The organism is Ferruginibacter sp., assembly GCF_028288465.1.
Lineage (GTDB): Bacteria > Bacteroidota > Bacteroidia > Chitinophagales > Chitinophagaceae > Ferruginibacter.
The window spans coordinates 1-57671 of sequence record NZ_JAQBNR010000010.1 but is presented as its reverse complement, the minus strand read 5'-3'; the positions used below and the strand labels follow the sequence as shown (position 1 = coordinate 57671).

Below are 57671 nucleotides of genomic sequence, written 5' to 3'. Positions count from 1 at the left end.
TATCGGGATTTTCGTGAGCGATTTTTTCAAGCAGTTCATAATCCACCCGCTGGCATACAGCACCGGTATAGCCGATAATGGGCGTTGCAATATGGGCGAGTTCTGCCGGTCTTGGCAACGATTTTTCAAATGCTGTTCTGAACAATTGTATGTCGCCGCCGTTGGGGAAATAGTTTACCAGCTTATTATTCCTGGCCGAAATATTACGGCACAACTGTTTGGAGGTAGCCATTGCCATATCATAATGTTGCACACATTCATTTTCCTTTGGCAACCAGCTGGATTTAATTTCTTCAATGGCATCGCGGCTGTGATATACGCTGAGCGCAGGATTCAGGTACTTTTGCAGAACAGACAAATAACTTGGGTTAAAGGAATTGATAAGAATATAATTCCGGATCTTTTTTTCCCTGATTATTTTCTTTATAAGGTTTGCAATTCTGTGATTGTTATAATGGGAACCAATGTTATATAATCTTCCCGGAGGTAAAGAAAAAATAGGAAGCCCGGGTTTGGGAGTTGCCCCCTGTAAACTCGCTGGTTGCCCGGTAACATTTATCAAATAATTTTTGCCATACAATAAAGCGGGCATCCTTCTCTTTACTGCGGGATTGTTTCTGCCACGCCAAACATCTGCCCATGAATAAGGATAATCAATATAGTACACCGGGTTGGTGCGGCTCAGCACTTTGGCCAATGCCAGTGAAGCAGAAGACACATCTCCATCCCAACGCGACATGGATATGATAAAGATGGGTAATTTTTGAAAATTATTTTGCGTTAGCATGGGTTGTTTTTTCCAGGGTTAAATATTGGGATCCTGCGGTTCTACATTTTAAAAGGTCTTTTAAAACGGTTACTGGCCTGCATTTGTATGCCAGATTTAAAACCCCAGATGAGGGCGATAATAACCGGTAAAGCAATAATACTCCAGGGCATTGTTTGATTGTTTAAATGGTTTCACCATGAGGTGTGTGAATAAATGTTTTGCGGGCTTTGCCCATATGCATCATGGCTGTAATCATTGAAAACAAGGCCCCCGGTATTTGCAGTAAGGCAGTTAAAAATTGTTTGTTATACCACCTTGCCGGAATACCTAATAAAAGGCTTACCGCAAGAGCTACTATTAAGCCAACAGTAAAAACAATAAACTGCGGAGAAAATATCAGCACAAACAATAGCCATAAAAACAAAGTGGCAATCAGTAATACTCTTGGAAACAAATAGGTTTGGAAAACTTTATTAAAAAAAGCGATGTTGCCTTTGAACAATTGCACCCATCCTTCTACAAAATATTTTTTAAAATACTCCACCTGGATGGCCAGCCATCGACTGCGTTGTTTGGTGAACACTTCTGAAGACGATACTTTTTCATCATACACAAAAGCACCGTCAAGAAAAGCCATTTTTTTTCTTTGCCTTAACAGGCGAAATTCAAATTCCTTGTCTTCGCCGGCGGTTTCACCAATGTCATGCAACATAGCAACAAACAGTTTCCAGTCGAAGGCCATACCACTGCCTATTAATGCAGCAGGCAATCCAACTGCGGCATGACCACGCCGAAAATAATGATTATTGATCTCCTCGATACAGGCATCCAAAAAAGCAAAAGAGGTTTGAAAGTTTTTCGCTGTCCGGTGTCCCTGCACCACTTCATAGCCCTGGTCAAATGCATTATTGATGGCATGTAAAAATCCAGGTGCCATATGGTTATCAGCATCTAAAATCACCAGAATATCTACCGGTGTTGCTTCGGTTGCTTCGATGGCTTTTTGCAAGGCTTTCCCTTTGGTGCTGTTTTCAAAACTAACCTCCACCACTTTTATGGGCAAACTGCGCAGGGTATTCAATGTAGCCTGGCTGAATGAATCTGCAATGATGACCACTTCATACAAATCAGCAGGATAATTTTGGCTGATGGCATTCTTTGCAGTAGATATTATTACGGCATCTTCTTTATAACCCGGTATAAAAATGCGGATAGTTCTCAGTTTTTTTGCAGCGGCAAAGGGTGTTGATTTTACCAGCTTCCCCGCTAGGGAAAAAAACAATAGGTAACCAACCTGGATGGTTAGATAAGTGAGTATACAATATTGAATGATCATTGCCATTGGATGTATCATAGGTGTTGGTTTAATCAGTTGATAGTTGGGTTGCTACAGATGAAGAATGAATAGCCGGTTCAGTAAACGGGTCATGTTTTATATTCCAGCGCAACGCCCTGATGATTGACTTGCTGTGTCCCCATTCGCTTTTAACGGCATGTTTTAAAAAATGAACCGGAGTTGAAATCAGGACAAAAAAAGAAGTTGCTATCAGCCATCGCCATCCCCTATAATTTCTGCGGATGTACAGCAACCTGTTGCGGAATAAATAAAAGGTTTTGAAGGCAGAATTTTTTCCTGTTGATACCGATTCCTTGTGAAATACCTGGGTCGTTCCTACGTAGTGCACTTCGTAACCGGCTTTTTTAAAACGGGCCGACCAGTCAAGCTCTTCATAGTATAAGAAAAACATTTCGCTCATCACTCCCACTTTCTTTACCAGGCTCACAGGTATCATCATGGCTGCCCCCATAGGTAAGTCCGTTTTGCGTATATCGTTAAACTGGCCGTTGTCTTTTTGCAGAGCACCGATGTCGTAACTTCTGCTGGTTAAAGGGTGCAGGCCAACCGCACCAGCATACTGAATGGTATCCGGCAGAGAAAAATATTTTATTTTTGGGCATGCAATGCCACATTCCGGATGTTGCTGCAAATGCGCCACCAGTATGGTCAACAGGTCAGGCGTTACTTCTGTATCATTGTTTAAAAGAAAAGCGTATTCTCCTTTGGCAAAGTGAAGCCCTATATTATTGCCACCGGCAAAACCGGTATTTACAGGAGAAGAAATATGTTTGATAAAAGGAAAATCTTTTTTCAATTCTGCAGAACTGTATTGAGGTGATGCATTGTCTACCACAATTACTTCCCAGTTGGGATAAGTGATCAACGATAGTGATTGCAGTAACGCACCGGTTACAGCCGGCGTATTGTAGTTGATGGTAATGATAGAAACGAGTGGTGTTTTCATGCGGCAACGGTTTTAGGTACAGGTGTATCCCAGCGCGGGCTCATCCATATCAGCGCCCAGCTCATGTGTACAATTGAAAGAGAAGGCAATGCGTTCATTACCTCATTACCATAGCTGCAAAGTAATATGCCGGCGTAGCCTGCACACAATGCGCACAGCTGGTTGCGCAATACCGGATCCCGGGTGTTCCAGATAATACCGGCACATTTTCCAAGTATGTACAGCATGATACCAAACCACAGAATAAAACCGATGATGCCATACATGGCCCATATTTTCACATACAGGCTATCGGGTGGAATTTTAGCAGTGGGTATGTGTTTATTGTAAGAAACGCCCCACATTCCGATTGTTCCGACGCCCGTTCCAAAGGGTTTGCTGGCTAACATATTGCTCAGTGTTCGCTGGTTGATGAGCCGCAGTTGAAAAGAGGGATCGTTTGGATCTGTGCCCGAACGCAAACGCTTCATCTGGTCATTACCACTACCGATAGAAGTAAATTTGAGCATGCCGATAAACCCCAACCCTATGATGCCACCCAGGAGAATTATTTTCACCTGTTTACTTAGTACTAAAAAAACAAAGCCGCCGCCAACAATGCCCCCGAGCGCACCCCTTGTACCAGAAAGCAGCATGCCATAAAAAATACATAACCCTGCAACGAGGTACCAAATTCTTTTTGCTTTGGAATGCGGTCCGGATGCAAGTACAAAACACGTAATTGCAACACAGGCCTGGGAAGCGCCAAACTGACCGGCTTCCAGGTAATAACTAAACACCCTTAGTTTACCGAACAACCAATGCGTACTCCGGTGCGCTTCCAGCCAAACTTTTTCCGCCTCATCCAGGCCGATATAAATCTGTTTCATGCCATACAAGGCGCCCACAAATGACAGGATGATGATGATATTTAAAAAGAGCAGTACATCTGTTTTTTTATTGAGAATTAAAAAAGTTAATGGTACGCACAATATCCAGTATAAAGCAATGGTGCGCATCTCCTGCAACCAGCCAACCACATTGGGCCGGGCAGGATTGCCCATTTCCAGCACAGTTAAAATAAACCACACCAATGCAAGCCAGCACAAATCATTTCTTAACTGGCTAAACCGGTACTTTCTTGTTCTGTAAAAAATTACGCCCAACCAGGTAAGTATCAGCAAAGCGTCGGTACCCAGACCCACCTGTACACCCGCCAGGTGGCGTCCAATCACAGGCATCAAAAAACTGTAAATCACAAATGAAAGAAGGCCAATACGGGGATATAAAAAAACAAGAATAAGAAACGCTACAATAAAGGGCAGCACAACTAAAACAACTCCAATGGCAATACCCTTGCCCGCCATCAGCCAACCGAAAAAAACCGCCATTAAAATACCCGGCACCAGCCACAAATGCCTGGTGTATTGCTCCGAAGGATTATAAAACAAGTTTTGTTCCATGGTTGCTGCGGCAGTTATTTTACACGGTGTAACCGCAGTTTTACAAATGAATTACTGTAGTTGTATATTTCGCTGAAAATATTTCCCTTTTCCAGCAGGCCGGTGCCTTTTAAAATCCACCAACCCAGTATGGCGCCGCTTGCCGCGTTTAATACCGATACAAATGCTACCCAGTTTAAACTGTTTGAAAATTTAATTGCCACCACATCGCCTACGATATTTATGACAGCCATGGCAACAATTTTAATTAAATTTTTACCAGGCTTTTGCAGCGCATCCAGGCTGATGCCAATGATACGGTTTGCAGGCAGGCACAAGCCCAACAAAATAAATATCCTGAAAATGGAAGTAGCATCCGCATACTTGTGACCACCAAAAAGTAAAATAATATAGGGAGCAAAAATAAAAGCACCCAATAATGCCGGTATATATAACATGTAGCCCCATGACAGGTATTGTACAAAAGTTTGCCTGAAGCCGGTATGGTCTGAATGATTGTGTTTTTTAGCCAGCTGCGGAAAAGCGGTTGTACTTAAACTTCTCAACGGAATTTCAAAAAGTTCGGCAAGCCTCAACGGTATGGCATAAATGGCTACTGCTGCCGGCCCCATCATACTGCCAATAATAAAAGTATCAGCAGTTTTTAAAAGGTTGGTAGTAGCCTGGGCGGCCATGGTATACCTGATCAGATTCACCAGCGTTTTCACCTCTTCCATTACTTTATATTTAATCAGCAACGGGTTGGTTTTGCGGAGTAATAAAATCACTATCATAACCAGCGCAGTAAACATTAAATTAACCGTTGCAAAGCTCTCCAGACTGGCAGTAAAAAAACATGCATACACCACAATAGCCCAGCCACCCAGCGTTTGCGCCAGCCGCAGGTACAATAAAAACCTGATATCCTGCCTGGCTACAGCCGAAGCCTCTGCAATATTGAGTGGTAAATTAATGATACCCAGGCAGGCATACCAGCCGCAAAAAACCTGTATGCCTGGTTGCTTTTCAAACAAACCGGAAAAGAACAGCACCAGTAATACAAAAGAGATAATAAGGGAGGCAATACCACCCAGCCAGTAGGCGCTGCCAATAATTTTTTGTTGTTGTTCTTTATCATTGGTAGATACCCGCATTACCATCGCAGACTGTAATCCACCGGCTTTAATCATCTCGAACAGCATTACCGCTGCAGTGTAAATAAGGTACTGGCCCAGTACATCCGGCTGCGTAACCCTTACCAGCGCCATAAAAGATAAGATGCCGATAACAGCGGGCAATAGCTGGCTTGCCAAAGCCATTGAATGAATGGCCACCTGGTTATTAGTTTTTGCCATCGCGTTTCTTTTTGTTATTTATTTTTTTTCTGTTACCAAATTCAAACTTTACCAGTTTTTTTATAAAGCTCCGGATACCGGATCTCTTGCGTGGAACTTCGCCGATATATTCTTCCGCAAAATCAGTGGTGATACCATTGAGCAATAAGGACGGCTGGTTACCGGATGTTTTGCTAAAAATTTCCAATAGTTGTTTATCAATTGTACCCCATATACGGTTGGCCCTGCACACCAGGAAGCTGTGATCAGTTTTGGGTAGCATGCCGGGCTTAATAACCAAAGTATCCAGTGGCGGAAATTCCATTAAAACAATATCACTTCCTGTAGTATACGGCACTATACCGTCTTTCCATTGCAGGGAAATGACCTTATAGTCAAGGGCAGTTAGCTGTTGCTGCCACAAATCCATAATGGTGGTTTTACCCTCGCTGCCCTGTATGCTGAAAAGACCAACCGTAACCGGCTTTGCCGACATATTGATGCGTGATAACAACTGCTGCATCAGCCTCACATTTGCCTTTTCTATAAACTCGCTATTGGCGTTCAAAAGCGGATAAATGCCCAGTAATGACATGCCGGTTGACTGGCAGGCCTTATCAGGCTTCTGCAACGTTTTATTGATCAGGGCACGGGCAAGTGTGCCGATCAGCACCAATATAAATCCAACCAAAAAACCCACCACCACCAGCATGATACGCTTGGATGGATTGGCTTTAAGCGGTAAAAAAGGTGGATCAACCACATTTAATTTGGTAGTTAATTCATTGTTTTGCTGGGTAAGTTTGGCTGTGTTTAAACCTTTCAGTAATTCCAGGTACTCCTGTTCTGATACGTTTATCTGGCGTTCAATTTTTTTAAGCGTGGCTCCCAGCGGCGCATACTTCCGGTACTGATCCACAAACTCAACTCTTCGTTTACCCATTGCGGCCAGCCGGGCTTTGCTTTGCTCAAATGCAAGCGAAGTTTTCAGCCATTCGTCCAGTACATTTTTTGTTGGTATGCCATTAGGCGTAAGGGTTTGCAGGTAAAGATTATTTACGGAACCGGCCAGTTTTTTTTCGAGTACAGCGGCAATATTGTGCAGGCTGTCCATCGTTTGCTGATGGCCAGGCTCTGTTTTACCCATAATATCACCCAAGGCAATCCTGCTGTTAACATCCGACAATTGTTCTTTATCTTTTAAAATAGCGGCACCATATTCGTTCTGGTAAAGGCGTCCCTTAATATTTTCATTAACTGTTTCCAGCGATTTCATGCTGGCCATTTTATCCATCTCCAGGTTATGATTTTGGGCATCCAGGTTTTCCTTTTCCACCGCTACCGCTTTCGTTTGCTCATAATAGTTAATGATATCGTTCGACTTATTGAACTGCATGAAGCTCATTTCAGCCTCGTTCAAACGGGCATAGGCACCACGGGTTTCTTTTTCAAAGTATTCTACTACCGATTCTGATTGACCTTCTTTCAGCATCCGGTGCTTCTTCATAAAAGACTCTTCCAGCAACTCGAGTGTTTGCTTGCATATGGCTGCATCATTGCATTGGTAAGAAATTTTTATAAGGTCACTCGAACTGATGCGATTTGCCTTGATATTATCAAGTGTATTAATGGAGTAAAATGGATTGTCAGAATTAATGATAGTAAAAATTAAGTTCCCCTCCTTTCCGCCCATATACTGATGCAATGCAGCAGCAGTTTCTTCTACACCTGGCTTCACTACAATTTTCCTGATACTATCGGGCACGAGTTTTTTTAAATCTTTGAAAGATCCGGCCGACATCACTTCAGGGTTAAACTTTTCGTTGAGGATATGACTGGCTAATAAACGGATAGCCACTTCCTGCTTGGTATCACGGGAGTTGATAAGCGAAAGCAGGTTATCAAATGCATTGCTGGTGGCAAAGAAATCAGCCTTATTATTACCACTTAAACTATAGCCGGAGGCAATACCCGTGTAGATAACGGATTCAGAAGAATATACTTTTACTTCGTTTTTTGTAAAATGAAAAATGGCACCTGCCATTGCAACAGGTATCGCTATCAGCCAGAGCAGGTTTCTTAATAATAGTTTTATGAAATAAACAAAACTCATTAAAGCTTTCTTATTAACAATGATAAATCCGTATGGGTGTATGCCTGCAGCTGCATCAGGCTGGTTTGAAACTTGATAATGTTTGTCTCAAAATCAACCACCGACTTATTATATTTCTCCGCCACTGCAGACACCTGGTCAATGGATATCTGGGCATTTAAAAAGTCTTTTTGCGCAATGGTATTATTTACTTCGGCCGACTGTTTATTTTTACTGCTTATAACCAGCAACTTTTGTTCTAATTTAAATTCCTGGTAAAGCGTTATTACATCCTGTTTAATCTGCAATTCGGAGTTGTCTTTTTCCGCCACAGCAACGTCCAGCATTGTCTTTTGTATACGCGTTACATTCTTTCTGTTTACCAGCATGGAGAGCGGAAGCTGAACACCCACACCCAAATTATAAAACGCCGACTGGGATGTTGTAAGGTTATTTCCTACAACAGCAGATTGATTGTTTACAGCGGAATAGTTGGTACCATACCCATAAGAGCTGTGCAGCGACACGATATCAAAAATGGCTTTTTTGTTCATTTTCAAATTCAGGTCTGCCCGTGTTTCCATACTGCGTGATTTACGTGCCTCAGGCGAATATTTAATAGCAGAATCAATCAGCATTGGCAGTAAAGCATCATTTGCCAACACCTTTATTACTAAAGAATCCAAGCCAGGTGAAGCCTGCTGCGCAGATAACCGATTTAGAAATGAAACGCAGAGGAAAAAGGTAAAGGCAAAAATTCTTAGCCGGTACATGTATTTTTTTTTAAACATTTTCAGACTGAAACAAGGCCGGAATGGTACGCATGATCAGCCGGATATCATTTGCGAAACTGTGGGTTTTAGCATAATTATTATCAAGGTTTAATCTTTCTCCTTCCGACATTTCTCCCCTGCCTCTTTTTTCTACCTGCCACAATCCGGTGATACCGGCGGGAGCCATAAAGCGCAATGCATATTTATCCGTAGTAATTTTTTCAGCTTCGTACAATGGCAGGGGCCTGTTGCCAACAATCGACATATCGCCAATAAAAACGTTCCACAACTGGGGCAGTTCATCAATACTGGTATTGCGGATAAAATTGCCAATGCGTGTAATACGGGGATCATTTTTAATTTTAATAAAGGCAGAATCAACATTGCTTTCTTTCTGCTGGTTATATAAAGTCTCGCAAACAACTTTATTATCTGCGTACAGCGGGTTAATGCAACCCGTTCCTGCCTGTTCGCAAAACTCACACAACTCTTTTACTGCGGGCTCTTCCGCCACCGGCGAAGTTTTAGCAAGATTGTATTGATTCAGGTGCGACAAATCTTTCAGCTTTGCATCGGCACCGGTAAACATGGAACGAAATTTATAAAACTTAAACACTTTATACCCGGAACCCACGCGTAACGAGTAATAAAAAACCGGTCCCTTACTTTCTGCCCGTACCAAAATGGCGATGATCAAAAAGAGCGGACTTAACATCAGTAAGGCCAACCCGGAAAATGTAATATCGAAAATGCGTTTGATTAAAGGGAGTTTATACTGTAGTGCCGTTGCTGCCGCCCCTGTCTTACTATTGTAATTTTCCACCAGGTAAGGAATTCTTGTACGCAGTGCATTTTGGTCAATTGGTTTCGAAAATATTTCAGCAATACTTGCACTCATTGCCATGTTGCGCTGTTCATTGTCAATCTGGTTCATCACTACCATAAACGGTATTTTTCCATATCCAAAACTGCTGAGCGTTTTACGCAATGGGATACCGTTGGCACCCAGTAATTCATCATCCGTAATAATGGCTTTATAAGGCGTTGTTTTTTCCATGGCATGGTGTAGCGCCAGGCCATTTTTAAAAGTATCTACATCAAATAAATCTTTCAATGCTACCCTGATATGGTCTGCTATAGCAGCCTGGCTGGTAATTACGGCTACTCTCTGGTCTGTGTTTATCATAGGTACTATTTTTTATGAATTCTTTTTTCCGTTGCGGCGAAGGATGCCGTTCATTCGTGCAGACAGTTCACGGGGATTAAAAGGCTTCACCATAAAATCATCGGCACCCGATTCCAGGCAGCGGATTTTATTGTCGGTACTATCACTGCCGGAAAGCATTACCATTGGAATATTTTTTAAGTAACCACTGGACCGTACCTGGTAAATAAAAGTGTAGCCATCCATTTCCGGCATATTAAGGTCTGCGACGATGATGTCAGGAATATTTCCTTCCTGCATCCATGCCAATGCCTCTTTGCCATTGCCCTTGGTAACCACGGAAAAAACATCTTTGAAATAATGCTGCAGAATTAGCTGAATGGAGACTTCGTCATCAATGGCCAGCATTGATAGTTGCGGTGTTGATTGATTCATGGATATATGTATTTTACTGTTCAGAATAAAATCATACAACATGTATTAATTCATTCTTTGCAGGGTGCTTTTTTATCGGGATAACAAGTTTTACAACGGATATCTTTCACTGATATTATAACTTAAGTTGGATGAACTTATTTGTAGATATTCATCTACGATTGCGATAAAAATATCGCTACAGCAAATGAATAATTCATCCATTACCGGGTTGTTATACTAAAAAAAACGCACGGGGCAGTTGACATGCTGTTTACTTTAACAAGCCCTGTCACGGGATAAATGACCGGCTTGAATTTGAAGCAAGTGTTGCGGACCTGCTACACCAACTTTGTGCACAATGCCACACCAAAGTCAATCCTGCCCATTAAAAACTAACTCCCATTAGATATTTGTCTAAAAAAAAGCAAGTAAGAAATAAAGACATGCTGTTTACGTTAGGGCTGTACAGCATACAACTAAATAATATCAATGAAAGAAAATTTTGAAGGTGTAACGCTCTTGATTACGCATTACAACAGAAGCAGTTCTTTGGAGCATTTGCTTAGAAGCTTTCAAAGCCTGGGGTGCGCATTTGAGGACATTGTAGTTTCGGATGACGGCAGCAAACCGGAGCACCAGGCTTACCTGCGAAAGATACAATCCGAATTTACGTTCCGCTTAATTACTACTCCCCAAAATAAAGGTTTGGGAAACAACCTTAACAAAGGCCAGGAGGCGGTGGTAACACCTTATACGCTTTATGTGCAGGAAGACTTTATACCAACCAGACTTTTTCCGGCCCGTTTCCGGGATGCGCTGACTATTATGAATGAACAGGAAAAGCTGGATGTAGTGCGGTTTTACGCTTACAAAGCCTATCCCTATCTGAAGCCATTTAAAAATGGCTTTTCAGAAATGCTGATTAAACCCTGGTACGCCAACTATGGAAAAATTTATTATTACAGCGATCATCCGCATTTAAGGCGAAGCAACTTTTTGCAAAAATTCGGGCGGTATGCCGAAGGAATGAAAGGCGACCGTACCGAATACCGCATGTGTGTTTCCTTTATACAGCATAAAGGAAAAGGCTTGTTCTACGATGATTTTAAAGCGTTGTTTGTGCAGGAAAATTCGGCCGCAGAACCAAGCACCATGACGAGAAAAAACCTGACTACAAGTAAAAATTCGCTTATCGCCTTTTTAAGGTATGGGTACCGTCAATTGCGTTATAATTTTGATATCCAGTTTGCCCGCTATAATTAAAACCTGACTCCTCATAAAAACGAAATGAGTCCACCGAAAACAGAATAGACAAAACAGGGCTGTTACAATACATATAACCCTTCTCTCAGCAATTAACGAGGCTTTGTATCCAGGATATTATACGAAGCAAGGATTTTTTTGGCAGATAATTAATGCTGAATGTATTGACGCGGATAGACTCAATTACCTGAAATCAAACCACAAATTACCTTTAACCGGAGCATAGTTTAACTGCATATTCAACTGGCTTTGCGGCCCCATTCTTTCAGCAGCCTGAAACTTGGTTCCGATGGCCGGGATGGCATTCATAAAACCGATATTACCTTCAGCAAACGCGGGACTGGTATTTTCATTATTGGCACCCGCAGGTTTCGATGGTTTCAACATCTGCAGGAAAACATTTTCTTCTTCGTTGTATATCCTGAAAGTAGATTCTTTGCTTATAACTTCCACCCAATAGAGGTTTGCATGATAGCCCTTAAACTCAGGATAGTTCCAGCTTTCGCCGGTGATGGTATTGTTGTATTGCTTCTGCCAAACGCCAAACTGCTGGCCTTTTAAACGGTTCTTCCAAACACGGTAAGGCCCACGGCCCAGCCACTTTACACCGGTAATCTTTTCTTCCGGGTAATTAAAGCTGATGCCCATACAAGACACCTCTCCTTTTACAGAATAGGCATACTCAAGTTTTACTGGCTGGCCTGGTGTAAATATCCATTTTACGGTAAAGGAAGAAGGACCTTCATACACAGGTTCAACAATATATTGGGTCCCATTTGTGTAATGTTTCAACTCCTTTAAATTATGTTTTACCCCGGTAACGATGGGACCGTCCGACAAAGAAATGGATGCCTTTTTATTGATGACTTTTGACAACTGGCCTGTGGCATTATCAAAATAATAATTAATGCCATCCAGTTGCACAACGAAATTATCATCCATTGTTTTTGTTTCAATGTTAGATGAAGCAGCAGATGGTATCATCTTCTTTGCCACGGCTGCTGCAGCTTGTAATGACCAGCTCCAGGTAAAAATTTCTTTATTGTAAGGATCATGTGCGGTGAGGTACAACACATCGTTGCTGTTCCATGATGCAGGTAAATTTAACTGCAACGGGCCTGTCCCGCCAGGTGCAAGCGATATAGTTGCTTTGCCTGTTGCAACGATGGTGTTAGATGCGGTCATATCACCGGGAGCTGGCAGCTTCGCCAGTTTCCAGGCGAATGAACATTGATTGAGGTTGGTATATAAATAGCGGTTGGCAATTTCAAGCTTGCCATCAAAAGACGATGTTATTGCAGCTTGTTTGATATACACCGGGCTCCATATTTCTTTAATAGTATAAAAGCTGGCTTCCTTTTCCCGGTATGGACCCACGATGCCATCGGGTGCATGATTGCCATCTGTATCCATCACGCTGTCCTTATCCATGCGTACTATACCTTCATCATGAAAGCTCCATAAAAAACCACCTGCACCATACGGGTGCTGCAGGATCAGGTTCCAGAAATCATCCAGTCCGGCACCATGCCCGCCATCATACAGACCATGCATAAACTCTGTCGGAAAAAATATTTCCTTGCCATACAATGATGAATTGACGAGGTAATTATAATCAGGGTAGTGTTTGGTATCGGTGCCATTAAATTTCTCCCATGGATGAATCACCAACCTGTTCTGCGGATCGTACAATTGATAGTCATTGTCCAGTGCCCGGTTCCAACCGCCTTCATTGCCATTGTCCCACATTACAATACCGGGATGATTGACATCTCTTGTCACCAGTTCCTTCACCAGCCTTCTTCCGGTTACAGTATCATACGCAGCCTGCCAGCCCGTTAACTCATCCAGCACAAACAAACCCAGTGAATCGCAGGCATCTAAAAAATGCTGATCGGGTGGATAGTGTGACATGCGCACTGCGTTCATGTTCATCTCTTTCATCAGGCCAATATCCAGCAGGCTTATTTCTTTACTCAATGTACGACCGGTTAAAGGCCATGAGCTGTGGCGGCACACACCTTTGAAAATTACTTTTTGTCCGTTTACATAAAAACCATCCTGCGACCGTAACTCCGCTGTTCTGAAACCAAATTTTTGTGTAATGCTATGCAGTGATTGATCCCTATTTTTGATGGTAACTTTTACCTGGTACAAATGTGGAAACTCGGGGTTCCATAAATCAGGATTGGTAAATTGCTTTTTTAAAACAATCTTTTCATTGACTGCCGTTACGTTAACAGAAAATGGTGCTTCTACATTTTCGCCGCGTAGGTTCTGTACCTGCGCTTCAATAGTGTTGCCGGCTTTAATATTCATTCCAAACACATCCATGCTGAAAGCTCCATTGGCCTTTGCGTCAATGGCCACTCTGTCAATAAATACGGATGGTAGAATTTCCAAATAGACTGGCCGGTAAATACCGCCCAGCACCCAAAAATCACCATTGCGTTCAGCCCTGTTGATGGATGCATTGGCGGATTGTTTACTAACTTTTACTTCAAGCAAATTATCAACGCCGTATTTGAGTAAGGCACTGATATCATATTTGAAACGATAAAAGCCACCCTGGTGCAGGGCGCCTGCCAACCGTCCATTTATCTTTACTTGGGTGTCCGTCATACTACCTTCAAAAACAATAAACACTTTTTTATTCTTCCATTCTGAAGCCGCTTTAAAAAGATGTTTATACAAACCCTGTTCATCCGTTTTTACTTTATCATGGCCATAGCTATAACCGCCAAAGCTTTGCTGCTCCCAGTTGGAAGGCACGGCAATGCCTGTCCATTTGCCGCTGTTCATCCCTTTCGTGCAAAAGAAATCCCATTGCACGGTATGATCTTTATCTGTGCCGGATAAGTATTGAATGGCTGTTTGCTGGGCCGTTGCATGCACAAAAAATATGGTTGAAATTATAAGTGCAACAAAACTTTGCTTACATATTGTTGGCTGGCAAGATGGCATCATTTCATGTTGATTTTCTGTTGTAAAGTTATCCGGTTATTTAAAGAAACTTTCAAACTCAGGTACCGCAATCCGGATAACCGTCCCGTGCCTTGTGCCGGCAGGAAACTGGATAGCATCAGAAACATCTTTCCAATTCACCAGGTCGGTTGATTCTACCCCACCATATTTTCCTTCTGTGTATTTATCAAAATAAACCATCCATTTTTTATCCAGTTGTATAGCGGTAGGTCCTTCAGCCCAGTACTTGCCGGTAATAGGTGCAGATGGCTTTCCAAAGCCATAGTTAAGGTGATCGCTCCATGCTATTCGGATATTTTTTTGCGGCACTGGTTTTAATGTTTCATCCTTTAAGAACATGCAATATTTTTTACCCACTTTTTGAATGGTAGCATCGATAACGTTGAAGCCCTTATCATATAATAATTTGGCCGGGCTGTATTTTTTAAAATCGCTGGTAGTTACATAATACAACCGGTGATTGTATTTTTCATCACCACTGGTATCTCCGGCTGCAAACCGGCCGGGGATGGTGGTTGACCAATAGATCATGTACAATTTGTTTTGCGCATCATAAATAATTTCGGGCGCCCAGCAATTAAGCGCTGTTGCCTCCTGTTCCATCACGGGTATAAATTCCTGTGCAGACCAATGCACCATATCTTTTGAGCCGGCATAACCAATACCATGGTCTTTCCAGCTAACTGTCCACACCATGTGAAACAAACCATCAGCACCTTTAATGATACAGGGATCTCTCATCAGTTTATCATTGCTTACCGACGGCGTTAGAAAAGAACTATCACCTTTTAAGGCAATCCATTTGTAGCCATCTTTGCTGTATGCTAAATGAAGTCCGTCCTGGCCATTGTCCCTGAAAGAAGCAAAAATTAATATGCTGTCTTTTGCAATTTGCTGCGCATAATTATTTTGTAAGAAGCCAAGCAGAAAAATAAAAGAGACGATCTTCTTTATCATTGTATATAGTACTAAAAATTAAAAATACCGTCACCAAAGTTTGATGACGGCTTTATAAAAGATACAATCTTTATTTTGAAATAATATTTACTTGTGCTGTCTGCAAGCCAGGAGTTGTCGCTTTTAAAATAATATTTCCTTTTTTACTACCTGCCTTTATCACCGCCAAACACAAGCCATTAAAAGCTTTTCGCTTGTTATCCTTAAAGCTTTCCATACTGGTTTCGTTGCCATTGTCCACACCTGCAATACTTCCGCCACCGGTTACTTCAAACCGTACCAGGTTGGCTGCATCCGGTACCAGGTTGCCATTTTTGTCCAGCACTTTAACGGTAACAAAACTTACATCATCACCACCGGCCCTGATCGTTTTTCTATCAGCGGTTAGCTCAATTTTATAGGCTGGTCCGGCAGTTGTTATTTCCCTTGTCAAAACAGTTGTACCATTTTTACGACTGATTGCTTTCAGTGTACCTGGTGCAAAAGGTAAGCGCCACATCACATGCAGGTCATCACCGGTTTTCTTTTTAATGCCAACTGATTTACCGTTTAAATACAATTCCACTTCATCCGCATTGTTATAATATGCCCAAACATCTACCGTGTCTCCCTGCTTCCAGTTCCAGTGCGGCAACAGGTGTAACACATTTTTATTTGTCCATTCGCTTTGGTACATGTAGTATACATCCTTTGGAAAACCCGCCAGGTCGATGATGCCGAAATAAGAGCTTCTTGCAGGCCATGGATAAGGTGTTGGTTCACCAATATAATCAAATCCGGTCCAGATGTACTGGCCTGAAAGGAAATTGTATTTCTTCATTTCTTTCCAGGTTTCTTCATGTGTTGAACCCCAGGGTGCGGAAACATTATCGTATGCAGATACGGTTAAATCTTTATTTCCTTCATTAAACGGTTTGTCCCAACGTGCGGGCCAGCGGCGCAGGCTGTCAGACGGAATCAAATCATAATGGCCACGGGTTTCCAGTGCAGAAACTGTTTCAGTGCCAATAAATTTTTGACCGGGGAAATTCTTTTGAAAGTCTGCAAAATTCTGGTGGTGATAATTGAATCCAACCAAATCCAGCGCACCTGACTGATAAATTTTATTACCCGGCTGAGGATCGTTGAGTGCTGACGTGATGGGACGGGTCGTATCCAGTGCTTTTACAATACCCGCTAACTCTTTGGCAATGGTGATACCTGAGCTATCCCATTGCTCAAGAATTTCATTGCCAATGCTCCACATAAAAACAGAAGGATGATTGCGGTCTCTTAAAATCAAATCTTCCAAATCTCTTTGGTGCCATTCATCCCAAACGAGATGATAATCGTATTTATTCTTTTGTTTTTTCCACATATCAAACGCTTCGTCCATTACAATAAAACCCATCTTATCGCAAAGGTCCAGCAGCTCCGGAGCCGGTGGGTTATGCGACGTGCGGATGCCATTGCAGCCCATGCCTTTTAATATTTCCAGTTGCCTTTCCAAAGCACGGGTATTAATGGCTGCACCCAAACATCCCAAATCGTGGTGATCACAAACGCCGTTTATTTTAACAGGTTTACCATTCAGTAAAAAGCCTTTGTTTACATCAAATACAAAACTGCGTATACCCGTTGGCGTTGTGTACGCATCAACTATTTTTCCGTCACTCACAACCTGTGTTACCACTTTGTATAAATAAGGCCTGGTATCCGACCATAAGGTTGGAGCTGTGATTGTAAGATCCTGTGCGACGCCGGAAACCGTATCCTTCAATGAAATATTGCTGCTGGTTTTTCTCGCCACTTCTTTACCCGCTGCATTGTAAATGATATTGGTTACAACGATATTTTTTTGTGGACTATCTGCATGCCGGATGTTAGCGGCAACATGCACCGTTGCGGAAGTTTTATTGACAAGTGGGGTTGTGATGAAAGTACCCCAATGATCGATGTAAATTTTATCTGTCGTAACCAGCCATACATTGCGGTAAATTCCGGAGCCGGAATACCAGCGGGAATTGGGTTGCTTTGAATTATCTACTTTAACAGCAATCACATTATTTTCGGTTCCGTATTTAAGGTATGGTGTAAGATCATACCGGAAAGAACTAAAGCCACAGGGCCGCAGACCCAGGTAATGCCCGTTGATCCATACTTCACTGTTCATATAAACGCCATCAAAATCAATGCTCACCACTTTATTTTTTGAAGTTACCGGCACCGTAAAGTTTTTGACATACCAGCCAAGGCCGCCACGCAAAGCTCCGCCACCATTGCCTGTCGGACTGGTAGAGTCAAATGCAAATTCTATACTCCAGTCGTGTGGTACATTTAAAGTACGCCAGCCAGTTGTACTTGCCGATGGCTTGCTGTAATCATTTACAGAGTCCAGTTTAAATTTCCAGTTGCTGTTAAAGCTGGTTCGTGTTCGTTGTGCAGTTACACTTTGTACGGGCCATAAAAATGCAATGGATGCCAGCAGGAAAAATGTACACCTGGTTGTAAGGATATTCATATAAGGTTGCTAATTGTTAATAATCATTTTGTTATTTTGAGAGATTTGCGCTCATCTTTTTGCCGATGTATTTTACTGTTTTTTGCGGAGCAAGATTTTGCAAATCAAGTGGCAATGGATTGTCTTTTGTTACCAGGATAATTTTAAAAGTACGGTTATTTAACATGCCTTTAAAACTGCCTTTCCTGTTTTCAATTGTTACTGTTTTTGTTGCTTCGGTATAATTAATTTGTATCGTTGCAAATTGCCCGTTTTCATAATTGTAATTGGTATTTTCATCTTCATACAAGGTAAAGCTCGCGTCCTTACCGCCATACACATATATGGTGATTGGGTCAGCGGGTTTTTCGGCCGTGTACTCCATCTCGGGTCCATAAGGAATGATGGAACCTTCTTTTACAAACAAGGGTATCTGCTCATAAGGTGCATCTGCTGTAATTGTTTGTCCGCCTGTGATAAACTTACCATCATATAAATTATACCAGCCGGTCCCGGCCGGTAAATAAACGCTTCTGTTTCTTGCTAAAAAATCAGTGACCGGGTTTACCAAAATAGCAGGCCCAAACATATACTCGTTGCCTATGTTTTTAACCCCGGTATCATTTGCGAAATCCATTTGCAAAGCACGCATAATGGTGTAATCGTTGTGGTAGGTTTGGCCGGCCAGTGAATAAATGTAAGGCATCAGGCGGTAACGCAGTTTGTCGTAATACAGCATGCTTTTATATGCAGGATGATCTTCCGGTGCGGTGTTAAATATTTCGCGGTAAGGGTATTGTCCGTGTACCCTGAAGAGCGGGCAAAAAGCGCCAAACTGGTACCAGCGGGTCATTTGTTCCCGCCACTCTTCCAGGTCTTTTCCCTTTGCATTTTCGTAGCGTTGCTCTGTAGCGAAGCCGCCTATATCTGTTGTCCAGTAAGGCATTCCGGATAAGCCGAAATTTAATCCAGCGGGAATTTGATTTTTAAAATCTTCCCAACGGGAACCTATATCACCACTCCATGTTGCAGCTGCATATTTTTGAATACCGGCATACGAGGAACGGGTAAGAATAAAAACCCTTTTCGCAGGATTAGTCGCACGCTGCCCTTCATACACACCTTTTGCATTCATCAAGGCAAATGCATTATAATTTTTTGTGGAAGAACCGTAGTAGTTGGGCGTGCTTAATTCTTTGCGTTGCTGCGGACTGCCATTGCTGTTGATATCCGGTTCTGTTGCATCCAGCCACCAGGCATCGACGCCGGCGGGGTACAACGTTTTATTCATCGTCTTCCAGAAAGCTCTACGTGCATTGGGATTATAGGCATCGTAAAAACTGCTGACGTAACCTTTGGCAATCCAGTCTCTTTCATGGTTGGCTACATTGCGTTTATACATCCAGCCGCTGTCGTTCATCATTTTATAATTGTCGATACCTTCATAAAACTTAGGCCATACAGAAATCATAAACTGGGTATGGTATTTTTCATGCAATGTTTTGATCATTCCAGCTGCATCCGGGAAACGTGTTTTATCAAATTCCTGGCTGCCCCACTTGTCCTGCTCCCAGTAGCTCCAGTCTTCTACTATATTATCCAGCGGAATTTTTCGTTTGCGAAATTCTGCTACGATGTTTAATATTTCGTCCTGCGTTTTATAACGTTCACGGCTTTGCCAAAAGCCCATGGCCCATTTTGGCAGCATAGTAGCTTTACCCGTAAGATTGCGGTAACCGCTTATTACTTCATCCATATTAGCACCGGCAACAAAATAATAATCCACCGCAGTGCCTGCTTCTGATTCAAAAGCAAATTCATTTTTATCATTGCCTGCTAAGGGTTTCAGCCAGGTGCAGGAAATATAGGATTGACTGCTGGAAGGATCCCACTCAATTTTAAAATCGTATTTTTTTCCCTTTTCCAAATTGATTTTTACCAGTTCTGTGCCCGGGTTCCAGCTTTGACGCCACCTGCTGGCAATCAACTTCCCATCCATAAAAATTTTTGTGTAGCCAGACAAATAGAAATTAAATACATGCTGGCCGGTAAAACCGCTTTCAATTTTGCCCTGCCATGTTACGAGTGTGTTGGCCAGATTGATAGTGTCGGGGAATTTTTTAAGCGAAGGAATATAAGGATAGTCGATGTAAGACTCGGGCCTTGACACAAAGATGTGCGTTGGATTTTTCTTGTCAATATAAGTAGCTGTTAACCATCCCTCATCACCAGTGGCGCTAAATAATTTCAGCGTGTTCAATTGCTCGTATTCCCTGCTATCAATGCTTTTGGTGATGGAATTGTTGTGCCATAAAATGCCATAATTTTTACTGGAAGTCATAAAAGGAACTGCCACTTCAGTATTGTACTGCGACAATAATACCTGCGTGCCTTTATAATTAAAAACGCCTGCCTGGTGCTGGCCGAGGCCATACAATCCTTCATCAGCGCTGCTTTCAAAAGCCTGTCGTACAATGTAAGACTGTTCGCCATCCAGCGTGGTGCCGGTAAATGTTTTTCCGCCGCCGGGCGCCTCCTGCAATAATACATTGCCTGTTTTGTCAAGAAAACTCACCTGCCCGGTTGATAAAATTATTTTCGCTTGTGTGGTTGCCGTAACTAAAATTACTTCACCTGCAGTTTCTTTGATATCCCACTTAACGGGGGTACGTTTTTTTTCATCCAGCATTAAACTGGGTTGTTCTGCAAACTGATCCAGCGGCGTTGCCGTAATATGAAAAATATTTTCACTGACCACCTGTAGCTTAATCAGCCGGGCAGCATTGGGTTGCCCATTGTTTAGCTGAACAATAATGCCATCTTCAATTTTTGTATAGACAGGTGGCTGAGTTGCAGCTGCAATAAAAGGTGCTAATAAACAAGAACACAAAAAACAAGCAACAATTGCGGAGACTTTGGTAAACATGGAAGCTTTAATTTAGCAGATCGTGATAAAAATCCGGGTAAGCTTAAACGCAAACCGGGTATATTTTATAAAATAAAGTCAAAATGACATTTATACCATAAAGATATTTAAATGTTGACTTCAACGCCATTTATTTAGGGATACCACGGAAAGACAGTATTATTGTTTATAAATAAGCAGTTAACTGCTAAACTGATTACTTATACATTTTGAAAAGCCACACAACGACTGCGGTATGGATTATTTTATAGGAATTGATATTGGAACTACATCTACAAAAGCCGTTGCTTTTTCTTCAACCGGGGTGGTGCTGGCAAAGCAGTCATCCGGCTACCCAATATTGCATCCGCAGGAAAATCAGAGTGAACAAAACCCGCAGGAAATATTAAAAGCGGTAATTCAATGCCTGACCGGCATAGCAAAACAATTGCCACATGATGTTGCGGTACTCATCAGTTTTTCAGCTGCCATGCACAGTTTAATCCTGATGGATGTAAATGATCAGCCGTTAACCAATTGTATTATCTGGGCAGATAACCGTGCCGGTGAATTAGCCGTTGCATTGAAGCAAACGCCACAGGGCGAAAAGTATTATCACAGTACCGGTGTTCCCATTCATGCCATGTCGCCGCTTTGCAAGATGTTTTGGTTTAAAAAGAATGAACCGTTGTTTTTTTCGAAGTGTTCAAAATTTATTGGCATCAAAGAATTTGTATTTCACCGGTTGTTTGGCAAGTACATTGTGGATACCGCAATCGCATCGGCCACAGGTTTATTGAACAGTACCGAACTGCAATGGGAAGCGGACATTCTTGCGGATTTAGGTATTGAAAAAAATCATTTGTCTACCATCGTGCCCTGCCCGCATATTGAATATTTACGCACAGAAATCCAATCGAATACAGCAGAACAATTGAAGGCATTTAAGGAAACCGCTTTTGTAGTTGGCAGCAGTGATGGCGCATTGGCGAATCTTGGCAGCGGCGCTACTGCGGCGGGTTCAATGGCAGTAACTATAGGTACCAGCAGTGCGGCACGGGTCGTTACTTCGCAGCCAATAACGGATAAAAGCATGCGCACTTTTTGCTATCATTTAAACGGCGAACAATATATTCTGGGCGGCGCCAGCAGCAACGGCGCCATCGTTATTCAATGGTTGAAAGAACAATTATTAAAGGATAAAACTGCCTACGACGAATTTATAAATCTTGCGACCAATGTTGCAGCGGGCAGTGATAAATTATTGTTATTACCGTATATTTTGGGAGAAAGGGCCCCATTATGGAACCCCGATGCAAGAGGCGTCTATTTTAGTTTGGATATCAAACATACTACAGCGCATTTGGTACGGGCAGCAATGGAATCGGTGGTGTACAATGTATACAGCATCGGTAAAATACTGATGGAAAAATCACCGGTTACTACCATCTACGCAAACGGTGGTTTTACTGAAAGCCCTCTGTGGGTGCAGATGCTGGCCGATACATTCAACCTGCCGGTAAATGTTATTGCTGTTGAAGAATGCTCTGCTTTGGGCGCTGTGATGGTGGGTATGCAGGCATTGGCATTGCCTTACACCATGGAAATTGCTGTTGGCAAAACCTACCTGCCTGATCAATCAAATCATCAAATTTATCAGCGCCAATGTGCAAAAATGGAGCGGTTGTATGAGCTGGTTAAAGCGGAATTCTGATCTGCTTAATTTGCACCAACAGCCTGTGGCCTTTGTTCAACCACCACGGCTGGCGGTGCTTCATTCGTTACACTTTGTTTTGCCGCAGGCCTTAAAATCATTCTTAAAGACTGGTCTTTTGTAAAGTATGCAATCATCCAGTTCCAGAAAGTACGCACCCTGTTGCGGTAAGTAATTAACGAAGCCAGGTGAATAAAAAGCCACGCCAGCCATGCTATGAAACCATTCATATGCAACTTCGGTTTAGGCAAATCTACCACCGCCTTGTTGCGGCCAATGATGGCCATAGAGCCCTTGTCTTTATATTCAAAAGCCTCCGGCGTTTTGCCTTCCTGTATGAGTTTAAAATTTTTAGCCAGCTGCACCGCATGCTGAATGGCCACCTGCGCTACCTGCGGATGACCATTGGGAAATTTTGCATCGGTGGTTTGTAAAGCGGTATCACCAAGTGCATAAATATTTTGTGTATTTTTTACTTTATTAAACTCGTCCACTATCATTCTTTTTCCGCGTCCATAACTTTCAACAGGTAAGCCTTCAAACACTTTTGCGGATACACCGGCAGCCCAGATCAAACTTCTTGAGCCGATGGTTTCACCGTTAGCCAGTATCACTTTATTATCAACATAATCTTTTACCTGGCAGTTGAGCTTTATTTTTACGCCGAGTTTTGTCAATGCCTCAAAAGTATCTTTTTGCGATTCCGGGCTCATCGGTGTTAGCACTGCACCGAGCCCATCTACCAAATAAATTTCACCCCCCTTGCCTGTTAAAAATGGATACTCTTTTCTTATTATTCCATTCTTCATTTCGGCAAACATACCAGCCAGTTCAACGCCTGTAGGCCCGCCGCCTGCAATTACAATTGTGAGCAATTCTTTTATTTCAACCGGGTCGTTACTGATGGCTGCCTGCTCCATATTTTCCAGCAGCTTATTCCTCATTTCCATGGCATCACTTAACGTTTTCATGGGCAGCGATTTTTGCGCTACGTTCTTCATACCGAAATAATTCGTCTCGGCTCCGGTCGCAAACACCAGCTGATCGTAGCTCATTTCACCATCATCCAGTATTATTTTATTTTGTTCCGGTACCACTTTCAGTACTTCTGCCAAACGAAAATGCAGGTTATCTTTTCCGGCAAAAAATTTACGGAAAGGATAGCTGATGCTGGTCGGCTCAAGGAAACCTGTGGCCACCTGGTAAATTAAAGGAGGAAAAAAATTATAGTTATTTTTATCAATCAAAGTCACATCAAAACCAGCCTTACCGGCCAATTTTTTAGCCAGGTTAACACCTGCGAATCCACCACCTACTATTACAATATTCATCATATTTTATTTTAAAGAAATCTGTTAAGACTCCTGGTTACCGGCAATAACAAATATGGAAAGCGAATGTTTAATTTTAGCAGTTGCAATTATAATACCTTTTTTTAAGAAGGCTACATACATGGTCTGAAGGATGGATTGGGGAGTTAAAGCAACAGGCTGGGTAAATACGCTGGTCTCCTGGCGATAAGCAATCATATTAAAAAAACAAGTTGCCCGAATGGAAACTTTGGGTATTTTGCAAGTATGATACTTTTAAAGGAACCATAAATTTGTATCAAAGTTTTCAATACCCACTACCTTAATCAGATCATGACAGAAGAGGAGATAATTAATACAACAGTCCATTTTGTAAAAACAGCTTTGCAGGGAGCCGAGGGCGGCCACGACTGGTTTCATATTGAACGGGTTTGGAAAAACGCCAACACCATTGCAAAAACTGAAAATGTGAATGGTTTGGTTGTAGCACTGGCAGCATTGCTGCACGATATTGCCGATGCTAAGTTTAATGATGGCGATGAAGAAATCGGACCTGCTATGGCAAGCCGTTTTTTGCATTCTCTTGCAGTCCCTGAGGCCACCATTGAGCACGTTGAAAACATCATCCGCAATATTTCTTTTAAAGGTGGCCATTTTACTCAAAGTTTCAGCAGTCCGGAGCTGGACGTTGTACAGGATGCCGACAGGCTGGATGCCCTGGGCGCTATCGGCATTGCCAGGGCATTTAATTATGGCGGCTTTAAAAACAGGCAGCTGTACAACCCGGCTATTGCACCAGACTTAAACATGACGAAAGAAACCTATAAAAAAACAACGGCACCCACCATCAATCATTTTTATGAAAAACTGCTGTTGCTAAAAGATAAAATGAATACCGGTACAGGCAGGCAAATGGCCGAAGAAAGGCATGCATTTATGGAAATATTTTTAGCACAATTTTACCTGGAATGGGAAGGCGACAAATAAATTAACGGTAAGAATCAGGTGTTTTGCGGCCTTTAATTTTTCTTCTTTTTATATTTTACTTTATCGAAAACCCAGTAAGTCAGTTTGCTGGAAAGCATACCCAGCCCTGCACCTGCCAGCACTTCAGTAAGGAGGTGACTTTTATTATAGATACGCAGTACACCCACGGTAGCAGCCACCAGGTAGCCGCTGTAACTTAAAACCGGATGAGATTCTTTTAACTCCTGGTGAAATATTTCGGCGCCCCTGAAAGCATTTGTTGTATGACCGCTCGGAAACTTGGTGCCCTGTGTGTTATAGTCATCAATACCATGCGAAATCTTTCTCATCACAAAACCAACACCACCCGCGATGGCTACAGAGCCTGCATCAAGAATAACGTGTTCAGCAAAACTATGTTTGGTTTTTATATGCAGTGCATCCATCAGGTAAATGGATGCCGTTGGTGCCCACATCAGGTAGTCATCGGCTTTTGTGTGAAAGCCGGGATGATTGGTTTTAATGTTTGCCATAATATCATCATCGAGTTGCCGGATACCACCCACGGCGGGCTTTAAGCAACCATATAAAATCATTGAAGCTGGTATAATAACCGCAGCAGGCTTTAAATAGGTTGTATGGGTTACATTGCTTTCGTCGGTAGCGTGGTGACCACCATAATGCACCACAATCGTGTCCTGTGCCGAAGCTTTAACAACGATAACAAAAAAGATAAAAAATGATGCAATAAAATTGGAGTAACAACTTTTCATATGTAACAAATTGATGCCGGGAGGTATACTGTCTTGCTAATTTTTGCAGTGCTAACGAAATTGCAAAGGCAATTGGTGTGCAGGCAAATAAAAAAAAATCAACCTTATTTTGATAACTACAACGCCATCGTTTGTATCAATGACAGGTCATCACTGAACTGCACAAAACTGGCCGGAAAGCCAGCTTTGATTTTACCAACTTTATCCTGCATTTTTATTGCCGCTGCAGCCCTGCAGGTTGCCATCCTGATTGCTTCTTCGGCGGATACATTCAAATGCGCTACCGCATTGCGAACCGCATCTGCCATGGAGATGGTGGCGCCGGCCAGGTTGCCTTCATCGTTTCTGTACAGGCCATCTGCCAACGCCGCTTTAAAACCTTCCCATACAAATTCCTTTTTCTTTTTGCTTAAAAAGAGCGCATCGCTTATCAGCACCAGCTTATCTTTTTTACATTTATAGGCCAGCCTGGCGGCGGCATAATCACAGTGAGCGCCATCTAAAATGATGGGGGTGTAAACCGCATCGTTGCTTAAGGCCGCACCAACCAGTCCGGGCGACCGGTGACCAAACTGCGTCATTGCGTTAAATAAGTGCGTGATGAGTTGTATGCCTTTTGAAAAACCATATTGCGCCTGTTCATAGGTAGCATTGGAATGGCCCGCCGACACAACGATACCGCTTTCCATCAGCATATCAATTTGTTCATCAGTAAAACATTCCGGTGCAATGGTAATTAATTTGATGACGTCCTTACCATACCGGATGATTTCTTCCAGCTCGGCATTCGTTGGCGTACGAACGTATTTTGCCAGGTGCGCCCCCCGTTTTATGGGATTAATAAACGGCCCTTCCAGGTGCATGCCCATAACTCCATTGTTGTATTTGAGCCGGTAGTTTTTGATAGCTTCAATACCCTGCAAAATATTTTCATGTGATGAAGAAATAAGACAGGGCAGCATATGCGTGGTACCATACTGCAGACTGCTTTCATAAATATCATGAATGGCAGCTTCGGTTGGTGATTGACTAAAATGCAGCTGGTCGCCACCGTTGATATGGATATCGATAAACCCGGCTGCAATGTTTTGCCCTTTTAAGTCCACCACGGCACAATTTTCGGGCACTTCTTTTTGAACAGATTGTATGACATTGTTTTCAATAAGTACCACTCCTTTCCCGAACACTTCGTCACCGGTATGTATGGTACAATTTATAATGGCCTGCTGCATGCTTCTTGTTTGGTTTTCTTTTTATTAAGATGAAATAATGCTATCTAAACAGTATAAAGAGCACTGTGAACTTTTTTATTTTCATCACTGCAATATAAATCATGTACGGCAATGAAATATATCATATCTGTATAACTACCCTTTAATTCCCGCCATTTTTAAAGGTGCAACAAAAACTATTGTATTGCACCCTTGTGATAATAATCATACCAGGCCATACAAAAACGTCATGTGTTGCCAGCGGAAGCCGGAATATATTTGCGGCAAATAGTTCAAATATGAAAGTTCCTGTTCAATATGTGAGTCCGGCGGAAGCGTTATCAGTCATTCAATCCAATCAACGGGTATATATACATGGCAGTGCGCATACGCCCACTTTTTTGCTGAAGCAGTTAGCGCTTGAAGCCCCGCGTTTACGTAATGTAGAAATTGTATCTATCAGTTTGTATGGCGACTTACAGGTTGATAAGAGCGAATTTAAAGACAGTTTTCATTTTAATTCACTCTTTGTTTCAGCTGCTGTGCGCAACGCCGTAAAAGAAGGGATAGCTGATTATGTACCCGTTTTTTTAAGTGAAATTCCCAACCTGTTTAAACAAAATATTTTACCGATTGATGTTGCCATTGTGCACGTATCGCCGCCCGACAGTCATGGTTACTGCTCGCTGGGAGTGTCGGTAGATATTGCCCGCAGTGCGGTAAACACTGCCAAAACTATCATTGCGCAGGTAAACCCCAATGCGCCCAGAACCCATGGTGACGGGCTGGTGCACAGCAGCCGTTTTGCCGCCATGGTATATTGTGAAGATGAAATGCACGAGGCCAATTTCAGCGAAAAGGTGGGCGACATTGAGCGTACCATCGGAAAGAACGTGGCAGAAATGATCGATGACCGTTGCACGCTGCAAATGGGTATTGGCGCAATACCGGATGCAGTACTGAGCTGCCTTATGAATCATAAGGATTTGGGTGTGCATACAGAAATGTGTTCCGATGGTATTATTCCCCTGGTAGAAAAAGATGTGATCAACAACAAGTATAAAAATATACATCCCAACAAATCAGTATCTTCTTTTGCCCTGGGCTCTGCTAAATTATATTCCTACATCAACGATAATCCGGCATTTGCATTTTTGGATATTGATTATGTAAATGATCCGCATGTTATCCGCCGCAACGACAAAATGATTTCTATCAACAGTGCAATCGAAATTGATATTACCGGCCAGGCTTGCGCCGATTCTATTGGCACCTACCAGTTCAGCGGTGTGGGTGGGCAAATGGATTTTATGCGGGGCGCAGCCATCAGTAATGGCGGTAAACCCATCATCGCTATTCCCTCAAGAACAGCCAGGGGCGTTGCCAGGATTGTACCAACGCTAAAACCAGGCGCCGGGGTAGTTACCACCAGAGCGCATATGCACTACGTTGTAACTGAATACGGTGTTGCGTACCTGTTTGGCAAAAACCTCCGGCAGCGGGCGAAAGCACTGATCAGTATCGCTCATCCCGATGACCGGGAGCTGCTCGAAAAATCTTGTTTTGAAAGATTTAAAATATTTTAAACGCTATAGGCTTAGTTTACAACGCCCGTCTTTTGTTCCAATATTTTACTTGTAAAAAAAGCGGATAACTACCAAACAGTGATTCGCTTTTTCTTTTTCCGGCTGGGTAAACCCCTTAATAAAAAAATGAGTATATTATTTTACCGTTGCCTGGCGGGGAATTATAAATGTGATCAGGTCATCCAGCGCCAGAGCCGCCCGCTCACAGGCATCATTAATATCTTCTCTTGAAACATTGGCTGCAAAAGATTTTTCTTTTAATCTTTTCTTTACGCCTTTTAAATCCATGCCTTCATAGTTGTTTGGCCGCATCAATGCATAAGCATGTACCAGGCCGCTTAACTCATCAAAGGCAAACAGCATTTTGTCCATAGCAGTTACTGGTTCAACACCAAAATACAACGGTCCGTGGCTTGCTATAGCATGGATAATTTCAGGATCAATGTCACGGGCTTCCAGTTCTTCAATTATTTTTTTGCAATGCAGATCCGGCCACTGGTCCCAATCCGCATCGTGCAGCAAGCCGGCCATTTCCCAGCGCCATTGACCTGCTTCATCCAGCTTTTCTTTTTCAGCCGCCCAGCATTTCATCAGGTGTGCCACCTGCTTCATATGCAGTTGTAACCTTGGATTTAATACCCAGGAAGAAAATAATTGTTCAGCAGCTGTTCTGGACAGCACGTTGCCGGCATTAGCAGGGTTTCCAAAAGTATTCCTGTTCAGCAGTAGTGACATGTGATTGTTTTTTTCAAAAATAAAGCTTTTGAGATAGTAAAAATAGCTGCAAACCCATGGATATGCGGGCTGCCTGCAAAATAATTGCGTTACGGCCAAATGTTTGCTATGCTTTTACAACGGTTGAGTTGGTAAATAAATTATCTTTGTTATAATACCTTTAATAAATTCAACATGAGAAAAATTGACGGAGAAATTTGGAAAGTGCTCAGTTTTCATAAAAGCGCTTTTGGAAAACGCTATGCGATCTCTAACCAGGGCCGCCTTGTTTGCTTTGACAAAGATCCCAATGATGGAGTTCAACTGAAGGGTTCCCTGCAGGAAGGTTATCCTATCTGGCGTTTTACCAAAAAGAAAAGAAACGGAACCCTTGTTTACCGTGGTATTTTACTGCATCGTTTGGTAGCCGAACAATTTCTGGCACCGGCCAAAAAAGATGAAACGGTTGTTATTCATTTGAATTATAAAAAAGCGGATAACCGTGCAGAAAATCTTGCCTGGGCCACTATAGCCAAAGCTTCTGCTCATGCACAGGAAAGCCCTTCTGTAATTAAGTCCCGCAAAATTGCCCGTAAAACAGGCACTGGCGGCAACACTAAACTAACCCTTGATAAAGTTAAGGTGATAAAAAAACAGCTGGCAAAAGGCACTACCCTGAAAGCGCTGGCATTGAAATATGAAGTAAGCGACATGCAGATTCACCGGATTAAAACCGGCGAAAACTGGGGTGATGTAAAATAATCAGTTGTTACTTTTTTTCACCAATTTCCACAATTCTATCCAGCAGGTTCCTGCCATTGCAACAGCAATACAGGTAATCAACATGGGCCATGGCAGTGCATCAATCCTGAATAAACTACTTACAAAAGGGATGTAAACTGTGGCTGCGATAAACAGCAGCGTTACAAAAATTACCAGGGGCACCAGGTTATTTTTATATTGCAGGGTTGTAAAGATGGTGTATTTAAAAGACCTGTTGACCAGTGTTAAAAAAATATTACTGAATAGCAGTGTTATAAAAATAATGGCCCTTACCGTTGCATCCGTATTACCCTGGTTAATATAATACCAGCCCACACCAAGGCAGGCCGTTGTGATAGCAATCCCCTGTACAATGCTCATCGTTAGCTGTTTAAGCGACAGAAAATTACCCGCCGCTTTCCTGGGCATCCGCTGCATCGTTCCCGGTTCAATAGGTTCATTTTCATAAATGATAGAACACGTTGGCCCCATAATGAGTTCTAAAAAAATAACGTGCACCGGCGAAAAAATGTCTGTAAACTTCCACATCAGCAGCAGGGGTAAAGTAACAATCAAGATGATAGGTATATGAATGGATACGATGTACTGAATGGCTTTTTTAAGGTTGTCGTAAATCTTTCTGCCCAATGCCACCGCATCCGTCATATTGGCCAGGTCGTCATCCGTTAAAATCAGTGATGCCGCAGCTTTGGCTACTTCACTGCCTCTAAGCCCCATGGCAATGCCAATATGTGCAGCCTTCAATGCCGGGGCATCATTTACGCCATCACCTGTCATGGCGACTACCTCCCCGTTGTCTTTTAGTGCGTTAATCACCTTTAGTTTTGCTTCAGGAAACATCCTGGCAAAAATATTTACGCTGGTCACTTTTTCCCGCAGAGCTTCCGCAGTTAAATTCATTACCTCATTGCCGGTAAGCGTATCTCCATTGTGAGATAACCCAACCTGGTCTGCTATCGCCAATGCTGTTTCCATATAATCACCGGTAATCATTTTTACTGCTATGCCTGCTTCCCTGAATATCCGGATTGTGTGAATGATATTGTCTTTTGGCGGATCCTGGAAAACCAGCAGACCCAGAAATTCAAATTTAAATTCCTGCTGGGTGGCCGGCCATTGTTCATCTTTCCAGCTGCCTTTACCAACGCCTAAAACACGATAGCCCAGGCGGGCGTATTCAAGTGAGCGGCCTTCAATTTTTTGCAATGCTGCTGACGGTAAGTCGGTTTGGCGTAAGATAGCTTCCGGTGCGCCTTTGGCAGCTATTACTATTTCGCCTTTGTCATTTTTAAAGATGTGCGTCATCATGGGCGGTTTGCCACCTACTGGATATTCATGTACCTGCTTAAACTGACTTCTTTTGTCTGCTACTGTCGTTTTTTGGTACAATGCGTGAATGGCTTTTTCCATCGGATCGAAGGGATCGGTTTCGCTGCTCCACATGGCATATTCCAGTACGGCGGCTGGTATATTTTCAGTGCCATTCATTTCGATGGACTGATCTGTCTGAGCATCGTACAAAAAAGCAAAATGCATACTGTTTTGCGTAAGCGTGCCCGTTTTATCGGTACAAATTACCGTAGCAGAACCAAGCGTTTCAACATACTGCGGCTGCTTTACAATGATATTATTGCGTAATAAGCGGAAAGCACCCAACGCCTGGAAGGTGCTGAAAGCAACCGGTATTTCTTCAGGAAGTATGCTCATGGCCAGTGTAAGGCCCTGTAGCAATGATTTGACAAAATTGCCTGACTGATAATAATTGAAGCCTACCACAATTAAAAATGCCACTACACCAATCCACACCATATTGCGTACAAATGAACGCATCTGTGCCTGCAGCGGGGTCTTAACAATAGTGATTTCCTTTAATGACAGCCCGATTTTTCCGAACTTGGTTTGCAAACCAACGGCTGTTACCTTAATGGCAGCGCTTCCGCTGGTCACCAGGGTACCCCTGAATACGCCATTGGTGTCATCCGGGGTTTTTATTACCTGGAACGATTCCCCGGTTAAGACCGATTCATTTACGGAAAAGTCATTGGCTGAAACAATCATTCCGTCGGCAGCGATGATTTCCCCTTCTTCCAGCAATAACAAATCGCCGCTCACAATTTCACCGGAGGGTATTTGCACTGTTACTCCATCACGAATTACGCTGGCACTGGAAGCTGAAAGCTTTTTTAAAGCCAGCACGGCGTTTTTACTCCTGTATTCCTGAAACAGAGAGATTCCGGCCACAATAAAAATAGATACCAGCATGATGATGCCTTCGTTGTACTGGCCTGCAGCAAAATAGATAATACAGGCAACCAGCAATAACAGGAACATGGGTTCCAGTACTACTTCCTTTAACACATTTAAAAGCACATTGTCTTCCTGCATCTCCAGCATATTGCTGCCGTATTGCTGCCTGCTTTCCATTACTTCTGCAGCTGATAATCCGGAAGTGTGACCTGAACTTTCCATATCCATTTTTTTTGCCTTCGTTATGGTATCACTTTAACGAACGTGACTCCGGGTGACTGATAAGAATTATTAGCTTAACAGCAATTCAACCTAATGCTGAGATGTTCATTAAACGTGCAAAGAAAATAAAAAAATAAAGGAAAAAAGATGATGGGAATAAGGTGAGGAGGTGATTGATACCGGTACCGCGGTTTATATGGAAAAAGTACTTGCAGATACTTTGCCGGCCAGCTTATTGTTTGAGGAGGCTACAAAATACATATCTACATCACCCACATTTTTTGCATAAATTTTACCCCGGTAACTGCAGGTAAAATCATTTTTGACGATTTCGTAAACAGAGGCAGAAATATTCACCTGTTCTGGTTCGCCGTTGCTTTCCAGCCGGCTGGCAATATTTACAGTACTACCCCAGATATCGTAGGCATATTTTTTCTTACCCACCACCCCCGCTACCACGGGGCCAACGTGTACGCCTATGCGCAGGTCCCAGGGCTCCTGGCCATCCGCTATTTTTCTTTTATTATTAAGCACAATGTATTCCTGTATTTCCAGGCTGGCGCTTACCATATTATGCACATGCCGTTTGTCGGGCGTGGGAATGCCACCTGCGCACATATAAGAATCTCCAATGGTCTTAATTTTTTCCAGGCCATACTTTTCTATAATATTATCAAAAGCAATGAAACATGTATTCAGTTCTTCTACCAGTTCCTGTGGCGAAAGTTTATCGGCATGAATGGTAAAACTTTTAAAGTCCGTAAACATTACTGATACCTGGTCAAAATTCCGGGGTGTTGCCTGGCCTTTTTGCTGAAGTTCTTTAGCCACTTCCGAGGGCAAAATATTCAACAATAAATTTTCTATCTGCACTTTTTGCTCATCAAGAATTTTGTTGATTTTAACCTTCTCACGATAGTTTCTGAAGATGAGTATTGCAATTAAAAATACCAGGCCCAGACCCGCCGCAAAAGCGTTGCGGGCAAATTTTTGCCTTTTTAAATCAGCGTCCTGCAGGGCTTTGTCTTTGGTAAGTAAACTTATCTGGCCTTCCTTTTTCTGTAAGTCAAATTCAAATTGAAGTTTATTCAACTTCTTATCTGTATCAATATTATACAGCGTGTCTTTTACATCAGCATAAAGGGAATTGTATTTGTATGCATTTTTGTAATCAGCATTTTTAGCGTACGCCACTGCCATTTGCTGATAGATATCCTTTAAATCCCTTGGCGCTTTCAGCTCTTCGGCCAGCCCGCTTGCCTTATTAAAATAAAGCAGTGCTTTGGCATATTCTTTTTCGGCTATATACACATTGGCAATTCCCTGGAAAGAGAGGTACATATGGTGTTTACTGTCTGTTTTTTCCGCAATTTCGAGTGCCTTATTGTGATAGCTGAGTGCTTTATTGTAATCGCCTTTAACTAAATATATTTTACCGATACCATTGTAGGCATAGGAGCTGTTGGACAGGCCACCATAAGCCTTTATTGAATTTTCGTAATAGGTCTTGGATTTTTCAAAATCGTTTTTATAAAAATATATCTCTCCAATATTGCCCGACGTAACCCCAATACCGTCCTTATCGCCCACTTGTTCGGCCAAAGGCAGGGCCTTCAAAAGATAATTCAGCGCTTTATCCCAGGTGGCTTTCTTTTCATAATAAATACTGGCCACGGTATTAAGCGCAGCCAGTATTCTATAGTTGTCAGCCGATTTCTCGGCTATCGTTAATGAACGGAGGGAATATTCAAGTGCCTTTTCATTGTCTCCTAAATCATCGTACGCTGCGGCGATATTATTCAACACATTCGAAACCCCGATATCTTCTTTCAAACTTTCAAAAAGTTGCAGCGATTCATTCCAAAATACAATTGCTTCAGGAAGTTTTCCCAGAAAATAATTTCCTACGCCTATGTTTTTTAATGCATTGGCCTTCCCTTTTACAAATTCAATTTTTTCCGAAAGATCCTTTGCCTGGGTAGCAAGACTGATCGCTTTAACAGGATCATCTGAAAACCGCTCTTTGCTTTGCTGCAGTAATAAATTTACTGCGGCTGTATCTTTATTTGTGTCTGAAGCAGCTCCGCCCTGGGATTGCGCAGGCATAGCAAGGGCATGCGCACATAATAATAAAATTATTCCCAGTGTTTTACAATTCATATCCAAATATCGGTATTTCAATTCATCCCAACGAATTTAGGGTTTGGTTAAAATTACCTGTTTATAATAATTTTATTCACTGTGGTATTGTTACCCGTTTTTAATTGAACCAGGTATAATCCCCGCACCAGTCTGCTTACATCAATATTTTTGATATATTTTTTACCTGCTTCCCAAACGCCATTGTTAAATTCCATAACCTGCTTTCCGTCTGCTGTTAATATCGATATTGAACTGTTTCCTGTTTGCGCCGGAACATATACCAGGGTAAAATCAGCCGATGCCGGATTGGGGAAAATAGACAATGATCCTGCTTTAGCAGGTGCGATATCTTCCTGGTGCGCTACCTGTACCGGTTGCGATACGCCCGTCATCAGGCGGTTTACAGCGGAAGAATCGGACGGGATACAGGCGGTAAATGTATTGAACGAAGCGGTACTTCCTGTATAATTATTTCCACCGCCGCCGCTGCCGCCCTGTACCAGATATTGAATAACCGGTAACGGCGTGCCTGCACGATAAGTTCCATTAATGGCAACTATCTGCCCTGCTCCGCCCACCTGCGCATAGGTAAAATAATTGGTGGGTTTGGGTAATTGATAAGCCGCCGTTGCATATGTCCATTGGTCTTTAAAGTACTTGTTGCTATACATAATTCCTGTAACTACCGTATTGGCATTGTTCTTTTTCGCAAAACCAGTACTGGAATTAATGATAGCGCCGGTTATAAAAATATCCGACGTGCTGGCAAACCCTAATGGCACCCTGGTTATCCAGGTATTGGTGCCGGCATCAAAATTGGTAACGGGTGCTGTAACACTGTTATCTGCAATTATTTTACCGTTCGGAATTGCCTGGCTTCCAACCAGTGTATAGTTGATGTTATTTAATGCGATAGTTCCTGCCCGGAACGTCAGGTAATCTCCGTTAACCGCCAGCTGACCGCTCACTTTGGTAGTTAAATTCAACCACAGGCTGGTGGGGGTATTTGGATTAGCAGTACTACCAAAATTGGTTGCCGTATTGGATGGCAGCAAACAGGGGTTATTAACCACTGTTAACACGCCTGGTACATAATTAAAAGTGTATTTGGATGAAGTACCACCACTAACCGTAATTGGATAAGTACCTATTGCACTTGTCTGCGTAGCGGTAGTGCTTAACACCGGCAACGTGGTAACACTATTTTGTAAACTATCTCCCGGAGCAAAGCCGCTATACGTTGCGGTAAGCTGGTTATTTTCGCCATAAGGCCTTGTAAAATTATTTGCGGTAACCGTTAATGCAGCCTGTTGTATAGTCACTTCGCCAAGGCCATACGTTATATCAAAATTGGGGTTGGCCAGCACGCCGGGTACCAGGTATTGTTTGCCTGCATCCAGACCAGTAATCATATTGATGCCAAACATTGAATTAGGTGAGAACGGTCCTGAGGCATCGCCAGCATCCGCACTATCCAAAATTACCGCTGTATTGTTATTGAGGGCATCAGTGCCGAGCTGGCTGCCACTTACAACCTTAAGCAGGGAGCCGCTAACCACCTTCAACAATGAACCGCTTACAACCTTAAGTAAGGAACCGCTTACAACCTTAAGCAAGGATCCGCTGGTGATCTGTGCAAGCCCGTTGGGTAACATTACAATTGTACTGTCTAAAACAGGACTACCATCTTGATACACCACTGTATTGGTACCACTAACAACCTTTAGCAAAGAACCACTGACAACTTTTAGCAGTGAGCCGTTGGTGAGTTGTACATATGATTCTGTTATGCCCGTTGAACCCGATACAACTTTAAGCAGCGTGCCATTCACCAGTTTCAGTAATCCGCTTACCACTTTAAGCAAACTGCCTGAAGTAGTTACCTGCACCCACGAACCATCATTTACATATTGCACCAATGCTGCGTTGGTAACCGGAACGAGTACTCCGTTCACATACTCCATCAGGGTAGCGTCTACCATCTGCACTAAATTACCATTTAGTATCGGAGCCAGGTTCGATGCACTTACCATCTGTTCCAGCGAACCGCTTACCACTTTAAGCAAAGAGCCATTTACCTTTACAGTTCCTGTATTGAGGTCATCACTTTCCATTGCCGCAGCACTTAAAAAGGCTTTGGATGCAACGCCCGTATTAGCGTTGATAAAGGTGGATGTTGTGGGATCTGTTCTATAATTGTTGATAGATGCTGAAGCCACGTCAACAAGATATTGAATATTTAAATTGTCTTGCAACAGCGGACTTCCGGCAGGTATTGGTATCAGCGTATTGTTTGACAAAGAAAACTTACGGGAATTTTTTACAGCGTTAAAGCTCGCAATTACATTCATGTTGGCAAGGTCGGCGCTGGAAAGTACTTTATTGTTTGCCTGCACCTTAGTAAAATCTTTTACCACCGCCAGTGCATTCGTTGGCATTAATGCCTGATGATAGGATTTGATGTCGTTTGTAAACTGAGCCGCATTAGCAACATTTGCTGCATTGAATTCATACTTATAGGTAATATTATTGCCAATGCTTTGACCGTAAGTGACTGTCATATTGTTCGGCGTTACTTTTAAAGGCATTTTTGCTATGGTAACTGTGCCATTAAAAAACTGGTAACTATATTTCTTTAGCAATTCCGCGTGAGGTGCATAATTTAAATTAAAAGTTCTGGATGGGGTAATAATATAGGTGCCTACATCGCTGCCAGATGTTGCAGCTGTAGTCAGTACCAGGCTATCCAGCCCAATATCCTGTAAACTTAACAACGGGCTTGTGTTTTGTAACAGTACGCCATCCACAGTTATTACTGTAGTTGGTGTTGCAAGCGACTCTCCATATTTCTTAACTATATTGTTAGCAGTAACTTTAATACTTGCGCTAAAGAAATACTTGCTGTTGGAAAAACCTCCATCAGTTCCGTTGGTGCCGGATTTAGGAGGCGTATAAGCAAGAATTTCAGGATTGCCGATACAGGAACTGACTGTTACCGATACTGCATTTGAGTTGATAAAAGTTGGCACAATGCGGGTTGTATCGCCGGGTGCATTCACCAGCATAACAATGGTATTGTAGTTAAAATTTTCGCCAGTAATGGTTACGGTAAAAGGCGTTCCGCTACAGGGTATTACTGAGGGAGGTACAACTACGTCAATCAGGGTTGCGGTGGGCGCAGCAAAAGTGCGCATTGCAGAGTCAGCATTTACCATTCCGAAGCCTGAAATAAAATCGAAATGCGTACCCGGTAAATTATTAGCTACCTCCATATCAACAGCGGTTGTCTGCATCAACGAGCGGATATCATCTGGCGGGGTTGTTGCCAGTCCGAGGAATTTTTTCTTTCCCTCCATTAACAATGCCGCCACTGCGGCCGCATGCGGTGCTGCTGCAGATGTACCGAAGAAATTGGAGTAGCCATCCAATGCACTGTTGGGGTAATCCTGGCCCATTTTAACGGTAGTATTCACACCATCAGGTCCTGTTAAATCAGGCTTATTTCTTACTACACCTTCTGCCTTAGTTCCACCAATAGAAGAAAAAGATTCGATCAATGGTGTTGTAAGATAAGGGGGAGCCTTGTCGTAGCGGGCGGCTCCCACAGCAATGGCACCCGCTGCATTTGCCTGGCCTACCAATGTGGACGTACCTACGTTGTATTCCAGAATGGCTACATCACCGCGGTAAATAATATATTTGATACGTGCCGGGTTGCCATCGGTAGTATTATTAACAACCAGGAAATTGGCATCGGTTAAAGTAGTAATTGTAAAGGGTAATATTTCCAACGGGTCGCCATTGGTGTTGTCCCTGTTAAATCCCTTTAAACCAGTGCCGTCTGTATTGGATGTCCAAAACATATCCAGGTCATAATGCGTACCCTGGGTTTGCCCGGTAGAATAAATATCATCTACCCATTGCAATACAATGGTATAATCGCCGGGAACCAGGGTGATATGCTGAAAAATATCTCCGGTACCGGAAAAATCATGCGCTATTTTTCCAGGAAATCCTGCAGGGGCTGCACTTGCCGGCGTAAAGTCTTGTTCATACGACTTATTTGCAAAATTGCCCGCAGCAGAAAAATAAGATACTCCCTGCGCTTTTACCGCATCTACGGCTTTGGCTACTACCCCATCTTTAAGATAAGGTTCGGTGATATAGGTTACATCATCCACTATAACACTGCAGCCGGCATTTTTTAAGTCGGCAATACCAGTAGCAAAATCACCGGCTGTTAAAAATCCGGTACGGAAATACAGGTTTGCTCCGGGTGCAACATCGTGGACAATCTGAAGCATTGCCCTGCCCTCATCCGTGCTTTTAGCCGGGTAGTCTCCCAATACAGTTACATTGGAAAGATCCCCGTTGGACAGATCAATAGCTGCGGTATTGGTATTAAAAGTTTGCGCAGCACCGGGAACAGGGTTGTAAGGCAGCGTAGCAGTTGTACCGCTGGAAATAGTATTAAAACTGTTTGAAATAACCCCCACTTTAACGCCTGCGCCGGTTAGTTTATACCCGCTTCTTACCAGGTTAGAGCGCATGGTGGTATCACCAGCAGAATTTACAAGCCCGCTGTTGCTGAACGGCGCATAAAAAGGCCGGCAAAAATTAATAATGTCATTCAGTAAATTCAGCTTGAGCAGGTTGGCAATCGGGTAATCGCCCGTGATAATTAATTTGCTGCCCTGCGCACCGTTAACACCATTGGTAACTATATTAACAAGCCCGTAATCCGCAGTCTGCAGCAGGTCTAATACCGTCTGGTAATCGTTTACCTGCACAATGATATCTATCCTTACCATTCCATTGGCAATGATAAAAAATGGCGAAGGATCTCCGTTGGGATTGTTGTAATAAATGGAGGTAAGTTCAGACCCAATCAGTTTGTTGACCTTGTTTGAAACCAATGCCTGTTTTGTGGTAGCGCATCCGGCTGCAGTAACCGTAAGCGTATACATACCAGGCACCCCAACATTGATGTTGGCCTGGTCAGCGGGCGATTTTATTTCTCCGCCGGGAGGTGCTGTCCATTTGAAAGTTGCGCCGGGAGTTAATGAAGACCCGTTCAGCGTCGTATTGCCGTCAAAATTAAAGGGTTTATCATCGCCTGCGCTGGCGTCAGGAAGCGGGTTAACTGTTACATTGACTGTGTTACCGGTGCTGGCGACGCAACCTTTGCTATCGGTTATCTGCAGGGTGTACACTCCGGAGGCAGCATCCGTAACAGTAGGGAGCACCGGATTCTGATCGGTACTGGTAAAACTATTAGGCCCTGTCCAGGCGTATGTATAGGGAGCAGTTCCCCCCGATGCAGCTGAACTTAATGTCAAATTTGTACCTATACAAAGTGGCGAGTTGGAGTTGATACTGCCAACAGTAAGCGCAGGCGCCTGGGTAATGGTTAGAGCTACGGCGGCTGTACAACCGTTTTTATCTGCAACGGTTACAGAATAAGTGGCAGCGGCAAGTCCGCTAAACAGACCGGTACTATTTTGTACACCATTCAGTGAAAAGGTATAAGGCGATGTGCCGCCGGTTGCAGCGATGGTTGCACTGCCTGTAGATGTTCCAAAACAATTTACATTGGTTTGGTTGCTAACGGAGGCCGATAATCCGTTAGCCGGTTCCGTAATGGTTGCCGAAGCTGAACCACTGCAACCGGCAGCATCTGTAAAAGTTACGTTGTAAGTACCTGCAGCAAGATTGCTGATATTTTGAGATAACGCAGTGAACGTACCCGGCCCGGTCCATTTATAAGTGATGGGTGCTGTACCACCTGTCACGGTAAGATTAATGACGCCCGTAGCACTTCCTTTACATAATACATTGGTTTGGGTAGTTGTACCCGCAATATTGCAAAAAATAAAGGGCGCAAAATTGATTGTTATACCGCTTTGAATCATTACCTGTGTTCCGCTCCAAAGCGCACCTGTTAAAGTGGTGGTGCCTGTTCCTGAACCGATATTGATGGCAGCATAAGGCGCCCACACGGAACCAACCCATTTTGATCCGCCGCCTGAGCCATTGGCCGTATTCCATGCAACGGTTCCGTTGGGTGAAGTGGCACCGTTACCATGTGTTTCAAAATAGACACTTGCTTCAGTGCCGCCAATTACCGAAGCTGTTACTTTGCCTAAATCAACGTCGCCTTCCACATACACTTTTATCTTTCCCAACGGGGTGGCACTTAGGTCAAAAACAAAACTGTTGCTGTTGCCCGTATTTTTTATTGATTTAAAGACATATACGCCTGCTCCCTGCAGGGTGATTGTTTTGTTGCCTCCCAATAAAATATTTCTACGAATAACGGGATCTCCATTGGAATTAGCAATCAGCTTTGTTGTTGTTGTGATATCAACAGTGGAATTGTTGACAGGAAATTGGTTGATGGCCGGCATGGAAGGCAACCCAGGGAGTGTTACTACCGGGTTGGCAACGTTTGGAACCAGATTATTGGCAAAATAATAAGTGGTATTTAAAGGATGGTTTACAGGTCCGGTTACCGTACCGCCGCCTATTACGATGTTGCCGTTTACATTGATACTTCCGCCAAGGCTGGCGCTTGAACCTATGGAAAGCACCGTTCCGGGAGCGGGGTTTGTATTTGGAAGGCCGGCGGCAATTTTGCCTGTTACCACATTGCTGTTGGTTAAACTGATGATTCCGCCGCTATACACATTTGCTGCAATGGAAGTATTACCAGTGGTTTGAACAAATTTATAACTGCCTACTGAACCACCATTGATGGTAGTTGAAGATCCGAGTTGAACACCATACCCGGGAGCAACCGGCGCTTTCTGACCTGATAAAGGCTGGCTGGTACCGCCAAAAATAACATAGTCAGAAATACTGGTTTGCTGCGCCTGCAGGGTAGCAAGCAGGGATAAAGACAGCACCAAACAAAGTGCTGATTTTACCACCGTAACGGACGTAAAAAATTGCCTCATACAATAAGTTTAATAGTGAGTGTTGAAATTTTCACGCAGATATTGAAAAATGCTTTTACAGGTCAAACAGTGCTATAACAATTAATGTCAGCACGTTGAAAAGAAAAACAAAAATGGGGTGATTGGCAATTAATGATAGGAATTGACTTTAGGCAGTACTATAAAACGGGAATTTTATGAGGTAAATATAAGACATTCTTTTAGATATGGTTCATAATCTGATAATTATTATTTGTTGGGGGTCGCACCCATTCAACAATGGCCGTGATCTGGCAACGTCCGGGAGCTGCTAAACGATGAAAGCATAAAAGAGAATATGATTTGTTTGTATTGCAGCATAGATTCATACAATGTATCCTTATAACCTGCGTTTGCTATAGGGTCAGTGCGCATTTAATATGTAATGGGTGGCGGAGACCGCTTACCGCACGGGCAGGCAGCAGCCGGGGCAGTCAGCCAGTTTTGGTGCTTCAACCGGTACAGCGTTAAAAATAAACGACCAGCTGAAATGCACCGGCCATGATACTGTTTAATTATTTTATTTATGTTTGTATTAAGTTATGCCTGAAAAGCTATATGAAACCATACGATCGGCCATACTGCTGAAACTCAGCACCCAGTTGGCACCTGACCTGTTTTACCATGGGGTGCATCATACTATTGATGTGGAGCAGCAGGCATGCAGCATTGCATTCAAAGAAAAAATAACCAACCCTGCTGACCTTTTCCTTTTAAAAGTTGGCTGCCTGTATCATGATACCGGCTTTCTTTTTACCTACCGCGAGCATGAGCTGGCAGGCTGCGAACTGGCCAAAAAAGAATTACCAGCTTTTGGCTTGACACAACAACAGATACAAATTATTTGCGGATTAATTATGGCCACAAAAATTCCCCAGGCGCCGCAAACGCAGCTGGAAGAAATTATCTGTGATGCAGACCTTGACTACCTCGGCCGGGATGACTTCTTCCCCATCAGCGACACCCTGTTTGAAGAATTAAAGGCCCGGAACATTGTGACCAGCAAATACAACTGGAACATTATTCAAATGAATTTTTTTAAGCAACACCAGTACTGCACTGCTACCAACCTGCAATTGCGGGCGGCTAAAAAACAGCAGCATCTTGAAATAATTGCTTCGGAGAACGAAGCTATACAAATTGGCTTGTAATGCATCAAAAAGCCCGCCCGGGAAGGGCAGGCAACAAGTTACGCTATTTGTATTTTTGGAGATAGCCTTACAACAGGCACGCCCCGGTTTATCCCTCTTTAATTGCTGGACTAATAGCATCTAATCTTCATTCCGGTCATTTCTACGTGACCGTAACAGTTCTTCTCTTCTGTTGGGCGACTGGTTGATTACTGGTTGCAAGGCAGGTTGCGGCAACAACGACAATAATCCTTTTTTTACAGCGTCCAATACTTGCGACCAGTTTTCAAGTGCATACAGTTTGCTCTTCATACAATTTATTTAAAAATTAAAAACATCTTGCTGCTGTTAAAGGCAGTTTACTGAAAAGGAAATTCAAAAGGGTAAAGGGACTGCTTAACGGGTAATTTTTCAACAGGGTTGCGGACGGTATCAATTTCTTACACAGTATACAATTAATCGGTGTGGCAGGATTTAAATGCCTTGTTAAAAGCATCATAAATACGCAGCCTGCACTTGTAATCAACAATTATTAACATGTTCAAACGGAACTGATCGGCAGTATTTATTTTTAAGCCAATAGTAGTTAATACAAGATGCATTGCTACCGGTTTAAAAAAGTAAATTTTTGCAGAGGATGGTAAGATGTGGTTGTAGAAAAGATAAGCTGAGATGAAGGTAAGAAAAAAAATGATACTTCCAATTTTTAAGGGGGTGTTTTCGACGAACCGGAATTGCCTCTGTTGCAGGGGCTGCCATATTTAAAAGCAAATCATACCAACAAAAATGTATTATCCACACCTCCTGCAGATACGCCAGTTAGTGAGTTTTCCTGGCACGTATAACTATGAAGGTTGGTAACGCCGGAACCCTCCGGCTACCTGCATCTGCGGCAACAGCAGATGAATTGCTTCCATGAGCTGCACTTATCCCTTGCTTTGAATGTCGGTAACAATACTAAAAAAAAGCTGCCCCGGGTATCGGGGCAGCAGGGGTAATTCATGTGTGGAAGAATAAGGTATCCGTTATTGTACAATCACTTTGACTGTAGTTATTTTTTTGTCAGGCGCTGCAATTTCCAGCTGGTAAATACCTGCGAGTATTTTATTGGCAGGTGTGATGGTTTCTGTAGCAGTACCGCCCATGTGGGCAATGTAGTTGCTCACCACAACCTGGCCCAGGTTGTTCATTAACCGCACTGCATACACACCCTTCGCCATACCGTTCATCTGCAGGTGAATGGTATTTTCTGTAACCGGGTTAGGAAATACATAGATGGCAGGTGTGCTTCTGTTCAGTTTCACTTTTACAATATTACTGTAACCAATCACATCGTTGTAACTGATGCTGCGGATACGGTAGTAATACTGACCCAGTGCAGGCGCTACATCCAGCCAGTTGTAAGCAACAGCCGCTTCACTGTTTCCCGCAGAAGCCTGGTCGGCTACTTTGGTAAAGTGCGTACCATCTGTTGAGCGTTCAATCTCGTAGCCTTTGATGTTTTCTTCGCTGGCCACATTCCATTGTACCCCGATATCACTGGCGAGCACACTGGCAGCCACATTGGTGTACACCACCGATGGTTTAAACACTACCCTGAAGCGGTTGACAGCTGCAGAAGTTTTATTGCTGGTGATTGCGAAATTGATTTTAGTACTGCCATTCATATTAATGGGCGTATTGATATGCGTAAACTGATCCTGTACAAAACCTGCCAGGTTATCCTGATCCAAATTAGTTGCTATTAACTGGAACTGGTATTTTTTAGCAGTTGTCCTGGTGAGCTGGTAAAACAACGTATCAGTCATCGCTGGCAGCGGCCTTCTATTAGCTGCCAGTGCAACCCCATTACAAAGCAGGCTGAACGTTTCACCTGTATTGTTCATTTTTTTGGCATCCATCCAGTCAACTCCCGGGTTATAGCTGTCATTAAACTGCGCCAGGTTACCATCTGCCAGGAACAGGCTGTCTTTATTTGTAAATGCATACAAATTGGTAGCAAGCGATGCTATTTGGGCATTGGGGCTCATCGGTCTGAATATTGCCTGGTTGTTAACGGTTGATTTTGCTGTCTCGTCTATTACAAGTGATGAATCTGCCGTGCCAGGATTGTATACATAGAATGCTTGTCCGGACTGAATAATCGCACTTGGATTGCCGGGCGAACCGGAAGGGCTCGCAATATAAACGCGTGATCCCGGACTGTTTTCAAACAAGGTTACATAGCCTCCACTCAGGTTTAAGTAGGGATCCCAAACATATAAGGAATTGGTAAGACCAGTTCTCGGTAATTTTCCAAAATCTACTGGCGATGCGTATGGATTACCAATCATAGTAAATGAAGTTGCCGCCGCAGTAAATGTTTGTGTACCAGTTTGTAGTTTGCCACTTCCACTAAGCGTTGTAGGGGTGGAATTTCCGACCGTAAAATTAGCCGCCGTTCTATCTCCCCTTACAAACAGGAAGTAGGGTATATTAGCAGCATTTGTTCCCGCTTTGGATAATTTGGCATTAATCGTATTATTAACAGGGCTCAATACCTCATCCCCTACTTTTAAAGAACTGTTAGGATAGGGGCCGTTATCAAGCCCATTTCCACTAATGCCAGTACCTACGACTGAACCTGTTATAAATGTTCCCTTTCCTGCTACCGAAGGAGTTATATCAACTGTTGCACCTCCAATCTGCCAGTTGTCGAATATGCTGCCTCCGCCATATACCGGTGTGGTAAACAAATGCCATTTTCTACTGGGCATGCCGATAAAGCGCTCTACAGTAACTTTTCCGCTGCCACTGTATGCAATCGTTCCTCCTACCTGGCCCACCATAGCGGTATTGGTTGAAGTAGAGCGTAAAACCAGCTCATCATTGATGGATAATGCCCCGGCTGTTGGCGTCAATGCTCCATACAACGATACTTTGTTATTTAAGGTTACTGCAGCACCTGCACTGCTGATGGTTAAGTTATTTAACGCATTGGTTGTGCCATCGATAGTCTGTTTAAAATTAATGGTGCTTGAACCTGCAGCATCAAAACTAAGATCAGAAGTGGGTGAACCTTTAAAGGTTCCTGTTCCCATAGTTACAGATCCCGAGTTCGTTAAAGCAAATCCATTCAGATCTACTTCTGCGCTACCCTGTAGAGTAAGTGTTTTTGTAAAAGATGCTGCGGTTAACTGCGGCATAAACGGTGCAGTTGCAGGAATTATTACATCTGATAAGGCTGTAGGGATTGCCGCACAAGACCAGTTGGCCGGCTTCTGCCAGTCATTATCAAACACGCCTGTCCATTGGTTTGAGGCAGTAACGACAGTTTTAGTAGCGGACGGAGCCGACACACAACTTGTGGCGTTATTTGTAATAACCACCCTGTAGTCGCCTGTTACGCTTGATGCAAACGTTGAAACACTACCAGGATCCGTTGCTGATGCAGGTACTGTCCACAAGTAAGAATAGTCAGTAGTTGCACCAGTTGCCGGTACTGCAGTAATCGTTGCCGGTGCACCTCCGCATATTGTTGATGCGGTTACGTTTACGATGGGAACAGGATTAATGATAATTGTAGCTGTTGGCCCGGTAAACCCTGTCGTACGGCTACAAGCTTTGGTATCAGTAACAGATACAAGCGTATAGGTAGTAGTTGCCACTACGGGCGTAGCAAATACGTTAAACGGAGTACCGCTTACCACATTGTTTACTGTACGGTTAGCTACCCCATCATTGTAAACTACAGTAAATGGCCCTGTGCCTGCTGTTGTTGTAAAAGTAAGTTGTCCTGCACCCGTTCCGCAGAAAGGGCCGTTGGCTGTTAACGATCCTTGTGCTAGTGGATTAACTGTGATGGTAACAGGCAGGGAAGGAGAAGTGGCAGCGCAGCTTCCAACCGCTGCCGATACCGTATATGTTATTGAACCCGCTGCCGTTGGTGTTACGGTAACAGTTCGGGTCGTATCATTACTTGGTAAGGAAATGTAAGTAGTTGGTGACCAGGTATAATGGAGTGGATTGTACACATTTGTGCCAGATGGGTTCGCCAGGCTATTTGTCACCACCACATTATCCAAAGCCCAGTTACTACCTGCCGAGCCCAAATAATTGAAGCTAATCATCAAATTGGACAAGCCGAGATAAGCATTTAAATCTATGCCTATTGCCGGGCTTAAACCGTTTGTAGGACCAAAAACATTACCACCTGCAGTTCCTGTATATGTCTGAAGTGTTGTCCACGAAGTACCACCATTTGTAGAAATTTGTATAGAAGCTACAGCCCCGGAATTCAGATTATAAGCCTGGTTAAAAACCAATACAGCAGATGACATGCCAACGGTGCTGAACACAGGCGTATAAAAAATGCTTGGATTAGTGACCGGAGGAACTCCATTCACGATGAAGAATTTATTGCCAACAGGAGTAGAATTATACGTTACGTTATTATATACATCGCCATTTGTTATTCCCCATATATTATTAGATGGGTTGCCACCGCTATTAGGACTGGCATTGCCACTCATCCCGCTCCAGCCTGTTGGTTTAGGATTACTAAAATCACCTCCTGCAATCACTAATCCGGTACTTGAATAACCTGACGCCGTTAATGTTATTGGCGCACCAATACATGTTGCAGTAGCCGATGGCGTAATTACTGGTGTAAAAGCTGGAAGAACTACGAGTTCACCCAATGTGGAATATACACCAGCGCAGGTACCATTTGTTACCAGTACCCTGTACAAAGTGGTCTGGGCTAAATTCAGATAGCTCAGTGTTGCATTTCCTCCGTTGCCAATATTTGTCCAGGTACCACCTCCATTGGTGGATTTTTCCCATTGGGTAATTGTTCCAGTGTGACCCGTCAGTGTAATATTTCCACTGTTTGCGTTTGCACAAACAGTGAGCGGCGAGGAACTGGAAGGCGATAACGTACCTCCGACAGAAGTTGCATTAGTTGTGACCACAAAAGTTGTTGTTGCTGGTCCATTACACCCGGCAGCACTGGCTGTAATAGTGGTAATGCCGCTCCAGCCAGCTGCGTAGGTTACAGCGCCTGTTGATGCAACAATACTATTCCCGGCAAATCCAGCAGTGGTAGCATCAAGGCTATAGGTAATGCCTGTTGAATTAGTCGCGGCAGTAGTTGTGGTTACTGTACCAGCACCCTGGCAACGCGTTGCTGTTGCCGGTGAAAATGGGTTGATGGTTACAGTAGGTGTAATTGTTACTGTATGTACAGCTGTCTTAGGTCCGTTACATCCTGTAGCGCTGGCGGTAATAACAGAAGTACCAGTCCAGCCCGCTGCATATGTTACAGCGCCGGTTGTAGCAATTATTGAATTACCCACAAAAGCCAGCGTTGTGGCATCTAAACTATATGTAATGCCGGTATTGTTTGTCGCAGTCGCACCATACGTAACGGTTCCCGCACCCTGGCAACGGGTTGAAGATGCACCAAGTGTAAACACAGGGGTTCCGACTGTTGGAGTAACCGTAACGGTATGGTTTGCCGAAAGGGGGCCGTTACAGCCTGTTGCAGTAGCAATAATTACAGACGTTCCGCTCCATCCGGCAACAAATGTTACATCGCCCGTGCCGGAGTTAATAGTGTTGCCAGCACTCGTACTTGTAGCATCCAGTGCGTAATTTAAGGTAGTGGCATTCGTTGCTGTTGCGCTGTATGATACAACACCTGCACCCTGGCAGCGGGTAGAGGAAGCACCTAGTGCAAATACCGGTGTGGTGACAGACGGACTTATTGTAACTGTCCTGAAATTTGAAGACGGGCCACCGCAACCACTTGCCGAAACCTGTATGTTTACCGTTCCTGAAAACCCATTTGCCCAGGTCATTACGCCGCCGGCTGAAATACTACCGGCAGACCCATTACTAAGTGACCATGTGAGGCCTGTATTACCGGCTGCAGCAGCAGCGTAGGTGGTAGTTGTAGTTCCGTTAGTAAGCTGACAGGCCGGTTCTGTACCCCCGGATACAGATATAGAAGGGGTTGCAACAATAGCGGTGACAGTAATTGGCAATGTTACTACTACAGGGCCACAATTACCCGTTTTTGGAATTGTATACACCACATTGTATGATCCTGCGCCTGTAGTTGTTGAAGGCGTAATTGTTCCTGTAGCAGGATCGATACCCAAACCAACAGGTGAGCTACTAAATGTGCCGGAGTTGTTCCCGGTAATGGTTACTGTATAAGGTGCGCCATCAGCAATACAAAAACTGGTAGTACCGCCATAGCCAATGCTGGCTGCAGGTGCTGCATCTACTTCAACTAAATTAGTAAATGGCGATATGGGGCATCCCGGAGGAGCATAGCTTACCGTATATGTATTAGGTGTAGTTGATGAGGGAGTAACTGTACCTGTTGTACCATTGATAGTTAATCCTGCTGCTGACGAGAATACGCCTCCGGTATAATTTCCTGTGCCCGTCAGGGTCACCGTTTTAGGGCCATCAGCAGTACAGTAAGGCTGAGCCGGGTAACTAATGCTGCCTGTAGGATTTGCTGAAATCGTAACAGTAGTTTGTATTTGAACCGTACCGCAGGAGCCTGACGGAGGAATTGTATAAGTTACTGTGTACGTTCCGGGCGTACTTAAGTTAGGGTTAATTTCACCTGTACTTGTATTTGTAAATGTTAAACCCGCCGTACTTGAAAATGTTCCACCTGAAGCACCTGTTACAGTCGGTGTGGCAGTGGTATAAGCCAGGCAGTATGGGCTTCCGGCATAGGTAACTGTTGCAGTTGGCGCCGCGACAATGCTAAACGTTGTAGTTACCGGAACTGAAGCACAACCACCTGAAGCAGGAATTGTATAAGTTACAGTATGACTACCTGCACTACTTCCATTGGGTGTAAATGATCCCGTACCTGTATTTAGTACAAGTGAAGGATCGGATGAAAAAACACCGCCTGAATAGGAACCGGTACCAGTTAATGTTACCGTTTGCGCTGTTACATCAGAAGTGCAAAATGGAGCTCCTGCATAACCAATGGACGCAGTCGGAAGCGCCGTTATCGTCACTGTTGTTGTTAGTGTAAATGCACCTGTGCCGGTTTTACTATATGTTACTGTATAAGTGTTAGGCGTACTTCCACTTGGAAGAATATCTCCCGTGGCAGAAATGCTTAGCCCTGATGGGGATGCAGAATAAGCAGCACCAGAAACTGCACTTGTATTGTTATACGTAACGGAATGTGAAGTATTGTCTGAACTGCAATAAGGTGCTCCGTTATAGGAAATGGAAGCCGTGCTAATAGTAACAGATGTTGTTGCCGAAACCAGGCTACATCCCCCTGCCGCTGCTTTAGTATATGTTACAGTATAAGTACCTAGCGTACTTGCACTTGGTGTAATAGCCCCGGTAGAAGCGTCAATACTAAGCCCACCAGGTGAAGCAGTAAAAGTGCCTCCGGTATATGCATTTGTACCGGTAAGGGTAACGCCTTGTGGAGTGGAAATAATGGTAGCCATGGTGGATGGCGAATAAAATAAGCCGGTAATTGTGGGTGGTTGCGTTACGGTAAGCTGTGCCGAAGCGGAATTAACCGAACCATTGATATTAGTAAATACTGCACGATAATAATATCCTGTTACAGCAGCGGTGGCTCCCGTAACAGTTAAAGTAGTAGATGCAAAATTTGAATAGATACCGCCGTCTGTTCCGGCAATAATATTACTCCAGGTAGTACCATCGGTACTCCGTTGCCAAAAAACAGTAGGTGAAGGAGTTGATGAAGAGGTGCTCGTAAAAAATGTGTTGTTACCTGTACAAATCGCAACTGCTGAAGGATTTGCAAAAACGGTCGGCGCCCCCGTTGATTCCCCCACACAGAAGTCGCCAAAACCTGTTGTAGTGGCTTTGGTACTAGTTGCTGTTAGTGTGCCGATAGTTGTAGTGCTCCATGCGGAGCTGCTATAGTCCCTTACTATAAAATTTGAAGTATTAGCTCCGCCCTGGATATCTCCCGCAACAAAAGTAAAAGTAGCATCATAGGTACCAGACAAGCCCCCTGAGCCTGTAAGGGTCCAATAACGTTTAACATATTTTGTAGTGCTTATACCAGACGTTACCAACGAGGGATGTTGAAGAGCAAAAGGTGTTATGGTTAAATCACCAGCAACAAATGAGGTGGTGGCATAATTAATCAGTACAGGTGAATAATTTGTAGCATCTCCTACATCAAAAGTATAAGAAGCAGCAGCGCCGGTAATATGCCGTTGCAATGTACCATTTACCCATCCACTTGTCCGGCTTACACTATTTGCTGCAATCACTTTAAAAGAGGCCGTGGTAGTAAGTACTCCATTATTAAGTGCGAGACTATTCGTGGCAGTTACATTGTTACTAATAGTTACACCTGCCCCTGTATTGTCGATACTTAAATTATAAAATGAAAATCCAACCGCAGGAATAGTTTGGGCAGTAGTACCATTAAAACTAACAGTGCTTCCTGTAGTTACAGTATAGGCACCTGAACCAGTTGAAAAAGTACCGGCAATACCTACTGTTCCACTTGCCGGTAAAGTTCTTGGGCCGTTAACAGTATTGCTTAAATTATAATAGTTTACTGCAGCAATGATTTGGCTTGCAGTAGAATTATAATTTACTGTAGTTCCTGAAGCAATATTGTTTGTGGTAAAGCCGGGATAGGCTGTGGCAGTAGCACCACTACCAATATTAAAAGTTCCGGAAGTTAAATTAAGTGTTCCACCTGAACCAGATGTGATTTGTTTACCATTATCATTTAATACGCTGTTTGCCGTTACATTCCCAATCGTCAATGTAGTTACTGTTACGGCAGCAGTTAAGTTTACTCCCACACTATTGTTAATAATTAAATTATTAACAATTGATGGAAGTCCATCCCCAGTTACTTGAAGGGCCGCTCCGTTATATGAATAATTTGCACCAGTGCTATATGTTCTGGTGCCAAGGACCTGAATACTTCCGGCTGCAGCAGAAAGTGTGATACCAGCTGTATTTGCAGTAATTAAATTAGCTCCAGAGCTTAATGTAAAAGTAACCGCATTGCCTCCTGATCCAGCACCAAAAAGGATCGCAGTACCGTTAAAACCTACAGTACCCCCTGAGTTAACCGTGACCGTACCTTTACTTGCTATTGTCAAGTTATACGTAAAATTCAAAGTTCCGATCACCACAAGGCTTTTGGCATTGCTAGCTGCGTCAACTGTTACTGTCGCACCGGAAACGACAGTAACATCATCTCCAGCGCCCGGAATCACCCCGCCTACCCAAGTAGTGGTAGCATTCCAATTGCCGCCGGCAGCTGTACTGTTTATTGCTGCCGCATCTGCCCCAAAAGCAAACACAAAAAATGAAAATATCAATGCAACTGTCTTAAAAGGGTTTGTGGCAACGTAAAATTTCCTCATAAAAAAAAATTAAAGTGGTACAAATAATAAATAAGCGTTGTTTTTAGGAGGATAGTGGAGTATAGTTGCATCAGTGAATGAACTTCTACAATACTGCAACAGATATATACAATCAAAACTAAACTACATTGTCAGCATCAGCTTTTCAGCAAAAATGGATGATAAGGGAAAATAATGGTAGTAATCGTTTGGGATCGGATTTAATAAAACGGGTGGTTCAACAGACGTACAGAAGGATAAATAATTAAAAAGCGGATAGTCTTTGAATAGAATTGGAGGATTGTAGTTAAAATGCTACACAAACATAGGAGTATTTTGCGATAAATCAATTTTTACCGGCAGTTTTTCGACGAAAAGATGCAGCGTTATTACTGTTTTGGAATCTCTAATGGGTTAAGTGGCGCTGGTATATTAAATTTTCGGGCAATTTTTGCAGTTCAGGCATTTTGAAAGCAGTTTCAATAATTCCGCAGTCATGTAGCAGATAGTTTATTAAAAAGCAGTCGCTACAGAGCTATGCGATGATTAAGGTGCATCCCAGGTTCCTGAGCACATACATCGTTTATAAGTCAGTACCCATTTGTTATATGTTTCTACTGCTATTTTTTTCAGCCAGTAATTTTTCAAGCCATACAATTTTTTCTTCTTTCTCTTTCAGCCATGCCACGTACAGGGATTTAATTTCCTCCGCCTGCTCCATAATTTTATCTAAAGTATTAAATGTGCATTGATGATTGACCGCATTTAATGTAGAAGCATCGTTACTTGTAAAAGTGTTTGAAATTACATTTACCGCTGCTTCCTCATCAAAATTTTTAATGGCCTCGGCAGGTACTTTTAAAAGTTTTGCTACCTGGTCCAGTAACGGATCATCAATCAGCTCCTTTTGTTCCAGGGCGGATATTCTTTGCTGGTTCCAGTCGTCGCCGAGCTGGTAAGCAAGGCCTTCCTGTTTAATGCCCAGCATTTCTCTAAAGCGTTTTACATTGCGGCCCATATGTATTTTGTTCATAGTTGCGTGGTTATGTACAACAAATATAATAAACACCCCTGATACCATGCGGGGTAAATTACAGGCTGCACCGCGTATTTACCGGTTTATTAAATTGCAGCCGTGGCTGTTTTATTGTTGTTTTGCCACACAAGCTACTGCGGTACATCGGGTGCGTTCAGATACCTCCGGCAATTTAATTTATTTTAGCATTGCAGCGGGTTAACTGCCTGTAGCGACCCGCTAACCTCTGGCATTGCTGAACATTTTTATTTTCATCTGCACAACATCAGCCCCGGTTTACACAGATCAAAGTTCCTGCATAAAAAAGCCGCCCTTGAAAGGGCGGCCGTTTTGCAACATTGCACAGTTCCAGATGTTTAGGAAACAGTGATCGCTCCCGTATAGATGCTGGTGGCAATATCGCGACCGTCTGCCGAAAGGCAGCCGATGTACGTGTGAACCGCCTGGCCACTGAAGGTAGACAGGTCAAGTACATCCGTAAGGGCGCTCCGGACAGCGCTGCCGGTAGTGTAGATACACTGGTTAAGCGCAGGGCAATAGGCGGCCAGTATTACCTGGTCGGTGGCTTTGGCAATCCCTACCCCGCTGTTGTCTGTCCAGCTGTAGGTAAGCTGATTTCCTGCACCCATGGTAGCAGCAGGCGCCAGCACATTGGGCAGATCGCCACGGGATACCAGCACATTGGCATACACGATGCTGAAGCTGGGATACGTACCGTCCATTGCATTCTTAAGCATGTAAGAGACGGCGCCGTTGGCACCCGTTTGTTTGGTGGCATAATTGCGAAAGCCGATGGCAACCAGGCCACTCATGCTGGTTACGAGGCGAACAGCCATACCGAACTTTAACTGCTGCGCCAGCTGGGCATCGGTAGCAGTAAAATTGGTGCGGCTGGCTTTGCTGCGCATGTAGTCGATCCCTTTCCAGGTGCCGCCCACTACGCTGCCGACTTTTCCGGAGAATCCTCCCAGGATTCCTTTGTTGATTCTTCCCATAGTAATTGGATTTAAAACGGTTTACAATTGCTGCCAGCGATGGGTCCCATAGCTGTCGCCGCAGCGTTGATGCTGATTTAAACGACGTTTGAAAACTGCTATTTTGTGGTTGCACAAATTTGAACGCCGTTGCACATTTTTGCACACCGTTGTACAGACCACGGGTTTGATGGAGAACGGCTGGTAACCTGTTATGCAAGTTTTTTAAATAGCAATCGTTGTATATTCTTTGGTGGGTACGGTAGTAAGCGCAGCGGGTTACACCAACTACTGCCCTGCTGAAAATGGCAGATGAAAAATGGCAGGCTGCAGGTAAATAATTTTGTGCAGGGGCCGTTATTCAATAAAAAATAGGTACAAAAACGTAGGTATAAAGACGTAGAGAGCTTTTTAAAAAATACGTCTAAACACGGATGTATTTGAAGAAACGGCGTATTAAGTTTGTTTCCTTAAAACAACCGTTATGATAAACAGCAACAAAAAAACACTCCCTTCCTTCGAAGCCCAATTGTTAGCTCCGCCGGCTGGCAAAGCTTTAGCCGGCAGCCAGGCAGTGCCCAGTAAAGAAAGCCTGCAACTAACTTTAATGGACAGCCTGGCCGTGCAGCAATTGCTGCAAATATGCAGAAGCTCCCTGTACAACTGGCGTAAAAAAGGGTTACTGGCTTTCAGCAAAGTCGGCGGCAGAATTTACTTTGAAGCAGCCGATGTATACCGGATGCTGCAGGAAAGAAAGCAACAAAAATGGCGGCCGGTTGCCTCACCAGTTCGTTAATAACCTTTACAATGAAAAACCAACCATAACAATGCAGGATTACAAGTACAAAATACCACCGGTAGAAAAAGCGATTAACCAGTTGGTGAAGTTTATATTTTACTACCGGCTGGTATTTGTGCTGGCCGCTGTACTGTTTACCATTGTAACGGCATTGCATATTTACCAGGCAAGCGTGCCAGGCGACCGGCTTAAAAACAGCGCCCTCATAATAACTTTTGGTTCCATTATCATTGGGATATTTTACTCTATCCTTAACTATGAACACGGACAGCTAAAATTCAGGCACGATATAAAGGTATCCAGGGAAACGCTCACCTTTACCACCAGCTGCAAAATGCATGAGGCGGAAACCATCCGGCATTTTAAAAACATCAAAGTTTTTTATGATGACAATAAAGCCAGTTTTATCCAGGCCAACTTTTTGAGCATCCAGCAAAAATTAAAAGACAATCCCGAAGCACGCACCTCTTTTGTGCTGTTGTTTAATTATTTTGAGGGCATTTCGCTTGCCGTGTTGCAGGGCATCATGGATGAAAGTTTTATGAAAGAATTTTTTAAAACCGTTTTTATCGAATACTATCAGTATTACGGCGGCTATATCGTGCATTTAAGAAACGAAATAAAATCCAGCCGGGTGTTTTACCACTTTACGCAGGTGGCCGAAAAATGGCAGGACCAGGAGTAAAATACAACAGGAATCCAACAATAATAATTTATAATAACAGGTTCATTTATCCATCACAAAAACATCCAAGTATGAAAAACACCGTTTCCAAAGACGCTATGGGCTGGTAAGCAGACAGCGAACAAAAAAAATCAAGGTGAACGAACGGTTCACCTTTTTTGTTATCTGGATATCCCTGAAAAAGTATTTTCCTTCAGCACCAAATACATCACAGATAAAAGTTTGACTTAAGATTTTCTTTACTGCATCAAAAGTAGCTGCGGTCATGTGTATCATCAACAGCACATATTATACCGCTGCGAATTGAACTGCTGGATGCAGCCTTGCAACGACAATCAACATTTGGTTTGTATTGAAGTAAATTATTTACGAAAACAAAGTAAGTATGCGGACATCGGCGCAGTTTGCAGGAGTTAAAACGGATAGCTCCGCGTGAAAAATCGGGATGCATTATCAAGTGTGATGAATGTATTTTTATATAGTGGCACTTTACTTTTTATTATCCAGCAATTGCTGCAACAACGCCACTTTCTCTTTTTCACTTTTTATCAATGCTTCGTAGAGTTCTACGATTTTGTCTAAAGGATTGAAGGTGGGATAGTAATTAAACAACGAATTCCCAGTCGCATTGTCATTATTATTTACAGTATTTGATATAATGTTTACTGCAGCTTCCTCATCAAAATTCTAAGGCTTCTGCAGGTACTTTTAAGAGTGTCGCTACCTGCTCCAGTAACGGATCATCAATCAGCTCCTTTTGTTCCAGCGCCGAAATCCTTTGTTGGTTCCAGTCGTCGCCGAGCTGGTAAGCAAGGCCTTCCTGTTTAATACCGAGCATTTCACGGAAACGCTTTACGTTGCGGCCCTGGTGTATTGTTTTGTTCATAGCTTGGGTTAATTATGCTGCTACAAATATAAGCAAAGCTTACGCATAAAACCATAGCGTATGTTACAGGCGGCAGCCCGTAACATACGGCATTAAATGTAATATACGGCCTGTAAAAGCAGTTGCTTTACAGCAGATAAATAATGCAGTGGGTGCAGCAAAAAAGGCCCGCAATACAAGGGGCAAAATAAAAAAGAAACAACAAAGGGCATTGCCCTACGAATGGCAGCGCATAGCTTATTATTTTGAACTGCTGGATGAAGAAGGCCCGGCCGAAGACCTCTGGAAAATACTTAAACTGGCGCTGATTGCAGACAATGACCATACTGATGAGCACGAGCGTAGCAATATGCTTTTCTTTTACGAGTATACCAAAGAGTTGTTTCAGCATGTATATACCTTGCTGCAACGGCAAACTAAAAACCATTCTTAACCCAACTTAAAATCAGTTTCATGCCCGCTACCGCATTTGAAAATAAGGAAATCCGTTATGCGTACGATAGCATCCATGAGTTTTTTGACAGTTACGGATTATGCAGTGCCAACGGATGGAAAGCATCTTTAAAGCTGCCCTGCGAGGCAAAGCCTGGAAAAAGGCCGACCCTTACAGTTTGCTTTATTTTATGGAAAAGCTGGAAGCACTGCGCGGTGCCGCGTTTATAATCCATTTCACCTATAGTAAAAGGGCCGAAGCTATTGTAAAGGAACCGCAGCATGGCAATACCGGCATGCTGCAAAAACAACACTTCATTGGATGCCAGTCGCCCTGTACTGAATGGCATTATTTTCCCCGGAGTCTCACCGCCGGGCAATACTACAATCCCTATAAAGCCATTGAAAAATTTGTTGCATGTATGACAGAACCCGAATGGAAAAACGCAATCAGCACCATAACCGAATATGCACTCCGCAATGATTCAATCAATAACGAAGATTACCCCTGCAATGTGCTTACACTCCGGCGAAGGCTGCTGCAGCTAATAGAGGGTTGCCATTTGCCGGACATACGCACCAACCTTCCAAACCATCCGAATGTAAAACACAAACAAAAAAAAATAAAAAAATAAGGCAATGTATTACTTACTGACGGAACGTTTTAAAAGCCAGGAAGCAAAGCTGGCAGCACTTATCATCGATACCATACCCGTAGCTAAAATTTACCTGCTGGGCAGTACCCTGCAACAGCAGCGCACAGAAAGTGTTTTTATGACCGATGCGCCGGGCTGCCGCCATGCCAGTCATTACTGGTTGCTGGTACTGGTTGATAAGGAAT

39 protein-coding genes (1 of these 39 running past the window's edge) are annotated in these 57671 nt (G+C 43.2%); 12 read left to right on the top strand and 27 right to left on the bottom strand.

The window, feature by feature from the left end:
* From JWR61_RS03760 to JWR61_RS03720, 9 genes are all read right to left on the bottom strand, one after another.
* Positions 1–787, bottom strand: the 5' portion of a protein-coding gene (locus tag JWR61_RS03760) for a glycosyltransferase (RefSeq protein WP_301926521.1). Its footprint begins 458 nt before the window's first position; only the first 787 of its 1245 coding nucleotides appear in the window; the start codon lies at positions 785–787; its stop codon lies beyond the left edge, outside the window.
* A gap of 163 nt (positions 788–950) precedes the next feature.
* Entirely contained in the window at positions 951–2123 is a 1173-nt protein-coding gene (locus tag JWR61_RS03755; RefSeq protein WP_301926520.1) for a glycosyltransferase family 2 protein, read from the bottom strand.
* A gap of 10 nt (positions 2124–2133) precedes the next feature.
* The gene (locus tag JWR61_RS03750; protein WP_301926519.1) at positions 2134–3072 is read right to left on the bottom strand and encodes a glycosyltransferase family 2 protein; all 939 of its coding nucleotides are present in this window, start codon (positions 3070–3072) and stop codon (positions 2134–2136) included.
* Positions 3069–4514, bottom strand: coding sequence for an O-antigen ligase family protein (locus JWR61_RS03745; RefSeq protein WP_301926518.1), 1446 nt, complete (start codon positions 4512–4514; stop codon positions 3069–3071). Before JWR61_RS03745 ends, JWR61_RS03750 begins: the two co-directional genes overlap by 4 nt.
* Positions 4515–4528: 14 nt before the next feature.
* Positions 4529–5848, bottom strand: coding sequence for an oligosaccharide flippase family protein (locus tag JWR61_RS03740; protein WP_301926517.1), 1320 nt, complete (start codon positions 5846–5848; stop codon positions 4529–4531).
* Positions 5835–7940 (bottom strand): hypothetical protein, encoded by a 2106-nt coding sequence (locus JWR61_RS03735; protein ID WP_301926516.1) that lies wholly within the window; start codon positions 7938–7940, stop codon positions 5835–5837. The genes JWR61_RS03740 and JWR61_RS03735 overlap by 14 nt, the downstream gene beginning before the upstream one ends.
* Positions 7940–8557, bottom strand: coding sequence for a TolC family protein (locus tag JWR61_RS03730; RefSeq protein WP_301926529.1), 618 nt, complete (start codon positions 8555–8557; stop codon positions 7940–7942). Before JWR61_RS03730 ends, JWR61_RS03735 begins: the two co-directional genes overlap by 1 nt.
* A gap of 145 nt (positions 8558–8702) precedes the next feature.
* A complete protein-coding gene (locus tag JWR61_RS03725; RefSeq protein WP_301926515.1) occupies positions 8703–9878 on the bottom strand; it encodes a sugar transferase in 1176 nt (391 codons plus the stop codon).
* 12 nt (positions 9879–9890) lie between these two features.
* Positions 9891–10292, bottom strand: a complete 402-nt coding sequence (locus JWR61_RS03720; protein WP_301926514.1) for a response regulator transcription factor — start codon at positions 10290–10292, stop codon at positions 9891–9893.
* A gap of 471 nt (positions 10293–10763) precedes the next feature.
* Here JWR61_RS03720 and JWR61_RS03715 point away from each other — a divergent pair, with 471 nt between their 5' ends.
* Positions 10764–11537 (top strand): glycosyltransferase, encoded by a 774-nt coding sequence (locus tag JWR61_RS03715; RefSeq protein ID WP_301926513.1) that lies wholly within the window; start codon positions 10764–10766, stop codon positions 11535–11537.
* A gap of 183 nt (positions 11538–11720) precedes the next feature.
* Here JWR61_RS03715 and JWR61_RS03710 read toward each other — a convergent pair whose 3' ends face one another.
* From JWR61_RS03710 to JWR61_RS03695, 4 genes are all read right to left on the bottom strand, one after another.
* Positions 11721–14432 carry a glycoside hydrolase family 2 TIM barrel-domain containing protein gene (locus JWR61_RS03710; RefSeq protein WP_301926512.1) on the bottom strand — a complete coding sequence of 904 codons (2712 nt, stop codon included), beginning with the start codon at positions 14430–14432 and terminating at the stop codon, positions 11721–11723.
* A 105-nt stretch (positions 14433–14537) separates the two neighbouring features.
* Entirely contained in the window at positions 14538–15479 is a 942-nt protein-coding gene (locus JWR61_RS03705) for a glycoside hydrolase family 43 protein (protein WP_301926511.1), read from the bottom strand.
* Positions 15480–15549: 70 nt separating this feature from the next.
* The gene (gene galB / locus JWR61_RS03700; protein WP_301926510.1) at positions 15550–17979 is read right to left on the bottom strand and encodes a beta-galactosidase GalB; all 2430 of its coding nucleotides are present in this window, start codon (positions 17977–17979) and stop codon (positions 15550–15552) included.
* A 31-nt stretch (positions 17980–18010) separates the two neighbouring features.
* Positions 18011–20884 carry a TIM-barrel domain-containing protein gene (locus JWR61_RS03695; protein WP_301926509.1) on the bottom strand — a complete coding sequence of 958 codons (2874 nt, stop codon included), beginning with the start codon at positions 20882–20884 and terminating at the stop codon, positions 18011–18013.
* Between the two features lie 235 nt (positions 20885–21119).
* Between JWR61_RS03695 and JWR61_RS03690 the strand changes: the two genes are divergently transcribed.
* Complete coding sequence (locus tag JWR61_RS03690; RefSeq protein ID WP_301926508.1) at positions 21120–22577, top strand: gluconokinase; 1458 nt, start codon at positions 21120–21122, stop codon at positions 22575–22577.
* A 5-nt stretch (positions 22578–22582) separates the two neighbouring features.
* On the opposite strand, the gene JWR61_RS03685 is transcribed toward JWR61_RS03690, so the two are convergent.
* The gene (locus tag JWR61_RS03685; RefSeq protein ID WP_301926507.1) at positions 22583–23911 is read right to left on the bottom strand and encodes an NAD(P)/FAD-dependent oxidoreductase; all 1329 of its coding nucleotides are present in this window, start codon (positions 23909–23911) and stop codon (positions 22583–22585) included.
* Between the two features lie 21 nt (positions 23912–23932).
* Positions 23933–24106 (bottom strand): hypothetical protein, encoded by a 174-nt coding sequence (locus JWR61_RS03680; RefSeq protein WP_301926506.1) that lies wholly within the window; start codon positions 24104–24106, stop codon positions 23933–23935.
* Between the two features lie 114 nt (positions 24107–24220).
* Here JWR61_RS03680 and JWR61_RS03675 point away from each other — a divergent pair, with 114 nt between their 5' ends.
* Positions 24221–24874, top strand: a complete 654-nt coding sequence (locus JWR61_RS03675) for an HD domain-containing protein (RefSeq protein ID WP_301926505.1) — start codon at positions 24221–24223, stop codon at positions 24872–24874.
* 32 nt (positions 24875–24906) lie between these two features.
* Here JWR61_RS03675 and JWR61_RS03670 read toward each other — a convergent pair whose 3' ends face one another.
* Both JWR61_RS03670 and nagA read right to left on the bottom strand, forming a co-directional pair.
* Positions 24907–25626: a phosphatase PAP2 family protein gene (locus tag JWR61_RS03670; RefSeq protein ID WP_301926504.1), complete on the bottom strand. Its 720-nt coding sequence runs from the start codon at positions 25624–25626 to the stop codon at positions 24907–24909.
* Between the two features lie 116 nt (positions 25627–25742).
* Positions 25743–26858: an N-acetylglucosamine-6-phosphate deacetylase gene (gene nagA, locus JWR61_RS03665; RefSeq protein WP_301926503.1), complete on the bottom strand. Its 1116-nt coding sequence runs from the start codon at positions 26856–26858 to the stop codon at positions 25743–25745.
* 278 nt (positions 26859–27136) lie between these two features.
* On the opposite strand from nagA, the gene JWR61_RS03660 reads away from it, so the two are divergent.
* A complete protein-coding gene (locus JWR61_RS03660) occupies positions 27137–28423 on the top strand; it encodes an acetyl-CoA hydrolase/transferase family protein (RefSeq protein ID WP_301926502.1) in 1287 nt (428 codons plus the stop codon).
* A gap of 135 nt (positions 28424–28558) precedes the next feature.
* Here the strand turns inward: JWR61_RS03660 and JWR61_RS03655 are convergent, their stop codons facing one another.
* Positions 28559–29158 carry a hydrolase gene (locus tag JWR61_RS03655; protein WP_301926501.1) on the bottom strand — a complete coding sequence of 200 codons (600 nt, stop codon included), beginning with the start codon at positions 29156–29158 and terminating at the stop codon, positions 28559–28561.
* Between the two features lie 174 nt (positions 29159–29332).
* Between JWR61_RS03655 and JWR61_RS03650 the strand changes: the two genes are divergently transcribed.
* Entirely contained in the window at positions 29333–29899 is a 567-nt protein-coding gene (locus tag JWR61_RS03650) for an HNH endonuclease (protein ID WP_290335776.1), read from the top strand.
* Here JWR61_RS03650 and JWR61_RS03645 read toward each other — a convergent pair whose 3' ends face one another.
* The 3 genes from JWR61_RS03645 to JWR61_RS03635 all read right to left on the bottom strand — a co-directional run bounded on the left by JWR61_RS03645 (position 29900) and on the right by JWR61_RS03635 (position 41487).
* A complete protein-coding gene (locus JWR61_RS03645) occupies positions 29900–32389 on the bottom strand; it encodes a cation-translocating P-type ATPase (protein WP_301926500.1) in 2490 nt (829 codons plus the stop codon).
* Between the two features lie 192 nt (positions 32390–32581).
* Positions 32582–34549, bottom strand: a complete 1968-nt coding sequence (locus tag JWR61_RS03640; RefSeq protein WP_301926499.1) for an adenylate/guanylate cyclase domain-containing protein — start codon at positions 34547–34549, stop codon at positions 32582–32584.
* Positions 34550–34602: 53 nt separating this feature from the next.
* On the bottom strand, positions 34603–41487 hold the full coding sequence (locus tag JWR61_RS03635; RefSeq protein WP_301926498.1) for an MBG domain-containing protein: 6885 nt from the start codon (positions 41485–41487) through the stop codon (positions 34603–34605).
* Positions 41488–41894: 407 nt separating this feature from the next.
* Between JWR61_RS03635 and JWR61_RS03630 the strand changes: the two genes are divergently transcribed.
* Both JWR61_RS03630 and JWR61_RS03625 read left to right on the top strand, forming a co-directional pair.
* The gene (locus JWR61_RS03630) at positions 41895–42020 is read left to right on the top strand and encodes a hypothetical protein (RefSeq protein WP_301926497.1); all 126 of its coding nucleotides are present in this window, start codon (positions 41895–41897) and stop codon (positions 42018–42020) included.
* 27 nt (positions 42021–42047) lie between these two features.
* Positions 42048–42656, top strand: coding sequence for an HD domain-containing protein (locus JWR61_RS03625; protein WP_301926496.1), 609 nt, complete (start codon positions 42048–42050; stop codon positions 42654–42656).
* A 120-nt stretch (positions 42657–42776) separates the two neighbouring features.
* On the opposite strand, the gene JWR61_RS03620 is transcribed toward JWR61_RS03625, so the two are convergent.
* The 4 genes from JWR61_RS03620 to JWR61_RS03605 form a co-directional block, all read right to left on the bottom strand.
* A complete protein-coding gene (locus tag JWR61_RS03620) occupies positions 42777–42947 on the bottom strand; it encodes a hypothetical protein (RefSeq protein WP_290335771.1) in 171 nt (56 codons plus the stop codon).
* Between the two features lie 713 nt (positions 42948–43660).
* Positions 43661–52039, bottom strand: coding sequence for a hypothetical protein (locus tag JWR61_RS03615; protein WP_301926495.1), 8379 nt, complete (start codon positions 52037–52039; stop codon positions 43661–43663).
* 583 nt (positions 52040–52622) lie between these two features.
* Positions 52623–53051, bottom strand: coding sequence for a helix-turn-helix transcriptional regulator (locus JWR61_RS03610; RefSeq protein WP_301926494.1), 429 nt, complete (start codon positions 53049–53051; stop codon positions 52623–52625).
* Between the two features lie 359 nt (positions 53052–53410).
* A complete protein-coding gene (locus tag JWR61_RS03605) occupies positions 53411–54049 on the bottom strand; it encodes a DUF6266 family protein (RefSeq protein ID WP_301926493.1) in 639 nt (212 codons plus the stop codon).
* A 463-nt stretch (positions 54050–54512) separates the two neighbouring features.
* Here JWR61_RS03605 and JWR61_RS03600 point away from each other — a divergent pair, with 463 nt between their 5' ends.
* On the top strand, positions 54513–54824 hold the full coding sequence (locus JWR61_RS03600) for a helix-turn-helix domain-containing protein (RefSeq protein WP_301926492.1): 312 nt from the start codon (positions 54513–54515) through the stop codon (positions 54822–54824).
* A gap of 31 nt (positions 54825–54855) precedes the next feature.
* Positions 54856–55512, top strand: coding sequence for a DUF4760 domain-containing protein (locus tag JWR61_RS03595; RefSeq protein ID WP_301926491.1), 657 nt, complete (start codon positions 54856–54858; stop codon positions 55510–55512).
* Between the two features lie 489 nt (positions 55513–56001).
* On the opposite strand, the gene JWR61_RS03590 is transcribed toward JWR61_RS03595, so the two are convergent.
* Positions 56002–56124, bottom strand: a complete 123-nt coding sequence (locus JWR61_RS03590; RefSeq protein ID WP_301926490.1) for a hypothetical protein — start codon at positions 56122–56124, stop codon at positions 56002–56004.
* A gap of 67 nt (positions 56125–56191) precedes the next feature.
* Positions 56192–56398: a helix-turn-helix transcriptional regulator gene (locus tag JWR61_RS03585; protein WP_301926489.1), complete on the bottom strand. Its 207-nt coding sequence runs from the start codon at positions 56396–56398 to the stop codon at positions 56192–56194.
* Positions 56399–56546: 148 nt separating this feature from the next.
* Here JWR61_RS03585 and JWR61_RS03580 point away from each other — a divergent pair, with 148 nt between their 5' ends.
* The 3 genes from JWR61_RS03580 to JWR61_RS03570 all read left to right on the top strand — a co-directional run.
* Entirely contained in the window at positions 56547–56831 is a 285-nt protein-coding gene (locus tag JWR61_RS03580; protein WP_301926488.1) for a hypothetical protein, read from the top strand.
* A 115-nt stretch (positions 56832–56946) separates the two neighbouring features.
* Positions 56947–57465 (top strand): hypothetical protein, encoded by a 519-nt coding sequence (locus JWR61_RS03575; RefSeq protein ID WP_301926487.1) that lies wholly within the window; start codon positions 56947–56949, stop codon positions 57463–57465.
* Between the two features lie 4 nt (positions 57466–57469).
* On the top strand, positions 57470–57671 hold a 202-nt coding region (locus JWR61_RS03570), incomplete at its 3' end, for a hypothetical protein (RefSeq protein ID WP_301926486.1).

Bases quoted from the DNA above. Each gene is read 5' to 3' on its own strand.
- JWR61_RS03755 (WP_301926520.1), bottom strand. From the start codon at position 2,123: ATGATACATCCAATGGCAATGATCATTCAATATTGTATACTCACTTAT.
- JWR61_RS03750 (WP_301926519.1), bottom strand. From the start codon at position 3,072: ATGAAAACACCACTCGTTTCTATCATTACCATCAACTACAATACGCCG.
- JWR61_RS03745 (WP_301926518.1), bottom strand. From the start codon at position 4,514: ATGGAACAAAACTTGTTTTATAATCCTTCGGAGCAATACACCAGGCAT.
- JWR61_RS03740 (WP_301926517.1), bottom strand. From the start codon at position 5,848: ATGGCAAAAACTAATAACCAGGTGGCCATTCATTCAATGGCTTTGGCA.
- JWR61_RS03735 (WP_301926516.1), bottom strand. From the start codon at position 7,940: ATGAGTTTTGTTTATTTCATAAAACTATTATTAAGAAACCTGCTCTGG.
- JWR61_RS03730 (WP_301926529.1), bottom strand. From the start codon at position 8,557: ATGCTGATTGATTCTGCTATTAAATATTCGCCTGAGGCACGTAAATCA.
- JWR61_RS03725 (WP_301926515.1), bottom strand. From the start codon at position 9,878: ATGATAAACACAGACCAGAGAGTAGCCGTAATTACCAGCCAGGCTGCT.
- JWR61_RS03720 (WP_301926514.1), bottom strand. From the start codon at position 10,292: ATGAATCAATCAACACCGCAACTATCAATGCTGGCCATTGATGACGAA.
- JWR61_RS03715 (WP_301926513.1), top strand. From the start codon at position 10,764: ATGAAAGAAAATTTTGAAGGTGTAACGCTCTTGATTACGCATTACAAC.
- JWR61_RS03705 (WP_301926511.1), bottom strand. From the start codon at position 15,479: ATGATAAAGAAGATCGTCTCTTTTATTTTTCTGCTTGGCTTCTTACAA.
- galB (WP_301926510.1), bottom strand. From the start codon at position 17,979: ATGAATATCCTTACAACCAGGTGTACATTTTTCCTGCTGGCATCCATT.
- JWR61_RS03695 (WP_301926509.1), bottom strand. From the start codon at position 20,884: ATGTTTACCAAAGTCTCCGCAATTGTTGCTTGTTTTTTGTGTTCTTGT.
- JWR61_RS03690 (WP_301926508.1), top strand. From the start codon at position 21,120: ATGGATTATTTTATAGGAATTGATATTGGAACTACATCTACAAAAGCC.
- JWR61_RS03685 (WP_301926507.1), bottom strand. From the start codon at position 23,911: ATGATGAATATTGTAATAGTAGGTGGTGGATTCGCAGGTGTTAACCTG.
- JWR61_RS03680 (WP_301926506.1), bottom strand. From the start codon at position 24,106: ATGATTGCTTATCGCCAGGAGACCAGCGTATTTACCCAGCCTGTTGCT.
- JWR61_RS03675 (WP_301926505.1), top strand. From the start codon at position 24,221: ATGACAGAAGAGGAGATAATTAATACAACAGTCCATTTTGTAAAAACA.
- JWR61_RS03670 (WP_301926504.1), bottom strand. From the start codon at position 25,626: ATGAAAAGTTGTTACTCCAATTTTATTGCATCATTTTTTATCTTTTTT.
- nagA (WP_301926503.1), bottom strand. From the start codon at position 26,858: ATGCAGCAGGCCATTATAAATTGTACCATACATACCGGTGACGAAGTG.
- JWR61_RS03660 (WP_301926502.1), top strand. From the start codon at position 27,137: ATGAAAGTTCCTGTTCAATATGTGAGTCCGGCGGAAGCGTTATCAGTC.
- JWR61_RS03655 (WP_301926501.1), bottom strand. From the start codon at position 29,158: ATGTCACTACTGCTGAACAGGAATACTTTTGGAAACCCTGCTAATGCC.
- JWR61_RS03650 (WP_290335776.1), top strand. From the start codon at position 29,333: ATGAGAAAAATTGACGGAGAAATTTGGAAAGTGCTCAGTTTTCATAAA.
- JWR61_RS03645 (WP_301926500.1), bottom strand. From the start codon at position 32,389: ATGGAAAGTTCAGGTCACACTTCCGGATTATCAGCTGCAGAAGTAATG.
- JWR61_RS03640 (WP_301926499.1), bottom strand. From the start codon at position 34,549: ATGAATTGTAAAACACTGGGAATAATTTTATTATTATGTGCGCATGCC.
- JWR61_RS03635 (WP_301926498.1), bottom strand. From the start codon at position 41,487: ATGAGGCAATTTTTTACGTCCGTTACGGTGGTAAAATCAGCACTTTGT.
- JWR61_RS03625 (WP_301926496.1), top strand. From the start codon at position 42,048: ATGCCTGAAAAGCTATATGAAACCATACGATCGGCCATACTGCTGAAA.
- JWR61_RS03620 (WP_290335771.1), bottom strand. From the start codon at position 42,947: ATGAAGAGCAAACTGTATGCACTTGAAAACTGGTCGCAAGTATTGGAC.
- JWR61_RS03615 (WP_301926495.1), bottom strand. From the start codon at position 52,039: ATGAGGAAATTTTACGTTGCCACAAACCCTTTTAAGACAGTTGCATTG.
- JWR61_RS03610 (WP_301926494.1), bottom strand. From the start codon at position 53,051: ATGAACAAAATACATATGGGCCGCAATGTAAAACGCTTTAGAGAAATG.
- JWR61_RS03605 (WP_301926493.1), bottom strand. From the start codon at position 54,049: ATGGGAAGAATCAACAAAGGAATCCTGGGAGGATTCTCCGGAAAAGTC.
- JWR61_RS03600 (WP_301926492.1), top strand. From the start codon at position 54,513: ATGATAAACAGCAACAAAAAAACACTCCCTTCCTTCGAAGCCCAATTG.
- JWR61_RS03595 (WP_301926491.1), top strand. From the start codon at position 54,856: ATGCAGGATTACAAGTACAAAATACCACCGGTAGAAAAAGCGATTAAC.
- JWR61_RS03585 (WP_301926489.1), bottom strand. From the start codon at position 56,398: ATGAACAAAACAATACACCAGGGCCGCAACGTAAAGCGTTTCCGTGAA.
- JWR61_RS03575 (WP_301926487.1), top strand. From the start codon at position 56,947: ATGGAAAGCATCTTTAAAGCTGCCCTGCGAGGCAAAGCCTGGAAAAAG.